This is a genomic window from Streptomyces sp. NPDC045955 (genome assembly GCF_056430805.1).
The window spans coordinates 1-55,946 of record NZ_JBWKKY010000021.1 but is presented as its reverse complement, the minus strand read 5'-3'; the positions used below and the strand labels follow the sequence as shown (position 1 = coordinate 55,946).

General features: G+C 72.2%; 51 protein-coding genes and 1 pseudogene (1 of these 52 running past the window's edge). 27 read left to right on the top strand and 25 right to left on the bottom strand.

Translation table 11 applies throughout. The features are described from left to right. The 3 genes from AC07F0_RS32465 to AC07F0_RS32455 form a co-directional block, all read right to left on the bottom strand. A protein-coding gene (locus AC07F0_RS32465) for a molybdopterin oxidoreductase family protein (RefSeq protein ID WP_478983555.1) crosses the window boundary here: on the bottom strand, nt 1-1,452 show its 5' portion. 816 nt of this gene lie to the left of the window's left edge; 1,452 of the gene's 2,268 nt are visible here — the first part of the coding sequence; it begins with the start codon at nt 1,450-1,452; its stop codon lies off the left edge, out of view. A 93-nt stretch (nt 1,453-1,545) separates the two neighbouring features. After that, on the bottom strand, nt 1,546-2,151 hold the full coding sequence (locus tag AC07F0_RS32460) for a TetR/AcrR family transcriptional regulator (RefSeq protein ID WP_478983554.1): 606 nt from the start codon (nt 2,149-2,151) through the stop codon (nt 1,546-1,548). Between the two features lie 4 nt (nt 2,152-2,155). Next, on the bottom strand, nt 2,156-2,764 hold the full coding sequence (locus AC07F0_RS32455; protein WP_478983553.1) for a hypothetical protein: 609 nt from the start codon (nt 2,762-2,764) through the stop codon (nt 2,156-2,158). Nucleotides 2,765-2,943: 179 nt separating this feature from the next. On the opposite strand from AC07F0_RS32455, the gene hmgA reads away from it, so the two are divergent. The 3 genes from hmgA to AC07F0_RS32440 are packed head-to-tail and all read left to right on the top strand — an operon-like array spanning nt 2,944 to nt 6,271. Further along, complete coding sequence (gene hmgA, locus AC07F0_RS32450; RefSeq protein WP_478983552.1) at nt 2,944-4,296, top strand: homogentisate 1,2-dioxygenase; 1,353 nt, start codon at nt 2,944-2,946, stop codon at nt 4,294-4,296. 26 nt (nt 4,297-4,322) lie between these two features. Further along, on the top strand, nt 4,323-5,072 hold the full coding sequence (locus tag AC07F0_RS32445; protein WP_478983551.1) for a GntR family transcriptional regulator: 750 nt from the start codon (nt 4,323-4,325) through the stop codon (nt 5,070-5,072). Nucleotides 5,073-5,098: 26 nt separating this feature from the next. Continuing rightward, nucleotides 5,099-6,271 (top strand): type ISP restriction/modification enzyme, encoded by a 1,173-nt coding sequence (locus tag AC07F0_RS32440; RefSeq protein WP_478983550.1) that lies wholly within the window; start codon nt 5,099-5,101, stop codon nt 6,269-6,271. 4 nt (nt 6,272-6,275) lie between these two features. Here AC07F0_RS32440 and AC07F0_RS32435 read toward each other — a convergent pair whose 3' ends face one another. The 4 genes from AC07F0_RS32435 to AC07F0_RS32420 all read right to left on the bottom strand — a co-directional run bounded on the left by AC07F0_RS32435 (nt 6,276) and on the right by AC07F0_RS32420 (nt 8,477). Then, nucleotides 6,276-6,539: a hypothetical protein gene (locus AC07F0_RS32435; protein WP_478983549.1), complete on the bottom strand. Its 264-nt coding sequence runs from the start codon at nt 6,537-6,539 to the stop codon at nt 6,276-6,278. A gap of 193 nt (nt 6,540-6,732) precedes the next feature. Further along, complete coding sequence (locus tag AC07F0_RS32430; protein ID WP_037671693.1) at nt 6,733-6,999, bottom strand: hypothetical protein; 267 nt, start codon at nt 6,997-6,999, stop codon at nt 6,733-6,735. A gap of 126 nt (nt 7,000-7,125) precedes the next feature. Further along, nucleotides 7,126-7,938, bottom strand: coding sequence for an anti-sigma factor (locus AC07F0_RS32425; RefSeq protein WP_478983548.1), 813 nt, complete (start codon nt 7,936-7,938; stop codon nt 7,126-7,128). Then, the gene (locus AC07F0_RS32420) at nt 7,935-8,477 is read right to left on the bottom strand and encodes a sigma-70 family RNA polymerase sigma factor (protein ID WP_436730519.1); all 543 of its coding nucleotides are present in this window, start codon (nt 8,475-8,477) and stop codon (nt 7,935-7,937) included. Before AC07F0_RS32420 ends, AC07F0_RS32425 begins: the two co-directional genes overlap by 4 nt. A gap of 227 nt (nt 8,478-8,704) precedes the next feature. On the opposite strand from AC07F0_RS32420, the gene AC07F0_RS32415 reads away from it, so the two are divergent. The 4 genes from AC07F0_RS32415 (at nt 8,705) to AC07F0_RS32400 (ending at nt 15,276) form a co-directional block, all read left to right on the top strand. Next, the gene (locus tag AC07F0_RS32415) at nt 8,705-10,255 is read left to right on the top strand and encodes a DUF4331 domain-containing protein (RefSeq protein ID WP_478983547.1); all 1,551 of its coding nucleotides are present in this window, start codon (nt 8,705-8,707) and stop codon (nt 10,253-10,255) included. 107 nt (nt 10,256-10,362) lie between these two features. Then, complete coding sequence (locus tag AC07F0_RS32410; protein ID WP_478983546.1) at nt 10,363-11,964, top strand: tetratricopeptide repeat protein; 1,602 nt, start codon at nt 10,363-10,365, stop codon at nt 11,962-11,964. Continuing rightward, entirely contained in the window at nt 11,961-13,565 is a 1,605-nt protein-coding gene (locus tag AC07F0_RS32405; RefSeq protein WP_478983545.1) for a nickel transporter, read from the top strand. Before AC07F0_RS32410 ends, AC07F0_RS32405 begins: the two co-directional genes overlap by 4 nt. 79 nt (nt 13,566-13,644) lie before the next feature. After that, nucleotides 13,645-15,276, top strand: coding sequence for a serine/threonine-protein kinase (locus tag AC07F0_RS32400; protein WP_478983544.1), 1,632 nt, complete (start codon nt 13,645-13,647; stop codon nt 15,274-15,276). Between the two features lie 4 nt (nt 15,277-15,280). On the opposite strand, the gene AC07F0_RS32395 is transcribed toward AC07F0_RS32400, so the two are convergent. Next, on the bottom strand, nt 15,281-16,087 hold the full coding sequence (locus AC07F0_RS32395) for an SGNH/GDSL hydrolase family protein (protein ID WP_478983543.1): 807 nt from the start codon (nt 16,085-16,087) through the stop codon (nt 15,281-15,283). A gap of 336 nt (nt 16,088-16,423) precedes the next feature. Here AC07F0_RS32395 and AC07F0_RS32390 point away from each other — a divergent pair, with 336 nt between their 5' ends. From AC07F0_RS32390 to AC07F0_RS32365, 6 genes are all read left to right on the top strand, one after another. Beyond that, complete coding sequence (locus AC07F0_RS32390; protein ID WP_478983542.1) at nt 16,424-17,635, top strand: S8 family peptidase; 1,212 nt, start codon at nt 16,424-16,426, stop codon at nt 17,633-17,635. Nucleotides 17,636-18,103: 468 nt separating this feature from the next. Beyond that, nucleotides 18,104-18,925, top strand: coding sequence for a glycosyltransferase family 2 protein (locus AC07F0_RS32385; RefSeq protein ID WP_478983541.1), 822 nt, complete (start codon nt 18,104-18,106; stop codon nt 18,923-18,925). Beyond that, nucleotides 18,922-19,911, top strand: a complete 990-nt coding sequence (locus AC07F0_RS32380; protein WP_478983540.1) for a glycosyltransferase family 2 protein — start codon at nt 18,922-18,924, stop codon at nt 19,909-19,911. The genes AC07F0_RS32385 and AC07F0_RS32380 overlap by 4 nt, the downstream gene beginning before the upstream one ends. Further along, nucleotides 19,904-20,704 carry a polysaccharide deacetylase family protein gene (locus AC07F0_RS32375; protein ID WP_478983539.1) on the top strand — a complete coding sequence of 267 codons (801 nt, stop codon included), beginning with the start codon at nt 19,904-19,906 and terminating at the stop codon, nt 20,702-20,704. The genes AC07F0_RS32380 and AC07F0_RS32375 overlap by 8 nt, the downstream gene beginning before the upstream one ends. A gap of 73 nt (nt 20,705-20,777) precedes the next feature. Then, a complete protein-coding gene (locus tag AC07F0_RS32370) occupies nt 20,778-21,872 on the top strand; it encodes a DUF5925 domain-containing protein (protein WP_436729287.1) in 1,095 nt (364 codons plus the stop codon). Nucleotides 21,873-21,927: 55 nt separating this feature from the next. Beyond that, complete coding sequence (locus AC07F0_RS32365) at nt 21,928-22,701, top strand: DUF72 domain-containing protein (protein ID WP_478983538.1); 774 nt, start codon at nt 21,928-21,930, stop codon at nt 22,699-22,701. Nucleotides 22,702-22,712: 11 nt separating this feature from the next. Here AC07F0_RS32365 and AC07F0_RS32360 read toward each other — a convergent pair whose 3' ends face one another. Next, entirely contained in the window at nt 22,713-23,081 is a 369-nt protein-coding gene (locus tag AC07F0_RS32360) for a GntR family transcriptional regulator (protein ID WP_478983537.1), read from the bottom strand. 71 nt (nt 23,082-23,152) lie between these two features. On the opposite strand from AC07F0_RS32360, the gene AC07F0_RS32355 reads away from it, so the two are divergent. Further along, complete coding sequence (locus AC07F0_RS32355) at nt 23,153-24,079, top strand: GNAT family N-acetyltransferase (RefSeq protein WP_478983536.1); 927 nt, start codon at nt 23,153-23,155, stop codon at nt 24,077-24,079. Further along, on the top strand, nt 24,060-24,560 hold the full coding sequence (locus AC07F0_RS32350; RefSeq protein WP_478983535.1) for a ribonuclease FAU-1 family protein: 501 nt from the start codon (nt 24,060-24,062) through the stop codon (nt 24,558-24,560). Before AC07F0_RS32355 ends, AC07F0_RS32350 begins: the two co-directional genes overlap by 20 nt. Here AC07F0_RS32350 and AC07F0_RS32345 read toward each other — a convergent pair. Then, nucleotides 24,519-25,190: a class I SAM-dependent methyltransferase gene (locus AC07F0_RS32345; RefSeq protein ID WP_478983534.1), complete on the bottom strand. Its 672-nt coding sequence runs from the start codon at nt 25,188-25,190 to the stop codon at nt 24,519-24,521. The two genes, AC07F0_RS32350 and AC07F0_RS32345, sit on opposite strands and share 42 nt — an antisense overlap. Before the next feature lie 139 nt (nt 25,191-25,329). Here AC07F0_RS32345 and AC07F0_RS32340 point away from each other — a divergent pair, with 139 nt between their 5' ends. Further along, nucleotides 25,330-25,464 (top strand): hypothetical protein, encoded by a 135-nt coding sequence (locus AC07F0_RS32340; protein ID WP_010046145.1) that lies wholly within the window; start codon nt 25,330-25,332, stop codon nt 25,462-25,464. Between the two features lie 27 nt (nt 25,465-25,491). On the opposite strand, the gene AC07F0_RS32335 is transcribed toward AC07F0_RS32340, so the two are convergent. After that, the gene (locus AC07F0_RS32335; protein ID WP_478983532.1) at nt 25,492-25,941 is read right to left on the bottom strand and encodes a GNAT family N-acetyltransferase; all 450 of its coding nucleotides are present in this window, start codon (nt 25,939-25,941) and stop codon (nt 25,492-25,494) included. Nucleotides 25,942-26,133: 192 nt separating this feature from the next. Between AC07F0_RS32335 and AC07F0_RS32330 the strand changes: the two genes are divergently transcribed. Then, on the top strand, nt 26,134-27,132 hold the full coding sequence (locus AC07F0_RS32330) for a lytic polysaccharide monooxygenase auxiliary activity family 9 protein (protein ID WP_478983531.1): 999 nt from the start codon (nt 26,134-26,136) through the stop codon (nt 27,130-27,132). Between the two features lie 74 nt (nt 27,133-27,206). Here AC07F0_RS32330 and AC07F0_RS32325 read toward each other — a convergent pair whose 3' ends face one another. Next, nucleotides 27,207-28,067 carry an esterase/lipase family protein gene (locus AC07F0_RS32325; protein ID WP_478983530.1) on the bottom strand — a complete coding sequence of 287 codons (861 nt, stop codon included), beginning with the start codon at nt 28,065-28,067 and terminating at the stop codon, nt 27,207-27,209. A 170-nt stretch (nt 28,068-28,237) separates the two neighbouring features. After that, entirely contained in the window at nt 28,238-28,684 is a 447-nt protein-coding gene (locus tag AC07F0_RS32320) for a MarR family winged helix-turn-helix transcriptional regulator (protein WP_478983529.1), read from the bottom strand. Between the two features lie 80 nt (nt 28,685-28,764). Here AC07F0_RS32320 and AC07F0_RS32315 point away from each other — a divergent pair, with 80 nt between their 5' ends. Further along, nucleotides 28,765-29,139 (top strand): cupin domain-containing protein, encoded by a 375-nt coding sequence (locus AC07F0_RS32315; protein WP_478983528.1) that lies wholly within the window; start codon nt 28,765-28,767, stop codon nt 29,137-29,139. A gap of 16 nt (nt 29,140-29,155) precedes the next feature. On the opposite strand, the gene AC07F0_RS32310 is transcribed toward AC07F0_RS32315, so the two are convergent. From AC07F0_RS32310 to AC07F0_RS32290, 5 genes are all read right to left on the bottom strand, one after another. Further along, nucleotides 29,156-30,226 (bottom strand): DNA polymerase Y family protein, encoded by a 1,071-nt coding sequence (locus tag AC07F0_RS32310; protein WP_478983527.1) that lies wholly within the window; start codon nt 30,224-30,226, stop codon nt 29,156-29,158. Then, complete coding sequence (locus tag AC07F0_RS32305; protein WP_478983526.1) at nt 30,223-33,687, bottom strand: DNA polymerase III subunit alpha; 3,465 nt, start codon at nt 33,685-33,687, stop codon at nt 30,223-30,225. The genes AC07F0_RS32310 and AC07F0_RS32305 overlap by 4 nt, the downstream gene beginning before the upstream one ends. Nucleotides 33,688-33,919: 232 nt before the next feature. Next, nucleotides 33,920-35,002, bottom strand: a complete 1,083-nt coding sequence (locus AC07F0_RS32300; RefSeq protein ID WP_478983525.1) for a S1 family peptidase — start codon at nt 35,000-35,002, stop codon at nt 33,920-33,922. Between the two features lie 399 nt (nt 35,003-35,401). Further along, complete coding sequence (locus tag AC07F0_RS32295; RefSeq protein WP_478983524.1) at nt 35,402-36,307, bottom strand: S1 family peptidase; 906 nt, start codon at nt 36,305-36,307, stop codon at nt 35,402-35,404. 197 nt (nt 36,308-36,504) lie between these two features. Further along, entirely contained in the window at nt 36,505-37,740 is a 1,236-nt protein-coding gene (locus AC07F0_RS32290) for a DUF5685 family protein (RefSeq protein ID WP_478983523.1), read from the bottom strand. 289 nt (nt 37,741-38,029) lie between these two features. On the opposite strand from AC07F0_RS32290, the gene AC07F0_RS32285 reads away from it, so the two are divergent. Further along, nucleotides 38,030-38,467 (top strand): cell division protein SepF, encoded by a 438-nt coding sequence (locus AC07F0_RS32285; protein ID WP_478983522.1) that lies wholly within the window; start codon nt 38,030-38,032, stop codon nt 38,465-38,467. Between the two features lie 37 nt (nt 38,468-38,504). Here the strand turns inward: AC07F0_RS32285 and AC07F0_RS32280 are convergent, their stop codons facing one another. Together AC07F0_RS32280 and AC07F0_RS32275 are read right to left on the bottom strand one after the other, a co-directional pair. Next, nucleotides 38,505-39,695 carry an acyl-CoA dehydrogenase family protein gene (locus AC07F0_RS32280; protein ID WP_478983521.1) on the bottom strand — a complete coding sequence of 397 codons (1,191 nt, stop codon included), beginning with the start codon at nt 39,693-39,695 and terminating at the stop codon, nt 38,505-38,507. Nucleotides 39,696-39,876: 181 nt separating this feature from the next. Next, nucleotides 39,877-41,472 carry an MFS transporter gene (locus tag AC07F0_RS32275; protein WP_478983520.1) on the bottom strand — a complete coding sequence of 532 codons (1,596 nt, stop codon included), beginning with the start codon at nt 41,470-41,472 and terminating at the stop codon, nt 39,877-39,879. Nucleotides 41,473-41,736: 264 nt separating this feature from the next. Between AC07F0_RS32275 and AC07F0_RS32270 the strand changes: the two genes are divergently transcribed. Then, nucleotides 41,737-42,906, top strand: coding sequence for a hypothetical protein (locus AC07F0_RS32270; protein ID WP_478983519.1), 1,170 nt, complete (start codon nt 41,737-41,739; stop codon nt 42,904-42,906). A gap of 227 nt (nt 42,907-43,133) precedes the next feature. Then, nucleotides 43,134-44,126: a phosphatase PAP2 family protein gene (locus AC07F0_RS32265; RefSeq protein ID WP_478983518.1), complete on the top strand. Its 993-nt coding sequence runs from the start codon at nt 43,134-43,136 to the stop codon at nt 44,124-44,126. 100 nt (nt 44,127-44,226) lie between these two features. Here the strand turns inward: AC07F0_RS32265 and AC07F0_RS32260 are convergent, their stop codons facing one another. Then, nucleotides 44,227-44,442 carry an I78 family peptidase inhibitor gene (locus tag AC07F0_RS32260; protein WP_356926717.1) on the bottom strand — a complete coding sequence of 72 codons (216 nt, stop codon included), beginning with the start codon at nt 44,440-44,442 and terminating at the stop codon, nt 44,227-44,229. Between the two features lie 430 nt (nt 44,443-44,872). Between AC07F0_RS32260 and ctaD the strand changes: the two are divergent. Then, a pseudogene (gene ctaD, locus AC07F0_RS32255) lies at nt 44,873-46,444 on the top strand (aa3-type cytochrome oxidase subunit I); the annotation flags it as partial. Here the strand turns inward: ctaD and AC07F0_RS32250 are convergent. Genes AC07F0_RS32250 through AC07F0_RS32240 form a run of 3 tightly spaced genes read right to left on the bottom strand, consistent with a single transcriptional unit; the run spans nt 46,443 to nt 49,383 of the window. Continuing rightward, nucleotides 46,443-47,519: a helix-turn-helix transcriptional regulator gene (locus tag AC07F0_RS32250; protein ID WP_478983517.1), complete on the bottom strand. Its 1,077-nt coding sequence runs from the start codon at nt 47,517-47,519 to the stop codon at nt 46,443-46,445. The pseudogene ctaD and the gene AC07F0_RS32250 sit on opposite strands and share 2 nt — an antisense overlap. Before the next feature lie 39 nt (nt 47,520-47,558). Next, a complete protein-coding gene (locus AC07F0_RS32245) occupies nt 47,559-48,845 on the bottom strand; it encodes an ABC transporter substrate-binding protein (protein WP_478983516.1) in 1,287 nt (428 codons plus the stop codon). Then, nucleotides 48,820-49,383 (bottom strand): MTB12 C-terminal domain-containing protein, encoded by a 564-nt coding sequence (locus AC07F0_RS32240; RefSeq protein WP_478983515.1) that lies wholly within the window; start codon nt 49,381-49,383, stop codon nt 48,820-48,822. Before AC07F0_RS32240 ends, AC07F0_RS32245 begins: the two co-directional genes overlap by 26 nt. A gap of 143 nt (nt 49,384-49,526) precedes the next feature. Between AC07F0_RS32240 and AC07F0_RS32235 the strand changes: the two genes are divergently transcribed. The 3 genes from AC07F0_RS32235 to AC07F0_RS32225 are packed head-to-tail and all read left to right on the top strand — an operon-like array spanning nt 49,527 to nt 53,323. Next, the gene (locus tag AC07F0_RS32235) at nt 49,527-49,994 is read left to right on the top strand and encodes a hypothetical protein (RefSeq protein WP_478983514.1); all 468 of its coding nucleotides are present in this window, start codon (nt 49,527-49,529) and stop codon (nt 49,992-49,994) included. Nucleotides 49,995-50,003: 9 nt separating this feature from the next. Next, complete coding sequence (locus tag AC07F0_RS32230) at nt 50,004-52,685, top strand: ABC transporter permease subunit (RefSeq protein WP_478983513.1); 2,682 nt, start codon at nt 50,004-50,006, stop codon at nt 52,683-52,685. After that, on the top strand, nt 52,682-53,323 hold the full coding sequence (locus AC07F0_RS32225; protein WP_478983512.1) for an ATP-binding cassette domain-containing protein: 642 nt from the start codon (nt 52,682-52,684) through the stop codon (nt 53,321-53,323). Before AC07F0_RS32230 ends, AC07F0_RS32225 begins: the two co-directional genes overlap by 4 nt. An 89-nt stretch (nt 53,324-53,412) precedes the next feature. Here the strand turns inward: AC07F0_RS32225 and AC07F0_RS32220 are convergent, their stop codons facing one another. Beyond that, on the bottom strand, nt 53,413-54,060 hold the full coding sequence (locus tag AC07F0_RS32220) for a LysM peptidoglycan-binding domain-containing protein (protein WP_478983511.1): 648 nt from the start codon (nt 54,058-54,060) through the stop codon (nt 53,413-53,415). Between the two features lie 545 nt (nt 54,061-54,605). On the opposite strand from AC07F0_RS32220, the gene AC07F0_RS32215 reads away from it, so the two are divergent. After that, the gene (locus AC07F0_RS32215; protein WP_478983510.1) at nt 54,606-55,388 is read left to right on the top strand and encodes a hypothetical protein; all 783 of its coding nucleotides are present in this window, start codon (nt 54,606-54,608) and stop codon (nt 55,386-55,388) included. An 85-nt stretch (nt 55,389-55,473) separates the two neighbouring features. Next, on the top strand, nt 55,474-55,863 hold the full coding sequence (locus AC07F0_RS32210) for a hypothetical protein (RefSeq protein WP_436731728.1): 390 nt from the start codon (nt 55,474-55,476) through the stop codon (nt 55,861-55,863). The last annotated feature ends 83 nt before the right edge of the window (nt 55,864-55,946 follow it).

Genomic DNA, 55,946 nt, shown 5'->3' with positions numbered 1-55,946 from the left:
CGTGACGGCCAGGATCAGCCGGGCCAGGATCTCCGTCTCCGCCATCCGGCCCGGCTCCAGCGGGATCGCGGGGCGGGTGTAGCGGACCTGGTTGCGGACGGCGAGGGTGTTGAAGGCGAAGTCGTGGTGCGGGCTCTGGGAGGGCGGGGGCGGGGGCAGGACGACGTCGGCGTGGCGCGAGGTCTCGTTGAGGTACGGGTCGACGCTGACCATGAAGTCGAGCGAGTCGAGCGCCCTGTCGAGCCGGTCGCCGTCGGGTGCGGAGAGCACGGGGTTGGCGGCGACGACGAGGAGCGCGCGCACCGGCTCGCCCTCCTCGGTGGCGGTGTCGATCTCCTCCGCGAGGGCGGAGAGGGGCAGCTCGCCCTTGGCTTCGGGGTGCCGGCTCACGCGGGAGTGCCAGCGCCCGAGGGCGAAGCCGCGGCCGGGCCCGGCGGGGCGCGGGGTCTTGTCGGTGGCGGCCTGCGGGAAGAGCGCCCCGCCGGGCCGGTCGAGGTTGCCGGTGAGGATGTTCAGGACGTCGACGAGCCAGCTGGCCAGAGTGCCGTGCGGGACGGTGCAGCTGCCGATGCGGCCGTAGACGGCGGCGGTGGGGGCGGCGGCGAGCTCTCGGGCCAGGGTGCGGATGACGCCGGCCTCGACGTCGCAGGCGGCGGCGACGGCTTCGGGGGTGAACTCCCGCAGGGCGTCGGCCACGTCCTCGACGCCCTGCACGTGCGGGATCGGTTCGGTGAGGCCCTCGTCGAAGAGCACCTGGGCCATCGCCGCCAGCAGCAGCGCGTCGGTGCCGGGCCGCACGGCGATGTGCCGGTCGGCGAGCTTGGCGGTGCGGGTGCGCCGCGGGTCGATCACGACGAGCGTGCCGCCCCGGGCCTTGAGCGCCTTGAGTTTGCCGGGGAAGTCGGGGGCCGTGCACAGACTGCCGTTGGACTCCAGCGGGTTGGCGCCGATCAGGAGCAGATGGTCGGTGTGGTCCAGGTCGGGCACGGGGATGGCGTTCGCGTCGCCGAAGAGCAGTCCGCTGGAGACGTGCTTGGGCATCTGGTCGACCGTGGAGGCGGTGAAGACGCTGCGGGTGCCGAGCCCGGCGAGCAGCACCGCCGGGTAGAGGGCGCCGGCCATGGTGTGCACGTTGGGGTTGCCGAGGACGACGCCGACGGAGTTCGGGCCGTACCGCTCGACGACTGGCCGGATGCCGGCGGCGACCGCGTCGAAGGCCTCCTCCCAGGTGGCCTCGCGCAGCTCGCCGTCCCTGCGCACGAGCGGGGCGCGCAGTCGGTCGGGGTCGGCGTCGACGGCACCGAAGGCGGCGCCCTTGGGGCAGATGAACCCCTTGCTGAAGACGTCGTCGCGGTCACCGCGGGCGTGGGTGACGCGTGTCCCCTCGATGGTGAGGGTCAGGCCGCAGGTGGCCTCGCACAGGGGACAGATACGCAGGGCGGTGCGGGACACGGGTCCTCCAGGGGCGGCGGCTACGGTGGCGCACGGACGCGCCCGAGCATACCGACCGGTATGCACGGAGGGGAGGCCCTGACCGGTGTCAGATCAGTCGAGCACCCGGGCCAGGTAGGCCCGCAGCATCTCCCGCATCTCCTGGATGATCTTCGGGTCCCCTTCCGGCGCGACCCGGAAGGCCAGGTGCACGAGGGTGTCGGCGGTCTCGACGGCGATGAGGAAGACCCGGCGCAGCTCCTCGTCGGGCTCGCGGCCGAGATAGCCGGAGAGGAGTTCGGTGAGGCGGTCGGCGACGCGGTGGTTGGGCTCGGTGCGGGCGCCGACCGGGATCTGGTTGCCGAAGTCGACGAGGGAGAAGCCGGGCGCGGTGCGCTTCATCTCCAGATACTCGTCGAGCACGGCGTCCATGGCCTCGCGCCAGCCGGCGTCGCCCGCCGTGCGCAGACGCTGGGTGACCCGCTCCGAGTAGCGTTCGAGGTTGCGCTGGGCCAGCGCGTCGACCATCTCGCGCTTGTTGCCGAAGAAGCGGTAGACCGAGCCGATGGGGACCGCGGCCCGCTGGGCGACGGCCCGGGTGCTCAGGTCGTCGTAGCCGACCTCGTCGAGGAGGTCGGCGCAGGCGTCGAGGATTCTGGCCAGGCGTTCGGCACTGCGCCGCTGGACGGGCGCACGACGGAGCGATGTCGCGTGGGGCACGGGCTCATGATGCCTTTCCGGCGCGCCCCGGTGAACCTCGCCCCCCGATCCGGGACCGGGCGTCCGACGCGTGCGTACGCGCCTGCCGCCGGTCGTCCGCACCCGGCGTGGCGCCGGGGCCGGGTGCCGACGCCGTGAGGTCGGCCGTGCTCTCCACGGGTATGCCGTCCACCGCCCACACCGTGCCGTCGTCGGCATGGAGTCGGGCCGTGACGCGGTGCGTACCCCGCGGCACGAGGCGCTCGGCGAGACGGTACTCGGGCGCCCGGAGCCGGGCGACCGGGCGGCCGTCCACGTAGAGCCGCGCGAGGCCGCGCCCGGCCACGGCCCGGGCTGCCGTACCGGCCGGGGAGAAGCGGAAGTTCCGCACGGTCAGACGGACGTCCCAGCCGCCGGCCGCTCCGGGCTGCACCTCGATGCCGACGTCGGGGGCGCCCCGCGGCGCCACCTCGCGGTAGGCACTCCCCTCCTGGTCCCGGTCCTCCAGAAGGCTGCCCACCGGTACGTGCCGCGCCCCGTCCTCCCGCGCCTCACCGGAGCCGCAGCCCGCGGATCCGGTCAGCAGGAGGACACAGACCGCGAGCACGGCGCCAGATCCCCGTGTCCACGACATGCCGGGGAGCGTAGAACAGGCGTCCGGTCCGGCGGATCGTCCTGGAGTCGGGTCCCTCTCCTCCGCAATGAGGAGTCCGGCACGGCCGCGCGTCCCTCTTGCGTCGGGGAAATCGCAATCCTACGGTGTTGCATAGGAATCGGGTGGCGCAGGAATCGGACCACAAGGGAGCAACGATCATGGGCGATGGGGGTACCTCCCGCGCGAGCGGGGTCGAGCGCGGGGAAGCGCGGAAGACCGCCGAAGGGCTGACCTACCTCTCCGGCTTCGGCAACGAGCACAGCTCCGAGGCCGTCCCGGGCGCACTGCCGGAGGGCCGCAACTCCCCCCAGCGGGCACCACTCGGGCTGTACGCGGAACAGCTGAGCGGTACGGCCTTCACCGAGCCCCGGGCCCACAACCGCCGCTCGTGGCTGTACCGGATCCGCCCGTCGGCCGCGCACCCGGCGTTCACCCGCACGCACAACGGCGCGATCCGCACCGCCCCCTTCACACAGACCGTGCCCGACCCCAACCGCCTGCGCTGGAACCCCCTGCCCGACCCGGCGCCGGAAACCGACTTCCTGGCCGGTCTGTGGACCCTGGGCGGCAACGGCGACGCCACCCAGCGCACCGGCATCGCCGTCCACCTCTACACCGCCAACGCCTCGATGGACCGGGTGTTCAGCGACGCCGACGGCGAGCTGCTGATCGTCCCGGAGCGCGGCGGGCTGCTGCTGCGCACGGAATTCGGTCTGCTCCATGTGGAGCCGGGCCATGTGGCGCTGATCCCGCGTGGGGTCCGCTTCCGTGTGGAGCTGCTCGACGAGTCCGCCCGCGGCTATGTGTGCGAGAACTACGGGGCGCCCTTCCGTCTCCCCGACCTGGGCCCGATCGGCGCGAACGGCCTCGCCAACCCCCGGGACTTCCGCGCCCCGGTCGCCGCGTGCGAGGACGTCGAGGGCCCGGTGGAGGTGGTGAACAAGTTCTGCGGCAACCTCTGGACGGCCACCTACGACCACTCCCCGCTCGATGTCGTCGCCTGGCACGGCAACCATGTGCCGTACGTCTACGACCTGCGCCGTTTCAATGTGCTCGGCACCATCACGTACGACCACCCCGACCCGTCGATCTTCACGGTGCTGACGTCCCCCTCGGACACGCCGGGCCTGGCGGGGGTCGACTTCGTGGTGTTCGCCCCGCGCTGGCTGGTGGGCGAGGACACGTTCCGGCCGCCGTACTTCCACCGGAACGTGATGACCGAGTACATGGGGCTGATCGAGGGCGCGTACGACGCGAAGGCGGAAGGCTTCGTGCCGGGCGGCGGCTCGCTGCACAACATGATGTCGGCGCACGGCCCGGACCGGGAGACCTTCGACCGGGCGAGCGCCGCCGAGCTGAGGCCGCAGAAGATCGACGACGGCCTGGCGTTCATGTTCGAGACGCGCTGGCCGATCACCCTGACCCCGCAGGCCGCCCGCGCCGAACACCTCCAGCAGCGCTACGACGACGTCTGGCAGGGCCTGGAGCGGCACTTCCGTCCCTTGCACTGAACATCCGAGACCGGTACGGATGGCCCGTGACCTCCTTCGCTCCGGACTCGATCGTCCTGAACCGCAAGCTGCCGCTCTGGTACCAGGTGTCGCAGTCGCTGCGCGCCTCGATCCTCGGCCGCTCGCCCCAGGACCCGCTGCGCCTGCCCACCGAGGAGCAGCTGGCCGGGCACTACGGCGTGAGCGTGCTGACCATGCGGCAGGCGCTGAAGGAACTGGAGGACGAGGGGCTCATCACGCGCCACCGCCGGCGCGGCACGTTCATCGAGCCGGACGTGCGCCGGGGCTCCCCGGTCCGGCTGCTGGGCTCGGTGGACGCGATCGTGGCCCAGCAGTCCGGCATGACGACCGAGCTGCTGGACCACGGCACCGCCCCGGTGCCCGCCGAACTCGCCGAGTTCTTCCCGGATCTGGCCGCGGTGGCGACGTACCACCGGCTGCGCAGCGACGAGAAGACCGGTGAGCCGACCAACCACGCCCGCAACTACGTGCGTCCCGAACTGGCCGCGCGCATCGACCTGGACGACCTGGTCCGGTGGCCCATGACCAAGGTGCTGCGGGATGTCGTCGGGGCGGACATCAGCCGCATCACGGACACGGTTCAGGCCCGGCTGGCCGACCCGGAGACGGCGAAACTGCTCCACGTCCCGCTGCTCAGCCCGATCCTGCACTACACGGGCATCACGTACGACGCCGACGGGCGGCCTCTGGACGTGGCCGTCATCCAGTACCGGGGGGACCGCTTCTCCTTCACGGTGACCCTGGAGGCGACCTGACCCGGGTGCCGGAGCCACACCGTACGATGCCCTGCGTGACGCACGACGACGCTCCGCTGCTGGCGGACCTCATGCCGTGGTCCGTCGCACCGCCGCGGCTCGGCCGGGGGTGGCCGGCGGGACCAGACGCGCCGTCCCTGAAGGCCCGCTGGGACGCCCTGCTGAAGGCCGAGGGACCCGACCGCGAGACCCTGTTCGAGCCGACCCGCTCACGCACGCCGCACACGGCGGTCGGCCAGTTGCCCGGCCAGGCCGGCAGCGGGACGGAGAAGCTGGCCCGCGCCTCGGGGCCGTGCCCGGAGCCGGTGCGCGTGCTGTACGCCCCCTTCGACGAGCAGTGGCTGATCCCCGACCAGCGGCTGATCGACGCGGCCCGCCCGGAGCTGTGGCGCGTGGCGGACGAACGTCAGGTCTTCGTACTGGAGGCACCCGAGGCCCCGGGCAGTGCCCGGCAAGTCCCACGCCTGCTCGTCACCTCACTGCTCCCGCTGCTGCGCCCGGGCCGGATCCGCCCGCTGTTCCGGCGGCCGGGCGGGCAGGAGCCCAACCTGGCGCCCGGCCTGCTGGAGCACCTGGGCACCCGTCTGGGCGGCGTCCCGACGCCTCTTGACGTGCTGGCATGGATCACGGCGACGGCACGCCCGGACCTCTCGGTCCCGCTCACCGGGGACGCCGACGCCTGGGCGCGAGGCCTGGAGCTGGGCCACCGGCTGCTGTGGCTGATGCGCCGCGACGGCCAACGCCCCAAGCTGCCCGGGGGCCGCCGCCCCTACGTCCGCGCCCCGCTGCCCTCCCGCCCCCTGGACCTGCGCTACGACCGGGACGAGGAGGCTCTGCTGCTGGACGAGGGCCGCGTCTCCCCGGTGCCGCCGGAGGCCTGGGACTTCGAGGTGGGCGGGGCGCGTGTCCTGGAGCAGTGGTTCGCGGCGCGCGTCGCCGAGGCCGAGCCGGGCACACTCGCCGCGATCCGCCCCGCGACCTGGCCCCAGGCCTGGACGTCGGAGCTGCTGGAACTGATCACGGTCCTGGCCCTGCTGGCCGAACTGCGCCCCCTGGAGGAGCCGGAGGTCCCCGACCCGGTCACGGCGACCGAGCTGCGCGAGGCCGGCGTCCTCCCGGTACCGGCCTCGGCCCGCCGCCCGGCCTCGGTACTGGACGGCCCCGAGGAGGGCCCGGAGGGGCAGCTCGCCCTGCTGTAGCGCGTCAGCGCAGGTCGGGGTCGTAGGCGTCCAGGACGTGTTCGAGGGCCCGCCTGAACACCGCCTCCAGGTCGGCCGGCCCGCTCCGCTCCATGAAGGCGGCGGCCAGTCGCGGACCTGGTGGCCACAGCCGCCGGGACGGTGCCGTTCCTGCTGCCGCCGCTGTCCAGCGCGTGCATCCCGACGAGCGGGCTGCCGGGGCTGGCTGCTGTGGTGCGCCGTGCTGCTCGGGGTGTTCGTGCCGTCGGCCGTGCGTCAGTACGCGCACGGAGAGCGGTGAAGGGGCGGCCGGAACACCGGATCCGGACGATGCCGCCGGTCATTGCCGGGCGGGGATGGGGCACCGTCTGGGGCGGGCCGCGCTCGGGTACGCACCTGGCGCCGCTGCGTGCCGTGGGGATGACGGACGACGAGTGCGCAGCGTGGCACCAGGGGCGGTGTGACCGCCCGAGCGCGGGCCCCTACTTGCCGCCGAACAGCGAGCGGCGCAGCCTGCGCAGCGGTGCGAAGAGCGAGACGCGACGCACGCGCGCTCCCCTGCCACTGCGGTCGTGCGGCTGACGCGCGGTCAGTTCACGCATCAGAGAGGTCGCCTCGACCGTCTCCCGCTGCGGGACGGCAGGGCCGCCCAGCACCGAGAGGTGGCGGTCGAGGCGCGAACTGGTCGCGCTGCTCCCGCAGGTGATCGCAGGGACCCTCGCCCTGCTGCGCACTGTTATCTGTTCCATGTCACTCCCCACCCGTACGAGTCCACCCGGCCCGGGCAGGTTAACCCTATCGCCCCGTCCGGGCACTCGTGTATCGCGGTCACAGGATTCACCTTCCCCATAAGGGGGTTGACGATGTATTCCCGATTACTTTCCGAATCCGACAGATTTCAGGGCGAGTTGGACGATCGGCTGGCTGGTGGGCTGCGGCGATCCGCCGTCGGGCTCGACGGTTACGGCCAGTGACGTGGCGGAGGCGCCGAGACCCGTGGCGACCAGGGGCGTGTCGCCCTCGAAGAGGCCCAGGGAGCGTGGTTGCGCGCCCGGGCGCATGAGCCACAACTGGTGCACTCGGCCGCCGGGCGGGGCACCGTATCCGCCGAGGGTGACCACCGCGCTCCCCTCCGAGGCGGAAGCGATCACTCCGATGGTTCGGCCCCGCCCGTCCCGGCCGCTGCTCGCGCGGGCGTCCGGAGCCGCGAGAACGTGGGCGATCTCACGTGAGCGGTCCCGCTCGGCGGTCAGCTGATCCTGGGTCCGGTCCGCCTGCACCGCGAACAGCGAGGCGACGACGAGGGCCGCGGCGGCGGTGGCCGTGGCGAAGGGCACGAACAGCGGGATCCGGCGACGCTGCCGCGGTGGCGGCTGGGTACCCCACACGTGCGGCGGCAGCTGCGGCGCACGCGCCCGTGCCGGCTCACGTGCCGCGTTCTGCGGCGCCGGATCCTGCGGAGTGGTCCGTACGGCGGCCATGACCCGGTCGCGCAGGGCGGCGGGGGGCGGGGCGGCGGCGGACCAGGCGAGCCGGACGGCGTCCTCGGACAGGGCGCGCACCTCGGCGGCGCAGCGGCCGCAGTCCCTCAGGTGCTTCTCGAAGCGGACCCGCTCCGGGGGTTCCAGGGCGTCGAGCGCGTAGGGCGCGGCGAGCGAGTGCGGGTCCTCGCGGCGGAAGAGACTCATGCCACGCCTCCCAGGCACTCGCGCATCCGGGTCAGCCCGTCGCGCATCCGCGTCTTGACGGTCCCCAGCGGCAGGGAGAGCCGCTCGGCCACCTCACGGTAGGTGTAGCCCTCGTAGTAGGCGAGGGTGACGGACTGGCGCTGGAGTTCGGTGAGACGGTCCAGGCAGACGCGTACCCACTCGCGTTCGAGTCCCGCCTCGACCTCCTCGGTGACCTGGTCGAAGGCCGGGTGGTGGGCGCGCCAGGCCTCCCGCTGCTCACGCTCGCCGGCGGCGCGGGCGCTGCGCACCCGGTCGACGGCACGGCGGTGGGCGAGGGTGAGGATCCACGACATCGCGCTGCCCCGCCCCGGGTCGAACTTCGCCGCCGAGCGCCACAGTTCGAGCAGCACCTCCTGAGCCACCTCCTCCGACTGGGCGAGGTCGCGCACCACGCGCCGTACGAGCCCGAATACCGGGCCGGACACCAGCCCGTACAAGTCCTCGAAGGCCTGCTGGTCGCCGCCCGCCACGCGCAGCAGCAGTTCGTCCGCCTCCACTCGGTCCCCCTCTCCCAGGCCGCACGGGGCCTGTCCCCTCATACGAGGCATTCGCAACGCACACACCTCCGGATGGGGTTACGGATGAGCACGCCGAAAACGCGGGTCGCCCGGCGATGAAACAACTTTGCCGACGCGCCGTAAGAACGTTTGAGATTCGACCAATCCGCTTCGCTGACCGCTCCGAATGGCGTGTGTCAGGCAAGTTGGCACTGAGGACGGACGGCATGACACCTTTCTCCAGGACCGGTGAGACCGGTGCGACCGGTGTGGGACGCAGGAGCATCGCGACCGCGATCTGTGGTGCGCTGGCCGCCGGCGGGCTCGCAGCCGCCGGTGTGACCGCGCTGGAACCCGAGGCGGCCTCCGCCTCCAGTCACCGCGAGGCCCCGCTGATCTCGGGGACCCCGCAGTACGACAACACCGACGTGTACGCGTTCGTCAGCCCGGACAAGCCGGACACGACGACCATCGTCGCGAACTGGATCCCGTTCGAGGAACCCGCCGGCGGGCCCAACTTCTTCACGTTCGCCGAGGACGCCCAGTACGACCTGCGCATCGACAGCGACGGTGACGCGCAGGAAGACCTGCTGTTCCGGTACACGTTCAAGACGCACACGAAGAACGACAAGACGTTCCTGTACAACACGGGCCCGGTCGAGAGCCTCGACGACCCCGACCTCAACATCACGCAGACGTACGACCTCGAGCTGATCAAGCTGAAGCACCTGAAGGCGGTGTCGAAGACCAAGGTCGCCGACGACGTGCCCGTGGCGCCGTCGAACGTCGGCAAGGCGTCGATGCCGGACTACAACACCCTGCGCAAGCAGGCGATTCACAAGCTCGCCGGGGGCGCCCAGACGTTCGCCGGGCAGGCCGACGACCCGTTCTTCCTGGACCTGCGCGTCTTCGACCTGCTGTACGGCGGGAACCTCTCCGAGGTCGGCAACGACACGCTCAAGGGCTACAACGTCAACACCATCGCCCTCCAGGTCCCCAACAGCTTCATCACCCAGTCGCACGACCAGCCGGTCGTCGGCATCTGGTCGACGACGCAGCGCAAGAACGCCCAGGGCTACTTCGCGCAGGTCTCCCGCCTCGGCAACCCGCTGGTGAACGAGGTCGTCAACCCGCTGAAGGACAAGGACACGTTCAACGCGTCCGCGCCCCGGGACGACGCCCAGTTCCTGAAGAACGTCACCAACCCGGAGCTGCCCAAGCTCATCGAGGGGATCTACGAGATCCCGGCGCCGGACGAGCCGCGCAACGACCTGGTCGACGTGTTCCTCAAGGGTGTCAAGGACCTCAACCAGCCGCCGCACGTGACGCCGTCGGAGCAGCTGCGCCTCAACACCTCGATCAAGCCGGCCGCCAAGCCCAAGCGGCTCGGTGTCCTCGACGGTGACAACGCCGGCTTCCCGAACGGCCGTCGCCTCACCGACGACGTGATCGACGCCTCGCTCCAGGTCGTCGAGGGTGAGCTGCTGGGTGCGAAGAACGACCTGGGTGACGCGGTCGACAAGAACGACAAGGACTTCGAGAAGGCCTTCCCGTACGTCGCCCTGCCGACGGAGGGGTCGCGCGGTCCGCTCGCCAAGGGCGTGGACGGCGGCAACGACGTCCGCAGCCAGCTCGGCGACGCGCTCCAGCCGGCCGAGGCGCAGAGCTCGGACGACATGCGCCTGATCGCCGCGTCCGCCGGGGCCGGCGCGGGCGGCATCGTCCTGATCGGCGCGGCCCTCATGTGGTGGCGCCGCATGCGGAACCGGGCGTACTGACCCGTTCCGCTCCCACCGACCGGCGCGGCCCGTCTCCCGTCCCCCACGGCACGGGCCGCGCCTCTGTCCCACCCCACCGCACCCGCACAGCCGACCGAGGAGAGGCCATGCCTCCGCGTACGACGGACAGCGCACCGGAGAGGCGCGACGACGACCACCCCCGCCCGGACCAGCAGACCGACGGACAGCGGCCGGTGGGGCGGGGCCCGCGGCGAGCCTCCGTGCCGGGAGAGGGCGCGGTGGCCGAAGCGGGCGACGCCGCCGAAGGCGAGCCTGACGGGCACGGCAGCCCTCCCGCCGGGAACGAGGGCGACGCCGGCGTCGAGCCGCGCGTGGCCGCGATACGGCGGGCCGCTGACGGGGGGCGGCGTTGGCGGGCCGTTCATCTGGCCGGATGTGCCGCGCTGTTGGCGGTCGCGCTGACCGGTGGAGCCATCGCCTTCGGGGGTACGGGGAACGGCCGGGCGGGGGCCGGTGCCGAGGCCGTGTCCGCGGCCGGGGCGCCGGCGGCCGGTGTGCTGGCCCGGGGGGATCTCGACGCGGGGATCAGGTCCCTGCAGAAGCATCTGCGCGCCCAGCCCAGGGACTTCGGCAGCTGGGCCACCCTCGGGACCGCCTACGTCGAGCAGGCCCGGACGAAAGGCGACCCCTCTCGCTACCCGCAGGCCGAGCGCGCGCTGAAGCGCTCCCTGGAGCTTGACCCCGGCAACGACCAGGCCCTCGCCGGCCGTGCCGCCCTCGCCGCCGCCCGGCACGACTTCACCGGCGCGCTGAAGGACGCCGACCGGGCCCTGAAGCAGAACCCCTACAACGAACGCGCCCTGTGCACGCGTATCGACGCCCTCGTCGAGCTCGGACGGTACGAGGACGCCGCCGAGGCCGCCCGCACCGCCGACGACAGGCGCCCCGGGGTGCCCGTCTTCACGCGGTACGCGTACGTCAACGAGCTGCGCGGTGACGTACGTACGGCGCGTGACGTCCTGGAGCGCGCCCTGGAGGCCGCCGGCTCCCCCGGCGACATCGCGTACGTCGCCACCGCCCTCGGGCAGCTCGCCTGGAACCAGGGCGAGTACAAGACGGCGCTCGGCCACTACGCCCGCGCCCTCGCCGCCGACGAGGACTACCTCCCCGCCCTGGAGGGCCGCGCACGCGCCCAGGCCGCGAACGGCGACCGGGCCGCCGCCGTCGAGGGACTGGAGCAGGTCGTCGCCCGCTTCCCGCTGCCCGGCCCGCTCGTCGCCCTCGGCGAGCTGTACGAGGACCGGGGCGCCGACGGGGACCGGGCGAAGGCGGGTGACCAGTACGCCCTCGTCGACGCCTGGACGTCCCTCGCCCGCGCGGGCGGTGTCAACGCCGACCTCGACTCGGCCATGGCCGCCGCCGACCACGGCGACAAGAAGGAGGCCCTGCGCGCCGCCCGCGCCGAGTGGAACCGCCGGCACAGCGTCCACACCGCCGACGCCCTCGCCTGGGCCCTGCACGTCAACGGCCGCGACGGGGAAGCCCTGCCGTACGCCCGGCGCGCCACCGGTACCGGCTACCGCAACGCCGGCTTCCTGTACCACCGGGGCGTCATCGAGCACGCCACCGGCAACGACCGCGAGGCCCGCGACCACCTGAAGGCCGCGCTCGACCTGAATCCCGGCTTCTCCCCGCTCGGCGCCCGCGAGGCCCGTACCGCGCTCAAGGATCTGGAGGGGACCAGGTGACCCTGCGCCGCCTGTTCGCGTCCGGTGCCGCCGTCCTCACGGCCGCCTGCGCGCTCACCCTGCTGCCCGCCGGCGCGGCGAGCGCCCACCCGCTGGGCAACTTCACCGTCAACCGCTACGACGGCCTGGTCGCCGCCCCCGGTGAACTCCGCGTCCACCACGTCGAGGACCTCGCCGAGATCCCGGCCACCCAGGCGGGACCGGACATCGAGCGACTGGGCATGACCCTGTGGGCCCGCGAGCGGTGCGCCGCGGCCGCCGCGGACAGCAGGGTCACCGTCGACGGCCGCGGCACCCCGCTCACCGCCGAGCGCAGCCACGCGCGCGTGCGGCCCGGGCAGGCGGGGCTGGACACCCTCCGCGTGGAATGCGAGCTGACCGCGCCCCTCCCGTCCGGCGAGTCGGACAGGACCGTGTCGCTCGGCTTCCGTGGCGCGGGCGACTCCTCCGGCCCGGGCTGGCGGGAGATCACGGCGCGGGGCGACCGTATGACGCTCACCGAGTCGGACGTCCCGGAGAAGTCGATCTCGGCCGAACTGACCCGCTATCCGGCGGAGTTGCTCTCCTCCCCGGCCGACACCGCGGCCGCCGCCCTGCGCGTGCGCCCCGGCGGTGCGGCCCTGGCCGAGGAGGAGCCGGAGGCCCCCGCCGCCTCCGTACTGCCGCGCGGCGCCGACCGCTGGACGCGGGCCCTGGACGACCTGGTCGCCCGGCACGACCTCACCCTGGGCTTCGCCGCGCTGGCCCTGCTCATCGCCGTCGTCCTCGGCGCGATGCACGCGCTCGCCCCGGGCCACGGCAAGACCATCATGGCCGCGACGGCGGCGGCCCGGGGCGGCCGGGCCAGGATGAAGGACGTCCTGCCGATGGCCGCCTCGGTGACGGTCACCCACACTCTGGGCGTGGTCGCCCTGGGCCTGCTGGTCACGGCCGGTTCGGCGGCGGCCCCCTCGGTGATCGCCTGGCTGGGCGTCGCCAGCGGCCTCCTGGTGACCCTGGCGGGCGCGAGCCTGCTCCGCCGCGCCCTGCGCAACCGCGCGCACACCCACCCCCACGGCCCGGGCGGCCACACCCACACACACGACGACGAGAACCACAGCCACAGCCACGCGCACGACCACGACCACGACCACCACGGTCACGATCACGACCACCCGCACGACCACAACCGCCCCCACTCCCACCCCCACACGGTCGAGCACCCCCACACGGTCGAGCACACCCACGGCGGGTTCACCCACTCCCACCCCGTCGCCCCCACCCTGCGCGGCACGATCCTCATGGGCTTCGCGGGCGGGCTCGTGCCCAGCCCGTCCGCCGTGGTGGTGCTCGTCGGTGCCGCGGCCCTCGGGCAGGCCTGGTTCGGTCTGCTGCTGGTCGTCGCCTACGGCGTCGGGCTCGCGCTCACCCTGACGGCCGCCGGGTACGCCGTCGTCAAGGCGGGCAGCGGGATGACCCGGCTCCTGGACCGGCGCCCCCGCTGGACGGGGGGCCCGATGGCGGCCCTGGTGCGCCGGACCGCGCCCCTCGGCTCGGCCTTCGCCGTCGTGATCCTCGGGGCCGGACTGGTGTTCAAGGGGGCGGCATCCGCACTGGGCTGAGTTACGTTCGTGAGGAAATCCGACGTCATGGGGAAAACAGACCTCATGGAGATTTCGCCCGGCTGCGAATGGGGGCGCCGTGTCCGAAGAACCGGGCCATGAGCGTGTGATCGCGGGCCGCTACCGGCTCCTGGCACCGCTCGGCGAGGGCGGTATGGGGACGGTGTGGCGCGCCCGCGACGAGGTGCTGCACCGCGAGGTCGCCGTCAAGGAGGTGCGCGCCCCGGCGGGGCTCGCGGGCGACGACGTGCGGCGGATGTACGCCCGGCTGGAGCGGGAGGCGTGGGCGGCGGCCAGGGTCGCCAACCGGAACGTGGTCACGGTGTACGACGTGGCGACGGACGAGGGCCGGCCGTGGATCGTCATGGAGCTGGTCCGCGGGCTCTCCCTGGCCGAGGTCCTGGAGGCCGAGGGCCCCATGCCGCCGCAGCGTGCCGCGCACATCGGCGCCGAGGTGCTGGCCGCGCTGCGGGCCGCGCACGAGGCCGGGGTGCTGCACCGGGATGTGAAACCGGCCAACGTGCTGATCGCGAACGACGGCCGGATCGTGCTCACCGACTTCGGGATCGCCATGGTCGAGGGCAGCTCCGCGCTGACCATGACCGGGGAGGTCATCGGCTCGCCCGAGTTCCTCGCCCCGGAGCGGGCGCTCGGCCGTACGCCGGGCCCGGAGTCCGACCTGTGGTCGCTCGGCGTGCTGCTGTACGCGGCGGTCGAGGGCCACTCCCCGTTCCGTCACGACACCCCGCTGAGCACGCTGCGCGCGATCGTCGACGAGGAGCTGCCGCCGCCGTACCGGGCCGGTCCGCTCGCCCCGGTCATCGAGGGGCTGCTGCGCAAGGATCCCGCGCAGCGGCTGCCGGCCGAGCAGGCCGAGCGGGACCTGCGGGCCATCGGCGCGGGCGGCTCGCCGAGCGGGCAGACCGTGCGGGCCGTCCCGCCGACGCTCGCGGGCCGTCCCGAGCCCTCGCCCACGCCCCCGATGCCCTTCCCGGGGCAGCCGGTGCCGTCCGGCTCGGGCGGGACGACGACGGCCACCGGCCGGGACCGCGACCGCCGGGCGGGCCGGGTGCTGGTCGCGGGCGTGGTCGCGCTGGCGCTCGCGGTGGGCGGACTGACGTACGCGCTGCTGAACCGCGGGGACGGCCCCGGGAACAACGACAGGGGTGCCGGGGCGAGTACGCCCGCCGAGACCAAACCGCAGAACACCGCGAGCGAGAAGTCCAGTCCTTCTCCGACACCGAGCGAGAGCGAGAGCGAGCGGAGCAGTCCGCCGCCGCAGTCGGTGCGGGTCGGCCTGGACGGCACGCGCACGGACTACTCGGGCCCGTGTCCGCCGCCGGGTGCCCGGGCGCCGAGGTTCACGGCGACGTTCACGGTGGGGCGGCTGCCGGCCGAGGTGCGCTACCGCTGGGTGACGCGGGACGGCTCGGAGCTCGACGGTGGCTGGAAGACGCTGTCGTTCCGGGAGGGCGACGGCCGTACGCGGCAGGACGCGGTGACCGTGACGACCGAGGCGGAGAGCGGGACGTTCGAGAACGAGATCAGTGTCGAGGTGCGGGAGCCGGTGCGCACGACGTCCGAGTCGGTGCCGTTCTCGATCACGTGCGAGACGGAGACCCCGACGGGCGGGGCCTCCCCTTCTCCTTCGGACTCGGACACGGATTCCGGCACGGGTTCGGACACGGAGTCGGACACCGACTCCGGCTGAGCGGTCAGTCGTTGGCGTTGAGCACGGGCAGATAGCCGCCCGACTGGCCGGGTGCCTTCGGGTGGTACGACTCGCCGATGTTGAGCCAGTTGACGCTGTGCAGCCAGGAGTCGCCGGAGCAGATCTCGTGGCCGGTGAAGGTGCCGCGCACGTCGCCGAAGGTGAAGCCGTGGTTCGCGGCGCGCTTGGCGATGGCCGTGTTGAGGTGGTCGGAGGCGTCGTTGATGGCCTTGCGCTTGGTCTCGGAGAGGCCGAGGCAGGTGGTGCCGAGCTTGTAGAAGCGGGGGTAGCCGAGCACGACGACGTGGGCGTTGGGGGCCTTGGAGCGGATCGCCGAGTACACGCTGTCGAGCTTGCCGGGCAGCGTGGAGTCGACGTACGCGCGTGCGGTGTTGATGCGGGAGACGCAGGCGCTGTCGGACTGGGTCACACAGGTCGTCATGACGTCGGCGAATCCGGCGTCGTTGCCGCCGACGCTGAGGGAGACGAGGGCGGTGGCGCTGCTCAGCGGGCCGAGCTGTCCGGACAGAACATCACCCGTTCGGGCGCCGGAGCAGGCCGTGAAGTCGAACGTCGAGGGTGAATGGGCGGTGGCCCAGAGGTAGGGGTAGGCCTTCGTGCTGCGCTTGCAGTCGCCGCTGGAGCTGATGTAGCTGCCGGCGCCCACTCCGGAGGAGTAGGAGTCACCGAGCGCTGCATATCCGCCAGTTGCGGCGAGTGCGGACGCCTGCGCCGTGGCTGCCCCGGTGAGGGCGGTGCCGGCGGCGAGGAGGAGCGAGCTCACGAAGACGACAAGTCGGGAACGTCTCATGGAACCTCCCTTAGCAGGATCTCTGCCACAACCGTCGTAGCAGCTACGCGTGTTGACAGGAAGTGTCCATGCCAAGTCTTTTCGGCCCTTTCCGGGACGCTCGCGGCGCGTTCACCTCACGGCTTGTTACGCCCTGGGCACCTCTTGTTACGCGCTCATGACAGATTTGTTGACTAGTGCTCAACTCTCTTGTTCTACGCCGGTAGTTGGTCGACGCTTTACTCCGTCCGAGAGCGGAACGCGACGCTCCCGGCCGTGTGCGCGAGCACGCGCACAACCCCCACATGACGCGCGCCCCACCCAGGCGCGCGCCGCCTAGAGGAGGAATCCCTCGTAATGGCACAACTGCGCAGCAAGAGACTCGGGCTCGCCGCGATCACCCTGTCGGCGACCGCCGCCCTCGTGGGCGGGCTCACCGCCCTCCCCGCCCAGGCCGCCGCTCCCGCCGAGGGCCGGGTGCTCGCCGCGGACTCCCCGGACGCGATCAAGGACAGCTACATCGTCACGCTCAAGAAGAGCGCGGGCCTGAAGGCGTCCTCTGCCGCGGGCAAGGACCTCGTCGAGGAGTACGGCGGGTCCGTGCGCAAGACGTTCGGCAAGGCGCTGAACGGCTACTCCGCCACCCTGTCCGCCACCGAGGCGAGGCGCCTCGCCGCCGACCCCGCGGTGGCCTCCGTCGAGCAGAACCAGCGCGTCCAGCTCGCCGACACCACCCAGTCCAACGCCCCCTGGGGCCTGGACCGGATCGACCAGACCTCCCTCCCGCTCTCCGGCACCTACACCTACCCGGACAGCGCGGGCAGCGGCGTGACGGCCTACGTCATCGACACCGGCGTGCGCATCACCCATCAGCAGATCAGCGGGCGGGCCTCCTACGGCTACGACGCCGTCGACGGCGACACCACCGCCTCCGACGGCAACGGCCACGGCACCCACGTGGCCACCACGATCGCGGGCTCGACGTACGGCGTTGCCAAGAAGGCGAAGGTCGTGGCCGTGCGCGTGCTGAACAACAGCGGCTCCGGCACCACGGCCGGTGTGATCGCGGGCATCGACTGGGTGACGAAGAACCACTCCGGCCCCTCGGTCGCCAACATGTCGCTCGGCGGCGGCGTCTCCACCGCGCTGGACACGGCGGTCCGCAACTCCATAGCCAGCGGCGTCACGTACGCCGTCGCCGCGGGCAACAGCAGCACCACCGCCTCCTCGTCCTCCCCGGCCCGGGTCGCCGAGGCGATCACCGTCGGCGCCACCACCAGCACCGACGCCAAGGCGAGCTACTCCAACTACGGCTCGGCCCTGGACATCTTCGCGCCCGGCTCCTCCATCACGGCCGGCTGGCACACCAGCGACACCGCGACCAACACCATCTCCGGCACCTCGATGGCCACCCCGCACGTCGCGGGCGCGGCGGCGGTCTACCTGGCGGGCCACACCTCCTCCACCCCGGCCCAGGTCGCCTCCGCCCTGGTCGGCGGCGCCACCACCGGCAAGGTCACCAGCGCGGGTTCGGGCTCGCCGAACCGGCTGCTGAAGCTCGTACCGTAACCGGAACCTGAACAGCCGTTCCCCGGAGGCGGGTTGAGCCTCCGGGGAACGGCTGTTTCCGTCACCGGAACCTTTCAACTCGCGCCCCACGAAACGCATCCCGCAACGACAAACCCAGCAAAAACGTGAGAGGCCGTTCCAGGTCTTGCCATACGGGTTCAATCGTCAATACCGTCATACATCTCACCCGCATCGGTCCGTCAGCACGCGGCTCTAGGGGAGGGCTCAAGGACCGCGACGAACCGGCGCGGGGCGCGGTAGGGGGGTGCCGTGCTCGGTGACCGCAACTGTCTCCGGGCCGTGCCGCGCGGTCGGCTGCCGTTTTCCGCTGCCGGCCAGCTTTGCCAGCTCACCCGGCGTGCCCGAAGCTCCATCTCGGCGTGCCACGGGTGAGAACCCCCCTTTCGAACCGGATTGGATCCGGACTGCCCTGGGGGGGCGGTCCACCGGACGAGAGGGACCAGACTCATGAGCTCAGTTCTGCAGCCGGCCGCGGCGGAGCAGCATCCGCCGACCGCCGGGAAGTACCGGCCCGTCTCCTCTCACCTGGCCATAGCGCCGCCGGTGAGCGTGGTCATCCCGGCCATGAACGAGGCGGAGAACCTTCCGTACGTCTTCAAGACCCTGCCCGACTGGATCCACGAAGTGGTCCTGGTCGACGGCAACTCCACCGACGACACCGTCCAGGTGGCCCGCGAGCTGTGGCCCGAGGTCAAGGTCGTCGAACAGCGCGGCAAGGGCAAGGGCGACGCCCTGATCAGCGGGTTCCAGGCGTGCACCGGCGACATCATCGTGATGGTCGACGCGGACGGCTCGGCGGACGGCAACGAGATCGTGTCGTACGTCTCCGCCCTGGTCTCCGGCGCGGACTTCGCCAAGGGCTCCCGCTTCGCCAACGGCGGCGGCACGGACGACATGACCTTCATCCGCAAACTCGGCAACTGGGCACTGTGCACGGTCGTCAACCGCAAGTTCGGCGCCCGCTACACCGACCTGTGCTACGGCTACAACGCGTTCTGGCGGCACTGCCTCGACAAGATCGACCTCGACTGCACCGGTTTCGAGGTCGAGACCCTGATGAACATCCGGGTCGTCAAGGCCGGGCTCAAGGTGCAGGAGATCCCGAGCCACGAGTACCTGCGCATCCACGGCACCAGCAATCTGCGGGCCGTGCGCGACGGGCTGCGCGTGCTCAGGGTGATCCTGCAGGAGCGCTCCAACCGCCGGGCACTGCGCCGCCGTTCGCCCCAGTCGCCGCTGGTCGACCCGGTCCGGGGAGAGGTGTCTTGAGCGGTCCCGGCATCTCCGTCGTGATCTGCGCGTACACCGAGGACCGCTGGGAGGACATCCTCGCGGCGGTCTCCTCGGTACGGGCGCAGTCACGGCCGGCCCTGGAGACGCTGCTGGTCGTCGACCACAACCAGGCCCTTCTGGACCGTCTCGGCAAGGAGTACAAGGAAGTCGGGGACGTGCGGGTGCTCGCCAACGCGGGCCCCCGCGGCCTGTCCGCCGGCCGCAACACCGGGATCGCCGCCGCGCGCGGCGAGGTCGTCGCCTTCCTCGACGACGACGCCGTGGCCGAGCACGACTGGCTGCTGCGCTTCGCCGAGGCGTACACCGACCCGCGCGTGCTGGCGGTCGGCGGGCGCACGGAGCCGGTCTGGGCGTCGGGGCGGCGGCCCGCCTGGTTCCCCGAGGAATTCGACTGGGTGGTGGGCTGCACCTACCGGGGCCTGCCGCGCGGCCGGGTCCGGGTGCGCAACGTGCTCGGCGGCAACGCCTCGTTCCGCCGCAGCGCCTTCGACGCGGCGGGCGGCTTCGCCACCGGCATCGGCCGGGACGGCGACAGACGCCCGCTGGGCTGCGAGGAGACGGAACTGTGCATCCGCCTCAGCCGGGCCCGGCCCGACGCGGTCCTGCTGATCGACGACCGGGCGGTGATTCACCACCGGGTGCCCGAAACCCGTGAGCACTTTGGCTACTTCCGGACGCGCACGTACGCCGAGGGCCTGTCCAAGGCGCTGGTGGCCCGGAGCGTCGGCGCCGACAAGGGACTGGAGTCCGAACGCCGGTACGCCACCCGGGTTCTGCCGGCCGGGGTGGCCCGGGGGCTGCGGGACGCCCTGCTGGCCCGGCCGGGTGGTGCCGGGCGGGCGGGGGCGATCGTCGCGGGGGTGCTGACGGCGGCGGCCGGGTACGTGGTGGGCTGCGTGCGGGCCCGCCGGGGCGGGACCACGTTCTCGGTGCCCGAAGTGGAGGTGGCGGTCCGTGAGTGACGTCCGCGTACCGATCCTCATGTACCACGCGGTCGCGACCGACCCGAACGACGCGACCCGCGCCCTGTCCGTGACCCCCGAGGCGTTCGCCGAGCAGATGGCGGTGCTCGCGGACCGGGGTCTCACCCCCGTCACCACCGCCGGGCTGGCGGCGTGCTGGCGCTCGGGCCGCGCGCTGCCCGAGCGACCGGTCCTCATCACCTTCGACGACGGCTACGAGGGAGTGCACCGGCACGCCCTGCCCGTGCTGGCCAAGCACGGCTTCCCGGCCACCCTGTTCGTCTCGACGGGGTGGATCCGGGGACCGTACGACACCGGCGGCGGCCTGGACACCATGCTGGACTGGGACCAGGTGCGCGAGCTCGCGTCGGCGGGCGTCGAGATCGGCGGGCACAGCCACAGCCATCCGCAGCTCGACCAGGTCTCCGACGCCACGCTGAGGTTCGAGCTGATCCACTGCAAGGAGATCGTCGCCGACCAACTGGGCGCCGTACCGGCCTCGTTCGCCTATCCCTACGGCTACTCCAGCCGCCGGGTCCGGCAGGCGGTGCGCGAGACGGGGTACGCCCAGGCCCTCGCCGTCGGCAACGGACTCGCGCGCCGCGCGCAGGGACCGTACGCCCTGCGGCGCGTGACGGTACGCCGCAGCACGGGCACCGAGGAGTTCGAGCGGCTGGCCGAAGGCCACGCGATCGCCCGTACGTTCGCCAGGGACCGGGCCCTGACCAAGGGGTACGCCGTGGTCCGCAGGACCCGCCAGGCACGCCGGCTCGTCTCCCGCACCGGGGCCTGACCCGCACCTGGAACACGCCGCGTGCACCGGGAAACCGGGTGCACGCGGCGCCCTCGTGCCGGATCATGGCGGCATGTCTGGAAACCCGCACGAGGCGCTGCCGATCCGGCTCAACGTCGACGACTCCGACTCCCCGTCCGATGTCGTCGACGCGCTGTTCCTCGGCCGCTTCGCGACGGGCGAGCAGCCGTACTCCCACGCGGTGAACATCGACCGCGTTCGGTCCGGGGCGACGCTGATGCCGCCCGGCGCCCGTGTGCTGCGCGCCGCCCGGGACGACGACCGCAGCGCGACCCTCGCCGAGGGCGACGGCTGGACGCTGCTGATCTCCCGCTGGAACCGGGGCGCCGACGTCACGGTGACCGCGACCAGCGCCGAGCTGGCGAAGAAGATCCTCGACCAGGCCACGGACGGCGCGGCGGACGAACCCGAACCGCAGCCGGAGAACGTCACGATGGGCTTCTGGTACGTCTCCCCGCGTCGCGGCCCACACCGCACCACACGCCAGATCGCGGCGGGCACCTGGGACGAGGTCCGGCCCAACTACACGGCGCCGGTGGCGGACGCCATGGACCGCCTGATGAAGACGACCCCCGAGGACATCTCGGGCCGCCTTCTCCTCCTGCACGGCCCGCCGGGCACCGGCAAGACCTCCGCGCTGCGTACGCTCGCGCGTTCCTGGCGGGACTGGTGCCAGGTGGACTGCGTCCTGGACCCCGAGCGGCTGTTCAGTGACGTCGGCTATCTGATGGACATCGCGATCGGCGAGGAGGACGCGGCGGGCAAGGGCCGCTGGCGGCTGCTGCTTCTGGAGGACTGCGACGAGCTGATCCGCGGCGAGGCCAAGCACACGGCGGGCCAGGCGCTGTCGCGGCTGCTGAACCTGACGGACGGACTGCTCGGCCAGGGCCGCAACGTCCTGGTCGGGGTCACGACCAACGAGGACCTGGAGCGCCTGCACCCCGCCGTCGTCCGGCCCGGCCGCTGCCTGGCCCGGATCGAGGTGGGCCCGCTGACCCGCGCGGAGGCGGTGAGCTGGCTGGGCCGCGAGGAGGGCATCGGCCGCGAGGGCGCCACGCTGGCCGAGCTGTACGCGCTGCGCCGGGGCACGTCCCCGACGGCCCTGCCGGAGCCGCGCGGGGACGCCGACGCCGGGCTGTATCTGTAGGAGGTCCGCGCGCGATCGGTAGGAGGTCCCCGCGCGCCGGTGTTTTGATGGGTCTATGACCCTGTTCGTCGGCACGTCCGGGTGGCAGTACAAGGACTGGCGGGACGTCCTGTACCCGTCCGGGCTGCCGATGCGGCTCTGGCTGGAGGAGTACGCGGGGCACTTCGCCACCGTCGAGATCAACAACGCCTTCTACCGGCTGCCGGCCCGCGAGACTTTCGAGGACTGGCGGGGCCGGGTGCCCGCGGACTTCGTGGTCGCGGTGAAGGCGAGCCGCTATCTGACCCACATCAAACGGCTCAAGGACCCCGAGGAGCCGGTCGGCCGCCTGATGAGCCATGCGGCGGGCCTCGGCGACCGGCTCGGCCCGGTGCTGCTCCAGCTCCCGCCCAACCTGCGCGCCGACCCGGGCCTGCTGGACGCCTGCCTGTCCTGCTTCCCCGCCTCGACCCGGGTCGCGGTCGAGCCCCGGCACGACTCGTGGTGGACGCCTCAGGTCCGCAGGGTCCTGGAGTCCCGGCGCGCGGCCCTGTGCTGGGCCGACGTCCTGGCCCGCCCCGCGACCCCGCTGTGGCGCACCACCGACTGGGGCTACGTCCGCTTCCACCAGGGCCGCGCCCGGCCCTGGCCCCACTACGGCCGCCGCTCGCTGGCCACCTGGCTCGACCGCATCGCCACGACCTGGCCCGGCGGCGAGGACGTCTACGCGTACTTCAACAACGACCCGGGAGGCGCGGCGGTGGAGGACGCCATGACGTTCGCGCGGCTGGGGCGGTCGGCGGGCCTGGAGCTCACCCGGACACCCGACCGGCCGGCGCGGACCGGCTGAACCATGCCGCCCTACTCCCCCTGAGCCGCCCGCAGGGCATCCCGTACCGCGCTGAGCGCCGCGTCCTCCCCCTGCCCGAGCCTTCGGGCCCGCTCCGCATAGGCCTGGGCGGCGACCGCCAGCTCCCGCTCCGCCGCCGAGCCGGCGGCGGCCACGAACGTGCCGTGGCGGCCCCGCGTCTCGATCACGCCGTCCGCCTCCAGCGCGCGGTACGCCTTGGCGACCGTGTTCGCGGCGAGCCCCAGCGACTCGGCCAGCCCCCGCACGGTCGGCAGCCGGTATCCCACCGGCAGCTCACCGGACCGCGCCTGCTCGGAGATCCGCGCCCGCACCTGCTCGTACGGCGGAGCGCTGTCGTCGATGTCGATCTTCAAGGTCACAGGCCGATTGTCCCGTACCCGACGGAAAATGGGAGGCACCCCGGGCGCGCTCCCGCGTAGCGTGCGCCTCCATGACCGTGATCGTGCGCGACCTGCGACCCGATGTCCGAGCCGACGCCGAGGGGTTCTCCCACACGCGCCGCCTCGCCCTGCCGTACATGCTGTCCACGCCCGAGTCCGTGGTGCACACCCTGACCCATGCCCACCCGGACGCCCACTTCGGGCAGCTCGTCGCCGAGGAGGACGGCGAGATCATCGGCACGGCCCAGGTCAGCGTCGCCCACGAGAGCCCGGAACCCGGCCAGGGCTCCGCCAACATCTACGTGCGCCCCGACCGCAGGCAGCGCGGCGCCGGTTCGCTGCTGCTGCGCACGGCCGAGGAGCGGCTGGCCTCGCTGGGCGTCCGGAAGCTGTTCACCTGGGTGCTGGACGAGCCGGACAACGTGGCCTTCGCCGAACGGCACGGCTTCCGGGCCAGCCGTTCCGCCTACTTCATGCGCCTGGACCTGACGGCCGGCACGCTGCCGCCCCGCCAGGACCCGCCGGCGGGCGTCGAGCTGCGCACGGCCGCCGACTTCGCGGACGACCCGCGCCCGATGTTCGTACTGGACGCGGAGACGGCGGCGGACGAACCGAGCGACATCGAGGCCGAGTTCACGGACTACGAGGCGTGGCTCGAGGAGAACTGGAAGCACCCTCTCCTCAGCCGCGAGCTGACCACGGTCGCGGTCGTCGACGGCCGCCCGGCCGCCTTCAGCGTGGCTCACACGGACGGCAGCCGCTACGGGACCGCCATGACCGGCACCGCCCGGGCCTTCCGCGGCCGGGGCCTGGCGAAGCTCGCCAAGAACGACTCCCTGCACCGGGCCCTGGCGGCGGGGTATACGGAGGCGTTCACCGGAAACGACACCGGCAACGAACCGATGATCGCCATCAACAAGTGGTTCGATTACGAGATCTGTGCGAAGGAAGTGCGCTATGTCCGTGAACTCGGCTGACTGCTCCGGCCGGATCGACGTCGTGCTCGTCAAGGCGGGCCGTACGAAGATCCGCTACACCGGCGAGCTCCTGACGGACGACGGCACCCGCGTCGCGGTCCGCGCCCCCTGGGCGGGCAGTGGCGTCCGCGACTTCGGCTTCGTCCGCTTCGAGCCCGGGGACGTCTTCACGGAGTACTACTGGCGTGACCGCTGGTACGCGGTGAAGGAGGTCCGCTCCGCCTCGGGCGCGCTGAAGGGCTGGTACTGCGACATCACCCGCCCCTCCGTACGCTCCGGTCCGGAGCTGGTCGTGGAGGACCTCGACCTGGACCTGTGGGTCTCCGCGGACGGCACGGACGTACGACGCCTGGACGAGGACGAGTTCGCCGCCAGCGGCCTCGCCGAGTCGGACCCCGGCGCCGCACAAGCCGCCCTGGCCGCCCTCGACGAACTGGAGTCACTCTCCCGCGGCGACGGCATCACCGCGCTCCTGGCCTGAGCCGCCGCTCACGGCCACCACCGCATACCGCTCGTCGGTCACCACCCCGCCCCACAGCAGGGAATCGCCGGACAGCTGCTCCACGCTCACCTGCCCGGCGATCGGCGCGAGCAGACCGGCGAGCCGCTGCGCCGGCATCCCGACCGGCGCGGTCGTCCCCCACACGCCCTCGACCAGCACGAGCCGCCCGCCCGGCCGCAGCAGCCCGGCCCAGTGCCGCAGGGCGCGGCCGGGCTCGGGCAGGGCCCACAGGACGTGCCGGACGAGCACGGCGTCGAAGCGCTGCTCCCCGACCGGCGGCGCCGCCGCGTCACCGACGAGGAACACCGCGTCCCGCCCGGCCAGCTTCCGCCGGGCGAGCGCCACCATCGCCGGGGAGAGATCCACGCCCGTCACCCGGTGTCCCTGCTCGGACGCGAGGAGCGACAGACTGCCGGTGCCGCAGCCGAGATCGAGGAGGTCGCCGGCGCGCCCGGGCAGCCAGGAGCGCAGCCGCGCGGCCCAGGCCCGGCGCACCTCCGAATCGCGCAGCCCGTGGTCCGGCTCCTCGTCGAAGGAGGCCGCTCGCGCGTCCCAGTCCACGTCTGCGCCGGTGTTGGCCGAGGTCATGCCGTCACTGTCGTTCGCCATGGGCCCAAGAGTGACACCCGCCACTGACACTCGAATCGTGACAGCCGCCACTGACAGACCAGGAGCGATGAGGAACTCTCCCCCGAAAGGTCTACCTCCGTGAGAACGCGGAACCCGGTAGACCCTTAAGGAGGCAGCCATGCGCCGTGTGACCGTGCAGAAGCCCCTGAAGAAGACGGACGTCCGCCGGGCCCGCGAGGAGGCCGACGAGCGCCCCGCGGGACGCCCGGAAGTCCGCAAGGACATCGCACGCACGTGGTGGCCGGACGCCTGAGCGGCCGGTACCGATCATGAGACCCGTTCAGAACAGCCGCTTGCGGTAGTGGACGCGGTCATAGGGCCCGTCCAGTCGTCGCTCCACCAGCTCATAGCCGTACTTCGGATAGATCTGCTGGTTCTCCCACATCAGCGCGTTCGTGTAGAGCCTGACCTCGGGCAGTCCCAGCGCACGCGCGTGTGCGTCCACGAACCGCAGCAGCCGTCGCCCCACTCCCCCGCCGTGCGCGGTGGGGTGGACGGCGATGGTGTCGAGGAAGAGATGGTCCTCGAACACCTCGACCACGACGAGGCCGGTCACGGGCTCGCCCGTCACGAACACCTTGCCCGCGGCCACGTTCGCCGCGTGGTCCTCCTCCATGGGCTGCGGCACCCGTCCGATGCGCTCGATGTAGGGGCGGAAGGCCGCGTCGATCACGCCCTCGACGACCGGTACGTCGGCGGCTCCGGCCGGCCGGATCTCCTCGACTGCCATGCCGCGACGGTACCTACCTGATGCCAGTCTGAGCACTTCCTTAAGCGGGCCATAAGGATCTCCCCCTCGCGCCCTCAGCAGGCGATTCCACGGTTCTCAGGGGCTAGCTTCGGATCGCCCCCACGGGATCCGGGCCCACTCGGGCCCGGCCCTGTTCCCCTGTTCCCCTGTACCGTCTCGAGGAGTTCCCGCATGCCCGCACGCCGCACGGCAGTCACCGTCGCCGCCCTCGGCGCCCTCCCGCTCGCCCTGACCGGGCTGACCGCCACGCCGGCCGCCGCGCACGGTTCGATGGGGGACCCGGTCAGCCGGGTCTCGCAGTGCTACGCCGAGGGCCCGGAGAGTCCCAGGTCTGCCGCGTGCAAGGCGGCGGTCGCGGCGGGCGGCACGCAGGCCCTCTACGACTGGAACGGCATCCGCATCGGGGACGCCGGCGGGCGGCACCAGCAGCTCATCCCGGACGGCAAGCTGTGCAGCGCGAACGACGAGCAGTTCAAGGGACTCGACCTGGCCCGCGCCGACTGGCCGGCGACCGGGGTGCGCAGCGGCTCGCACACCTTCAAGTACCGCGTGACGGCCCCTCACAAGGGCACGTTCAAGGTGTACCTCACCAAGCCCGGCTACGACCCGGCCGAGCCGCTCGCCTGGAACGACCTGGATCTGGAGCACCCGGTCGCGACGGCCACCGACCCGGCGGCCACGGGCGGGTTCTACACCTTCTCCGGCAGCCTGCCCGAGCGCTCCGGCCGGCATCTGCTGTATGCCGTGTGGCAGCGGTCGGACAGCCCGGAGGCGTTCTACTCCTGCTCGGACGTCAGCTTCGGCGGCGGCGACAGCGCGGGCGGCACCGCTCCGGCCCCGACGGCCTCCGCTCCCACCGAGGAGCAGATCGAGGCGGGCAACGACAAGTCGACCATCGAGCACCGCGGCCACGGCGACAACGACCCCAGCACCTCGGCCGAGCCGGCCGCGCCCCCGGAGAGCCCCGCCCCGAACCGGCCTACGCGGGCCGACGCCGCTCCCAACCGGCCGAAGGCGGCCGGCGCCACGGAGAAACTCGCCGAGACCGGAGGCGACAGCAGCACCCCGTACCTCGCGATCGGTGGCGCGGCCGCGCTGGCGCTCGGCTCCTCGGCCCTGTTCCTGTCGGCCCGGCGCCGCGCGGTGAGCGGCAGTCGCCACGGCCGCTGACCCAGGACTCGGGGCCTGTCCGGCGGCTCAGGCCGGACAGGCCCCGAAACGTTTCCCCTGCACGTGTACACGTGTCAGTCGAACGCCGACGCACAGGTGGTGGGTCTGGCCCGCGCCGGGTCGAGCGCGTTGGCCACCTCGTGGAAGGCGACCCTGTCCAGCAGCCCGATGGCCACGTGCTCGGACAGGTCTACCGGGCACAGGTCCTGAAGCAGGACGTTGCGCACGTCCGGCCCGCTCAGGTACTGGCTGCGCCACGGCGTGACCACCTCGTCGTATCGGGTGGCGATGACGGTGTAGCGCACGCCGGGCACGGTGTCGCCGCCCGCGTTGAGCCGCTTGAGGAAGTCGGAGCCGGTGGCCTGGTCGGCGAGTGCGGGCGTGGTCTTCGCCAACAGGTCTCCGGCGCCCGGGAAGTACGGCAGCAGACGGGTGAAGCCGTTCAGGTCGGTGCCGTGGTTGCTGGGCGCGATGCCGACCAGGGCGTTCACCTTGGCGGCACCACCGAGGAACCGCAGGTACCAGCGGGGCATCATGCCGCCCTGCGAGTGTCCGACGATGTCGGTCTCGGCGGCGCCGGTGGCGGCGAGCACCCGGTCGACGAAGTCCTTCAACTGGGCGGCGGACTTCTCGACGGGGCCGAGTCCGTGGAAGAAGGGGACACCCTGGAGCTGTCCGTAGTCGAGGGAGAAGACGCAGTAGCCCCGGACCTTCAGATAGGGGGCGAGCCCCAGCCAGTTGTCGACGGAGTTCCCGAGGGTGCCGTGGACGAGGACGACGGGGCGGGGATGGACGGCGGACGGCTTGCAGGAGTAGTCGTTCCAGCCGGAGCCCGGGGCGCCGGCGGCCTGGGCGGAGGTGGCGGGGACGGTGACGGCCGCGGCGGTCAGCAGCAGCGCGGCCAGGGGTCTGAGCACTCGTTTCCAGGGCAGCATCGGGTGATCTCCTTGCGGCTCAAGGGAGGTGCGACGGCACGACGCCCTGTGATCCGGATCACGGGATGCTGTTCACTCGTCAAGTTACGAGCGAGTAGTCAAACTGGGAAGTTACGCGTCAGTAAAAACTGCCGGCGATAACCAGCACGGCGGACTCGCCTGACACCGCCTCACCAGGCAGGCCGGATGGGCCCCTGGGGCGCGATCCGCAGCAACTGCTCCCGCAGCACCCGTACGTGCCCCTCCCCCAGCACGTCCCCCCACTGCCGCACCACCTCCGCAGCCGCCTCCTCCGCAGCCCGCGTGCACTCCCATCCCCGCTCGGTCAGCACGACCAGCCGAGCCCGCCCATCCTCCGGGTGCGGCCGCCGCTCGGCGTACCCCTTGCGCACCATTTCGTCCACGAGCTGACTGGCGGCCTGCTTGGTCACCCCGAGGTGGACGGCCAGCTCGGTGACCGTCGCGCCGTCCGGGGCGAGCCGGGCGAAGGCGAAGCCGTGCGCGGGCCGCACCCCCTCGAAACCGCGCGCGACGACACCCTCGTGGATACGCTGCGTGAGCCCACCGGCGGCGGCGAGCAGGGCGGCGGACAGGGCCATGGCCTCGGAGTTCTGCACGCATGCATTGAAACACCCTTGACGTGACGGTCAAGCAGCCTGACCATATAGTCAAGCTGCTTGACCAATTGGAGGCCCGCATGCCCGTCATCCACTCGTCCGAAGCCGTCACCCACGAGATCCACGGCGCCCGCTTCGTCTCGTACGCCACCCCGCGCAGCGGGAGCAAGGAGCTATGCGCCTGGCGCGGCGAGATCCCCGCCGGTCTCAAGGCGCCGGCCCACACCGTCAACCGGGAGGAGATCTTCCATCTGCTCGACGGCGAACTGCTGATCACCCTCGACGGCCGCACCGAGCGGATCGCCGCGGGCGACACGGTGATCATCAACCCCGGCGCCACCCTGACCGTCGAGAACCCCACCGACCGGACCGCGTACTCCTGGGTGACCACCTCGATCGGCCTGGAGGCACGGCTCGCCGACGGCACGCGCGTCGTGCCGCCGTGGGCCAACTGACGTCACGCAGAAGGATCTACGCCGCCAGCCCTCCTAAGGGGTGTGGTGGAAGTCCAGTGCGGTGCGGCGAGGGTGCGTGCCGGGCGCCGTGGGTGCTGTGCGGGACTTCCACCACACCCCCTAGTCCCCCGGGCATCACCGCCCGCGGCCCGAACTTCGCCCGGGCTCGGTCCGCGACCTCCTCGATACGGCGGACCTTCTCGTCCACCGGGTCGAAGGTCAGCTGGTGGGAGGCCTGGTCGGCGCGGTCGAGCCCCTCGGCGCGCAGGGTGATCGCACGGACCCGGGCCCGTTGCAGCCCGAGCGCCTCGTACATGCCGTACGCGGCCCTGGTCAGGTCCGGCGAGTGCGCGGTCGGTTCGACCAGCTTGCGGCTGCGGGTGGTGGCGGAGCGGTCGGCGTAGCGCACGGTGAGGGTCAGCGTGCGGCAGACCTTCTCCAGGGCACGCAGCCGGGCGCCGATCTCCTCGGCGGCCGACAGCAGGGCACGGCGGTGGCGGTCCGGGTCCAGTTCGTCGCGGTCGAAGGGGCGTTCCGTGGCGAGGGAGCGGGAGACGGCGTTCGGTACGACCCGGCCGCGGTCGACGCCGTTCGCCTTCTCGTGCAGCTCGCGGCCGGCCTTCGCGCCGATCAGCCGCTGGAGCGTGGACAGCGGCGCGGCGGCGACCCGGCCGAGGGTGTCGAGGCCGTAGTCGTCCAGCGTACGGGCGGTCGCGGCGCCCACGCCGGGCAGCGCGGCGACGGGTTTGTCCGCGAGGAACTCCGCGATGGCCTCCCGCTCCTCGGGCACCGCGCACGTCACCCCGGGCTCGGCGTCGCGCAGCGCCACGCGGGCCAGCGTCGGCCCGGGCCCGGCTCCGATCACGCAGTCGACGCCGTACAGCGCGAGCGAGCGCACCCGGATCACCGAGGCCAGTTCGACGGCGTTCCGCCCGAAGTACCGCTCGGCGCCCCGCAGATCGGCCAGCGCCCCGTCCGGTGGCAGGGCCTGGACGACAGGGGTGAACTCCTCGAGCATCCCGAGCAGTCGGGGCAGGTCGGCCTCGCGCGTCGGAGGCAGCTGGAAACGTACGCAGAGGATGGTCATCCCGCACTCCCCGGACTCTGGTGCCACAACTTTCTTCCCACCGCGGGCCCTTCGCCCGCGGGACGCAGATCGGCCCAGGGGTGCATCTCGTACCCCGTGGGCATACGGATCTTGCGCTGCTCCGCCGGATCCTGGTCCGCGGAGCCCGCCGGCTCCTCGCCTTCACCACCGGAATCACCGGAACCGGAATCGGCACCCGCACCGGCACCGGCCAACCGGGCCGCGACCCCTTCCAGCCCTTCCTCCCGGCGCACCTCCAGCAGCTCCGCGAGGTTCCAGGCGGCGGCGCCCACCACGCTGAGGCTGCGCGGGCCGCGCCGCTGCACCACCCCGCGCACCAGCAGCAGCCAGGAGTGGAAGACGGTGTGGGCGCAGGCGTCGTGGGAGTCGTCGAAGAAGGCGAGGTCGACCAGGCCCGTGCCGTCGTCCAGGGTGGAGAAGATGACCCGCTTGCCGGACCGGATCGGCGGCGTCTGGGTGGCCGCCTTGGCGCCCGCGACCAGCACCGTCTCCCCGTGCCGGGCCTCGCGCAGCCGACGCGCGGACACCACGCCCAGCTCGTCGAGGAAGGCCCGGTGATCGTCCATCAGGTTGCGGGAGGCGTCCATGGACAGCACGCCCAGCTCGGCGCTGAGCCGCTCCGAGGAGGTGAGGTCGGGCAGCCCGGCCGGTGCGGTCTTCCGTCCGCCGGCCAAGGGGAGCTGGCCACCGCCCGCGCCCCGCGCGCCCCGGTGCAGCTCGGTCAGATGCAGTTGCAGATCGCGGCGGTTGGCGCCGAACGCGTCCAGCGCTCCCACCTGCGCGAGCCGCTGGGCCAGCGGACGGCTGGGCCGGCCCCGCTCCCAGAAGTCGACCAGCGAGGCGTACGGCTGCCCCTCGGCGATCCGCGCCGCCTCGGCCTCACTGATGCCGTGCACATCGGAGAGCGCCAGCCGCAGCCCCCACTTACCGGACACCAGTTCGATACGGTGTGCGACGCCCGACTTGTTCACGTCCAGCGGCAGCACGGGCACCCCGCGCCGTCGCGCGTCCGCCAGCAGCAGCCGCTTCGGGTACATCCCGGGGTCGTGCGTCAGCAACCCCGCGTAGAAGGCGGCCGGATGATGCGCTTTCAGCCACGCCGACTGGTACGTCGGCACGGCGAAGGCGACGGCGTGGGCCTTGCAGAAGCCGTACGACCCGAAGGCCTCGATGATCTCCCAGGTCCGCTGAATCGTTTCCGCGTCATACCCGTTCGCCGCCGCGTGCTGTGCGAACCACACCTTGATCCGCCCCTGCGACTCCGGATCGGACAGCCCGCGCCGCACCCGGTCCGCCTCACCGCGCCCGCAGCCGGTCATGATGTCGACGATGTCGATGATCTGCTCATGGAAGACGACGACCCCGTACGTCTCCTTCAGCGGCTCCTCCAGGTCCGGGTGCGGAAAGCGGATCGGCGCCCGCCCGTGGCGCGCCTCGATGAACGGCCGCACCATGTCGGCGGCGACCGGCCCGGGCCGGAACAGCGAGATGTCGACGACGAGATCGTGGAAGGTGGCCGGCTGGAGCCGCCCCACCAGGTCCCGCTGTCCCGGCGACTCGATCTGGAAACAGCCGAGGGTCTCGGTGGACCGGATCAACCGGTACGTCTCCGGATCCCCCGGCGACAGCCCGTCCAGATCGATCCTGACCCCCGACACCCGCTCCACTTCCGCCACCGCGTGCGCCATCGCGGACTGCATCCGCACCCCCAGCACGTCCAGCTTGAGCAGCCCGAGGTCCTCCACGTCGTCCTTGTCGAACTGCGACATCGGAAAGCCCTCGCCGCTGGTCGGCATGACCGGCGTACGCGCCAGCAGGGAGGCGTCGGACAGCAGCACCCCGCACGGATGCATGGCCACCCCGCGCGGCAGCGCGTCCAGCGCCTCGACCAGCTCCCACAGCCTCCCGTACTTCTCCTTCTCGCCCGCCAGCGCACGCAGCTCGGGCAGCTCCTCCAGTGCGGCACGGGCGTCCCGTGCCCGGATATGGGGAAAGGACTTGGCCACCCGGTCGATCTCGGCCGGATCCATGGACAGGGCGGCCCCCACGTCACGGATCGCATGCCGCACGCGATACGTCTCCGGCATCGCGACCGTCGCGACCCGCTCGGTGCCGAACCGGTCGATGATCGCGCGGTAGACCTCCAGCCGGCGCGCGGACTCCACGTCGATGTCGATGTCGGGCAGCACGACCCGCTCCTTCGACAGGAACCGCTCCATCAGCAGCCGGTGCTCGATCGGATCGGCGTGCGCGATCCCGAGCAGATGGTTGACGAGCGACCCCGCCCCGGACCCCCGGGCGGCGACCCGGATCCCCATCTCCCGCACGTCGTCGACCACTTGGGCCACGGTCAAGAAATAGGAAGCGAAACCATGATGGGCGATGATGTCCAGCTCGTGGTGCATCCGCTCCCAGTACTCCCGCCGCCGGTCGTACCCGCGCATCACCATCCCCGCCGCCGCTCGCGAGGCCAGCGTCCGCTGGGCGGTACGGCGGTCTGCCCCGACCAGATGCGGCTCGGGGAAGTGGACGCTACCCATCCCGAGATCGTCCTCGGGGTCGACCAGGCACTCGGCGGCGGTGGCCTCGGTCTGCTCCACCAGCCGATGAGCGGTGTCGCGCCGGAACCCCGCGGCCTCCACGACCCGCTCCGCCACCCCGGCCATCGCCCCAGTCCCCTTGAGCCAGGCCTCACCGGAGTCCAGCTCCTTGGCCGGGTCGACGGGCACCAGGCGCCGGGCGGCGTCCAGCACGTCGGCGACCGGTCCCAGCCCCGGGTCGGCGTACCGTACGGCGTTGCTGAGCACGGGCCGGATCCGCTGCTCGGCGGCGAACCCGACGGTCCGGGCGGCCAGCCGCAGGGAGCCGGGCCCCGTACCTTTCCGTCCGTGCCAGACGGCCTCCAGCCGCAGGGCGTCGCCGTAGGCCTCCCGCCAGGGCACGAGCAGCCGCGCCGCACGGTCAGGACGCCCGGCGGCCAGGGCACGCCCCACTTCCGAATCAGGCCCGAGCAGCACGGTCACGCCCTCGGCGTGATGGCGCTCCCAGGGCAGCAGCGGCGTCCCCTCCCCCTCGTGCGCCGCCGAGACGAGCCGGCACAGCCCGGCCCACCCACGGGCACCGTCCCGGGCGAGAAAGGTCACCCGGGGGGCGGACTCGTCGACGAAGGCGCCGCCGCGCACAGGAGTCCGGCGCCGCCCCCGCCCGGGCTCGGGCGGCTCCCCTCCCGCCACCGCCAGATCCGCCCCGAAGACCGGGCGGACGCCCGTCTTCCCACAGGCCTTGGCGAATCGGACGGCCCCGGCGAGCGTGTCGCGATCAGTGAGGGCCAGGGCGTCCATGCCCCGCTCGGAGGCACGCTCGGCCAGCCGCTCCGGATGCGAGGCTCCATACCGCAACGAGAATCCGGAGGCGGTGTGCAGATGCGTGAACCCCGGCACACGCACCTCCCGCACTCGTGAACCACACCGGTTCGAACATCTGTTCCCAGCTACCTCACCCCCACCATAGACCAATTCTCGAATACATGTGCGACATCCGCCCGGCCCCGCCCCACCTGCGGAAACACCAAAAAGCCGACCTGGCGCAAGCCTCGGTACGCATGGGCAGCGGCACACGGAAAAGCCCCGCCCCTCACACAAGGGGCGGGACTTCACACACCTGAACCGGAACTCAGCCGATCTCGGTCCCGGTCGCCGACAGCGCCTCCGTCACCGGCTGGAAGAAGGTCTCCCCACCGGAGGTGCAGTCACCACTGCCACCGGACGTCAGCCCGATCGCGTTGCCGCCCGAGAAGAGCGAGCCACCACTGTCACCGGGCTCCGCGCACACGTCGGTCTGGATCAGACCGTTCACGATGTCGCCGTTGCCGTAGTTCACGGTGGCGTCCAGCCCCGTGACCTTCCCGTCGTGCACCTGGGTCGTCGAACCGCTCCGCGTGACCTCCATGCCGACCGTCGCCTCGGCGGCACCCGTGATCTTCTGCGTCGAGCCGTTGTAGAGGTTCACCTCACTGGGGTGAGCCACCTCCGCGGTGTACTTGACCAGCCCGTAGTCGTTGCCCGGGAAGCTGGAGTCCGCGTTGGTGCCGATCTCCTTGCCGCTGGAGTCCGACCACGTCGAGATGCCCTCGGTGCAGTGCCCGGCGGTCAGGAAGAACGGCTCGCCGCCCTTGACGACGTTGAAGCCGAGCGAGCAGCGGCCACTGCCGCCGGTGATCGCGTCGCCACCGGCGATGAAGGGCTTGTACTCGCCCTTCGTCCGCTTGAGTTCGGCCTTCGCGCCGAGCCCGTCGACGACCTTCGTCAGCTTCGTCCACTCGGCCTTGGACACCGTACGGTCGGCGGTGACGACGATCTTGTTGCTGGTCGGGTCGGTCACCCAGGAAGTGCCCGGAATCGTCGCGTCCTGCTTCAGCGTGCCGCGGGCGCTCTTCAGTTCGGCGAGAGAGTTCGCCACGACTCTCGCCTTGGCTCCCGCCTTCTCGACGGCCTTGGCCGCGGCCTCGTCGAGCACGTTCACCACGAGCTTCTTGCTCTTCGTGTCGTAGTACGTACCCGCCGCGTCGGCGCCGAGGTCCTCGGCCAGCGTCGAGGCGAGCTTTCCGGCCGCCGTGACCGACAGGGTCCGGGGCGCGGAGGCCTCCGGGGTCTCGCTCGCGTTCGCAGTCTGGAAGGTGACTCCCGCGGCGACCAGTGCGGCGATGCCCGCACCTGCCACGGCTGCACGCCGCTTGGGTATGCGTCGGTGCTTCAACTCACGTCCTCCTGTGGGGGGTCGGCCCGAGAGGTTGTGGGGACCTCGCGAACCGGAAGGCTTTGTTGACGGGCGCCCACTATTCCGAGGACAACGGGGAGCACACAAGGGTGAGTTCGAGACGCGCGTAGACAGCGCTTCGCACGCCCCTCATTTTGACCGTCCACGATCAAATCGGACCCAACTCCCCTGTGTTCACTGTGCAAACATTACGCGGGAGTAATGTGCGGGCACTCTGCGGGGTTCACGCGTGGCTGAAATTCGCCCCTACGCCGGCCGGTTCGGAGAAGCGTCCGCGCACCACACGAAAGCCCCCGCACGCGATGCGTGCGGGGGCTACGAAGGGCCGCGAACTGCCGCCGGGGACCTGCCGGGACCTGCCCGGGGCATGGCGGGGGCCTAGTACACGCTGACCCCGTAGGCGCTCAGGGCCTCCGTGACGGGCTGGAAGAACGTCGTACCACCGGAGGAGCAGTTGCCGCTGCCGCCGGAGGTCAGACCGTACGCGACGCCGTTGCTGCCGTAGAGCGAACCGCCGGAGTCACCGGGCTCGGCGCAGACGGTGGTCTGGATCAGGCCGGAGACGATGTCCCCGCCCCCGTAGTTCACGGTGGCGTTGAGGGCGGTGACACGGCCGCTGTGCGTACCGGTCGTGGAGCCGTCGCGGATGACGGTGGTGCCCACACTCGGAGTGGCCGCGCGGGTGATGTCCACGCCGTTCGCGGTGCCGGGACGGCTGACGGAGCCGCTGTAGCGGACGAGGCCGTAGTCGTTGCCCGGGAAGCTGGAGCCGGCGGTCGAGCCGATGACCGTGGTGCGGGCGGAGTTGGAGTACCAGGTGCCCGCGCCGTCGGTGCAGTGACCGGCGGTCAGGAAGTATTCGGTGCCGTTGCTGGCACGGACGTTGAAGCCGAGGGAGCAGCGCCAGCTACTCGCATAGATGGCGTCGCCGCCCTGGATCAGCTTGTTGAACTTGCCGGGGGTGCGCTTGATCGTGAGCGCGTCGGCGTTGGCACCGGCCTGCTGCTTGATCTTCGCTATCTCGGCCTGGCTGACCGTGCTGTCGACGGTCAGGAGCACGCGGTTGGTCTTGCTGTCGACGGCCCAGGCGGTGCCCGGGATGTCGGCCTTCAGGATCGAGCCGCTGGCGCTCTTGAGCTCGGTGGCGCTGAAGGTGGCGGGGGTGTCGGACGCGTTCGCGCTGGGGATCGCGATCGCTGCGGCGGCGACGAGGCCGGTGGAAACGGCGATCAGCCGGGTCCGTCTCGAAATGCCGCTGCGGGGGGTGGTGCGCTTGATCCTCACTTTTCGTTCCTCCACAAAGGAAGTCGGGGGCCCTCGTGGGGTTTCGGGCCCGTGAGGCGCAGTCCGGGGCGAGGCAGGCCGGATTCCAAATCCGCCGTGCCCCTGACAAGCGCTGTGGGGGAGTATTCGGCCGAACGGCCGGTAGGCGCAAGAGGGCCTTTCAGCCGTGGCCTTCTGCACCTCCGGTCACGGCGGGGTCAGCCGTCGCAGGGGCAGCAGCAGTCGCATCCGTCGCAGTCGCAATCACGGCAGCAGCCCTCGCGCTTCTTGCGGGACCACGGCCCCTCGTACTCCTTGGCGCAGCACAGCTTGCAGGTGCAGCACAGCAGCCAGAACATCCCGCAGCCGGCCCAGAACCCGCGTCGGCCCTGGGGCGGCTGGGGCACCGGCGCACCACCGCCGAGCCCACCGCCGCCGTGCCCTCCCCCACCTGCGAACGGGTTTCCGCCACCGCCCGCGTACGGGTTCTGCGCAGAGCCGTGCGGCCCGTGCGCCCCCTGGCCGTACGGCCCCTGAGGCGGCTGCTGCCCGTACGGCCCGCCCTGGTGTGACGCGCACACCGGCACCGTGCCGAACGCCCGGTCCACCGAGCGCCGCAGTTCGTGCACGAACAGCAGATGCACGAGCTTCGCGTCGGCGAACTCGGCGTCGCGCAGCGCGAGCCGCACCCCGTGCGCCGCGTCGTCGGCGAGCCGCCGGGCCTCCGCGAGGGAGGTGCCGGTCGCGGCGATCGGGTTCCAGGCACCTGACGCGGCGTCAGCGTGCAGGTCCTCCACGGCGTCCAGGAGGTGGGCCAGCCGCCCGAAGAGCCGCCCGGCCTCGGCGAGCGGCCCGGCGTTGTGCGGCCGGCCGGCGAGGACGGCCGTGTGCGCGAAGGCGGCGGCGGTCGCGGTCTCGGTCGGTTCGGTGACCGCCAGGATCGGCGTACCTGGCCCGGCGAGCGTCTCGATGCCGCTCTGCCGGTCCACCGCGTCGACCAGGACGGCCGTGTCGAATCCGACGGCGGAGCCGGTGCGCGCCCCGGCGCGGTCCCAGCCCGCGGCGATCCGGCGCGCTGCCCGCGCGACCGGCGCGCGGGCCAGCAGCCCGTCGCCGTCGGCGACGTGGTCGCGCACCTTGGCGGAGGCGAGCACCAGCGACACGGCCGCCGCGAGCCGTGCCCCCTCACCGTGCGCGACGGACGCGGTACGCATCCCGCGCAGCGGACACGGCCCCGCCGTACGCCGGCCCACGCCGCTCGACGGGCCGCTCGCCGGGCCCGCCTGAGCCTCCGTCAACACGGAGACGAGAAGCCCGTCATAGTTCGTCACGATGCGCGCGAGCTGCCCGTGGTCCCGGCGCAGCGCGAGACACAGCCCGCACAAATGCGCCATCCACTGGGCCGTGAGGCTCTCCCCGAGCCGGTGCCGACAGGGCCTGACCATTCCGAACATCGATGTTCCCCCGTGCTCCGTACGACGTTTGGCGCCGCATGGTATCGGCCATCGTGTTCACCCGTACGCACCACTCATCACCCGTACGCCGCGAAGAATCATATTTCACTCACAGTCAGCAGTCGTTTACGACAAGGCCCTTGGGAAACACGGACTCTCGACGGATTCGCTGTGCACCAGTACCGTCACAAACCCCCCGTGCGGCGTCTATCCACTTGGCGCGCCATCCGCATCATGGACGACCATAGGGATGCGGAAAGCAGAAAGACCGCTGTGAGAGGAGGCGTCCATGGGATCGGTACGCAAGGCAAGTGCCTGGCTTGGCCTCGTCGACGACAACGAAGACGAGCGTTACTACGACGACGACTACTCCGACGGGACCGAGCCCGGGGAGGCCTGGGTCACCGATCCGCGCGTCAAGGTGGCCTCGGACGTCGCCGAGGAGAAGGGGCGCCGCATCGGCACCGTGACCCCGGACAGCTTCCGGGACGCGCGCGCCATCGGCGAGCTGTTCCGCGAGGGCGTGCCGGTCATCATGAACCTCACGGCCATGGACGCCGGCGACGCCAAGCGCGTGGTCGACTTCGCGGCCGGGCTGATCTTCGGCCTGCGCGGATCGATCGAGCGGGTGTCGACCCGCGTGTTCCTGCTGACCCCCTCCAACACGGAGATCGTGAACGGCGACCCGGCCGCGCACCGCGCGGACGGCTTCTTCAACCAGAGCTGAGGCAGGGCCGTTCACCGGCCCTGCCCCCGCGCGGGGTTCACCGGAAGGCGTCGAGTCCGGTGAGCGCCTTGCCCAGCACGAGCTGGTGCATCTCGACGGTGCCCTCGTAGGTGAGCACCGACTCGAGGTTGGTCGCGTGCCGCATCACGGGGTATTCGAGCGAGATCCCGTTGGCGCCGAGAACGGTGCGGGCCGTGCGGCAGATCTCGATCGCCTCTCGTACGTTGTTGAGCTTGCCGAAGCTGACCTGCTCGGGCCGCAGGCGGCCGGCGTCCATACGCCGTCCCAGGTGATGGGCGAGCAGAATTCCCTTGTGCAGTTCGACCGCCATGTCGGCGAGTTTGGCCTGGGTGAGCTGGAAGCCGCCGATGGGGCGTCCGAACTGCTCCCGCGACTTCGCGTAGTCGACCGCGGCCTCGAAGCAACTGCGGGCCGCGCCCATGGCGCCCCAGACGATCCCGTACCGCGCGTGCGACAGACAACTGAGCGGTCCGCGCAGGCCGGTGCCCTCCGGCAGTACGGCGTCGGCGGGCAGCCGTACGTCGTCGAGGACGAGTTCGCTGGTGACGGAGGCCCTGAGGGACCACTTGTGCTTGATCTCGGGGGCGGAGAACCCGGCACTGTCCGTCGGCACGACGAACCCGCGGATCCCGTCGTCGGTCCGTGCCCACACGACGGCGACCCCGGCGACCGAACCGTTGGTGATCCACATCTTGCGGCCGTTGAGGATCCAGTCGGTGCCCTCGCGCTTGGCGTACGTCCGCATGGAGGCCGGGTCGGATCCGTGGTCGGGCTCGGTCAGTCCGAAGCACCCGATGACCTCGCCGGAGGCCATGCGGGGCAGCCACTGCTGTTTCTGCGCTTCGCTGCCGAAGCGGTGGACGGCGTACATGGCGAGGGAGCCCTGCACGGAGACGAGGGACCGGATCCCGGAGTCGGCGGCCTCCAGCTCCAGGCACGCCAGTCCGTACTGCACGGCGGACGCCCCGGCGCACCCGTAGCCGTCCAGGGACATCCCCAGGGCACCGAGCTCTCCCAGCTCCCGGGCGAGCTCCCGGATCCCCGGCAGTTCCCCCTTCTCGTACCACTCGGCGACATACGGCAGCACCCGGTCCGCGGCCCAGGCCCGCACGGTGTCCCTGATCCCGAGATCCTCCGGCGCCAGGAGTTCGTCCAGCCCGAGGGGGTCGGCGGGGTCGAAGGGAGGAAGCTTGGACGACTCGGACATGCGAACACCCTCCGAAACTCTTTAACTAGCACTGCTAGCCAAGACGCTACGGCCTCCACCCACCCACGCACCACCCGTAGCCGCCGACTGCGGGGCTGAAGTCGCCAGTGGGGACACAGCACGATCAGCCAGCAGATACAGGTGGCGCGTGGGTGGGCGAAAACGGGTGGGCGAAGAGACGTCACACCGAGACGCGTGACTCCGCCGCGTCCCTCGGGGCAGGTACCTGAACCGCACCCTCGCACTGCATGACCCGCGGCAACCGCAACGCCATCGCCGCCCCGAGCAGCAGCAACCCCGCACTCACCAGCAACGTCACATGCAGCCCGTGCACGAACGCGTCCCGGGCGGCATGGCGCAGGGCAACCCCGGCAACCCCGCCCAGCTGCGCGGCAACCTCGTACGCCTCCCCCAGCGAATGCCCGGCCGAGGAGGACGCCGACTCCGGCACTCCCGGCACACCCGACAACCCGGGCGCGTACGCCGCGTTCATCACCGTGCCGAGCAGGGCGATCCCGATCCCCGCCCCCAGCTGGTACGACGTCTCCCCGATCGCCGCCGCCCCACCGGCCTGGTCCTGCGGTGCCTCGCTCAACATCGACTCGTACGCCCCGAACAGCGTCGTCTCCAGCCCGAAGCCGAGCAGCACGAAACCGGTCAGCATCAGCGCGCAGTCGTCCGTCCGGCCCAGCGCCGTCAGCAGCACCACCGCGAACGCCGTCAGACAGAACCCGGAGCACACCATCCGCCGCGGCCCGAACCGCCGCAGCATCCGCGCCCCGGCCAGCCCGGCCGCCATCGCGGCGAACGTCAGCGGCAGCAGCCGCAGGCCCGTCTCCAGCGGCGACAGCCCGAGCACCAGCTGCAGGTACTGCGCCGCGATCAGTTCGAGTCCGACCAGCGCGAGCATCGCCAGCACGATGCACCCGACGGCCGTGCTGAACGCCGGCCGCGCGAACATCCCGAGGTCGACCAGCGGATGCGCCCGCCGCCGTTGCCGCCGCACGAACGCGACCAGCAGCGCCGCACCCACCACCAGCGGCAGCACGGTGAGCAGGCTCCCCACCGACTCCCCGCCGCCGAGCCGCTTGACGCCCAGCACCACCCCGAACAGCCCGATCGCCGCCATCAGCGCGCCGACCACGTCCCAGGGCCCTTCGCCGTCGCCCTTGGACTCGGGCAGCAACAGTCGCCCCACCGGGAGGCTGACCAGCATCAACGGAATGTTGACGAGGAACACCGAGCCCCACCAGAAGTGCTCCAGCAGGAAGCCGCCGAGCAGCGGCCCGACCGCCGCGCCCACCGCGGCCACGGCGCTCCAGATTCCGATCGCGAGCGCCCGCTCGCGCCGATCCGGGAAGACCTGCCGAAGGATCGACAGGGTCGCGGGCATGATCATCGCGCCGCCCACGCCGAGCAGCGCCCGCGCCACGATCAGCACCTGGGCGTTGTCCGCCAGGGCCGCCAGGCCCGAGGCGACGCCGAACAGCGCGTACCCGAGGAGCAGGACCCTTCGGCGGCCGACGCGGTCGCCCAGCGTGCCGAAGAGGATCAGCAGCGAGGCGCAGACGAGCGGATAGACGTCGACGATCCAGAGCAGCTCGATCCCGCCGGGCTTCAGGTCCTCGGTGACGGCGGGGACCGCCACGTGCAGCACGGTGGCGTCGACGGCGACCAGCAGCAGGCTGACGCAGAGGACGACGAGAACCACCCAGCGGTTGGCACCGGCCCCGGCCGCCCGACGGCGCAGGGCAGCGGCCGTGGTCGTCCCGGACATGTACGTACCTCCCAGATGTTCCCTCGCGATCGGCGGGCTCACGGGGTGGGGGACGTCCCCCGCGACTCGGCCGGAGAGGAGCGGTGGTCTCCGGCCCGCGCAAACGAAAAGCGAGTGACACGTCAGAGTACGCGAGTCCGCGCCGGAGCCGAGTGGCGGACCTCTCACACGTCCGGCGGAAAGATGTGGCGTACGCCACTCCCCTCTGCGTCGACCACGCCCCGGGCGGCCGGCCGGTTCCGGCGCGGGTCGATAATCGGGCCCGTGACCGATCTTGAGACGCGCGCGGCCCCGTCCCGCGCCGGGGCGCTGCGCCGTGCGGCCCCGGCGCTCCTCGGGTACGCGGCCGTCCGTGCCCTGGGCCTCGTCGCCCTGGCCCTGTGGAGCGCGGCGCGCGACAAGAGCGCCTACACGCTGCTGACCGCTCGCTGGGACGCGCTCTGGTACACCAGGGTCGCCGAACTGGGCTACGGCTACGAGGTGCGTCTGGCGAACGGGGACGTGCACTCGAACCTCGCGTTCTTCCCGCTGCTGCCCTGGCTGGAGCGGCTGGTGGCGGCGGTGTCCCCGCTGTCGTACGCGGACGGTGGTTTTCTGGTCAGCCTGTTCGCGTCGGTCGCCGCGGCCTGGGGGATCTTCGCGGTCGCGGACCATGTGTACGGCCGCCGGGCCGGAGTGTGCGCGGTGCTGCTGTGGGCCGTGCTCCCGGTCGGGATCGTGCAGTCGATGGCGTACAGCGAGTCGCTGTTCACGGCGCTCGCCGCGTGGTCGCTGTACGCGGCTTTGACGGGCCGCTGGGTGACCGCGGGCACGCTGGCCCTGCTGGCGGGGCTGACCCGCCCGGTCGGGATGGCCGTGGTGGCCGTGGTGTGGGCGGCGGGCCTCGCCTGCTTCGCCCGGGAGCGGCGGTCCGGCGGCGCCCCCGAACCCGGCCCTCGTGCCCGCCGCGTCCTCGGCATGCTGCTCGCCCCCCTCGGCACCGCCGGATACGTGCTGTGGGTCGGCCACCGCAGCGGCAAGGGTCCGCTCGGCTATCTCGACGTACAGGCGGGATGGCGCAACGGCTTCGACGGGGGTTACGCCTTCGGCCGGTTCGTCGCCGAAAAGTTCACGTCGTTTCCCTCGGCCCTGGCCGGTGCCGGGCTGATCGCCGGGGTCGTGTCAGTCGTCTGGCTGTATGGGGCCGGAGTACGTGGGCGCCAGCCGCTTCCGCTGCTGGTCTACACCGGAGTGGTCACCGCGCTGGCCCTGTGCGCGTCGAGCTACTTCGGCTCGAAACCGCGCCTGCTGATGCCCGCCTTCCCGCTGCTGCTGCCCCTCGCGCTCGCCCTGGCCCGGCTGCGTATCCGCAGGTCAGCTCTGGTGCTCGGGTCGGTGGCGGTCGCCTCGGCGGTGTACGGGGCGTTCTGGCTGAACGGCTCCGGTCCCCCCTGACCCGCTGTGAGCGCCCGGAGAATTGCACGCCATGCCCCGGTGAACGAATTCAGAAGCTCGATAAAACCCGCTTCCGGAATGATCAAAGGAATTGAAGGCCGCAGGGCCCGGCGATTAGGGATTCGCTGGAAATAAACCTCCTCCTGAGAGGAATCCCACATCACATCGTCATCACAAAGCCGTTGATTCGACAGGGATCCGAGCTCACTCGCTGTAACGTCGATTGGGTGCGTACCGAACCGAAGCTCACCCGTCTGGACCGGGTGTTCGCCCGGCTGGACCGTGAGCCGGAACGACCGGCCCACATCGATGTGCCGAAGATGAGCAGGCACCGCATCGTGCTCTTTGCGGCGACCCTGGCCTTCTACGGCGCGATCGTGTGGGCCGTGATCATCACGTCCTGGCTGGTGCGGCTCGACTGGCAGGTCATGTTCTTCCGGCCGTACCAGCAGTGGTCGGAGATCCACTGGTTCGTCGACTACTACGTGGTGCTCGGCCAGCGCGGCCCGACCGCCGTGATGGTCGCGGCCTGGCTGGGCTGGCGCTCCTGGCGGCAGCACACCCTGCGCCCGCTCCTCGCCCTCGGCGTCTCGTTGCTCCTGCTGAACATCACGGTCGGCGCCGCCAAGTACGGCATGGGCCGCCTGGGACCGCACTACGCGACCGTGATCGGCTCGAACGAGATGTGGCGCGGCGGCGATATATTTCCGAGCGGTCACACCGCCAACGCCGTGGTGACCTGGGGAATCCTGGCCTACCTGGCCTCCACCGCGAGAGCGCAGCGCTGGCTGTCCGCCGTGTCCGCGGTGACCTCGCTCGGCGTCGGGATGGCCACCGTCTACCTCGGTACGCACTGGCTGAGCGATGTGCTGCTGGGCTGGGTCGCGGGCCTGCTGATCCTGCTCGGCCTGCCGTGGTTCGAGCCGCTGATCGCCCGTTCCGAGGACCGGATCTTCGACCTGCGCGACCGCTGGCGGGCCCGCCGGAGCCGTGCGGCGACGGCCGCCGCCCCGGTCAGCGCGCCGCCCGTGGTGGTCACGCCGCTGCCCGCCGACCGGGACGACGTCGCGGCCCGCTCGGCCCGGGCCCCGGTCTATCTGGCGCCGGGCCCGCACACGACCCGCTCGGAGCGCACCCCGACCACCCCCGCGGGCAGCCGCCGCCCGCCGCACACGGAGCGGCACCCACGCGGCTCGGCCTCCTCCTCGGCCCGCCCCTGAGAGTCGGGCGGCCACAGCGGACGGCGGGCCGGTGCGCACACCCCGTCCGGGCACGGCGAAGGCCCCGGTTCCGCTCCGGAACCGGGGCCTTCGCGGTGTCTCAGCCCTTCCAGGCCCGCGCCACCCGGCCGCCCCTCACCTCGAAGTTCAGCCGGCCCACGCGGTACTCCATCGTGATGATCGCCCCCGGCGGCAGCGTGCGCACCGTCGGCCAGCCGCGCTCACGCGCGAGGTGCTCGGCCCGGTCGGCGTCCAGGCCGACATAGGTGTCCGGGCTGTCGTCGGGTTCCGCGGAAGGTGTCGGAATCGGTGCCATGCCGCCACGCTATGCCGTGCCCGGCGACCGCGGAAGTCCGGGCCGGTGACCCCGGCCCCCGTGCCTCCCCTGTCACACTTCTGTCACAAGATCACGACAGCTGTTTCGGGAGCTGTCCGTCACACGGACGAGCGGTTTCCTAGGCCTTCCGCAGGTATTCGATCGCAATTTCCGCGTGTCCCATGAGCCCATGGAAAAGCCCGGCGGAAAGTTCCGGGAGAAGTGACCTCGGGGCCCCATTCCATTCCGGCGCCGCACCCGGCCGGCTCAGCCGCCGCCGCACAGGAAATGCATGGCTTCGGCACGCAAAGGCCGGTACGCCCCCTGTCGGAGCGCTCGGTGACGCGAGCATCATGGCGTGAGCTCGCGGGTACGTGTGGCGCGGGCTTCGGCGGGCCCGGCACGCGATGAGCGAAGGGGCGAGCGAGCGATGGGGACGCAGACCGTACAGGCGACGGTTCGGCCCGTGCCGAGGAGGAAGCACGGGCGGGTGGTGGTGGACTGGCTGACCACGACGGACCACAAGAAGATCGGTCACCTCTACCTGATCACGTCGTTCGTGTTCTTCCTGATCGCCGGAGTGATGGCGCTGCTGATGCGCGCCGAGCTGGCCCGCCCCGGCCTCCAGATCATCAACAACGAGCAGTTCAACCAGGCCTTCACGCTGCACGGCACGATCATGCTGCTGCTGTTCGCGACGCCCACCTTCGCCGGCTTCGCGAACGAGCTGATGCCGTTGCAGATCGGCGCGCCCGACGTGGCCTTCCCGCGGCTGAACATGTTCTCGTACTGGCTGTTCCTGTTCGGCGGCCTGATCGTGCTGGGCTCGCTGCTGGTGCCCTCAGGACCGGCCGACTTCGGCTGGTTCGCCTACGCCCCGCTCAACAGCGCCGAGCGCACGCCCGGCATCGGGGCCGACCTGTGGATCATGGGGCTGGCGCTGTCCGGCTTCGGCACCATCCTCGGCGCGGTCAACTTCATCACCACCATCATCGGGATGCGCGCGCCCGGCATGACGATGTTCCGGATGCCGATCTTCGTCTGGAACACGCTGTTCACGTCGATCCTGATCCTGATGGCGTTCCCGGTGCTCGCGGCGGCGCTGCTGGTGCTGGAGGCGGACCGGCGGTTCGGCTCGCAGGTCTTCGACGCGACCAACGGCGGGGCCATCCTGTGGCAGCACCTGTTCTGGTTCTTCGGCCATCCCGAGGTGTACATCATCGCGCTGCCGTTCTTCGGCATCATCACGGAGATCATCCCGGTCTTCAGCCGCAAGCCGATGTTCGGCTATCTGACGCTGGTCGGCGCGACGATGGCGATCACCGGCCTGTCGGTGGTGGTCTGGGCGCACCACATGTTCGCGACGGGCGCGGTACTGCTGCCGTTCTTCTCCTTCATGAGCTTCCTGATCGCCGTGCCGACGGGCGTGAAGTTCTTCAACTGGACCGGCACGATGATCAAGGGCTCGCTGTCCTTCGAGACGCCGATGCTGTGGGCGACGGGCTTCCTGGTGACATTCCTGTTCGGCGGGCTGACCGGGGTGATCCTGGCGTCGCCGCCGCTGGACTTCCATGTGACGGACACGTACTTCGTGGTGGCGCACTTCCACTACGTCGTCTTCGGCACGGTCGTCTTCGCGATCTTCGCCGGCTTCTACTTCTGGTGGCCGAAGTTCACCGGCAAGATGCTCGACGAGCGGCTCGGCAAGATCCAGTTCTGGACGCTCTTCACCGGCTTCCACACCACGTTCCTGGTGCAGCACTGGCTGGGCGCCGAGGGCATGCCCCGCCGGTACGCCGACTACCTCGCCGCGGACGGGTTCACGGCGCTCAACACCGTGTCGACGATCGGCGCGTTCCTGCTCGGCATGTCGACGCTGCCGTTCCTCTACAACGTGTGGAAGACCGCCAAGTACGGCGAGAAGGTCGAGGTCGACGACCCCTGGGGCTACGGCCGTTCCCTGGAGTGGGCGACCTCCTGCCCGCCGCCCCGGCACAACTTCACGGTGCTGCCCCGGATCCGGTCGGAGTCGCCGGCGTTCGACCTGCACCATCCGCGGTACGCGGCGGTGACTGCGCAGCCCGAGCCAGAGCGCCATCAAGCCGGTCGCGACCCCTCCTGATCGCCTCGATCAGCCCGTCGGGTTCGAGCACCTCGAACTCGAAGCCCAGCATCATCACGTGGATCACCATCACGTCGAGGCTCCCGGCGCCGCAGCGCAGCAGGCAGCTGTCCGGGCCCTCCGCCTCCAGCACCCCGGCGCTGGGCGAGATGTGCGCGGCGGCCTTCTCCAGGGGCGCCAGGAGCCGCACCACGGCGTGAGTGGCGTACACGTCCGTGGAGACGCCCTGGGAGACGTAGGCGGCGAGGTCCTCGGCGGGCGCCTCGCGCGGCTCGAAGCGCGGACCGTGCGGCGGCCTGGGCGTGATGCGGTCGACGCGGAACGTGCGCCAGTCCTCCCGGTCGAGGTCCCAGGCGACGAGGTACCAGCGGCGCTCGCTGCACACCAGGCGGTGCGGTTCGACACTGCGGCGGCTGGTGGTGCCGATGGGGGTCCCCCCGCTCGAGGCTGTTCGAGAGTGGGGGAGGCCGCGGTACTCGAAGCGCAGGCGCTCGGCATCCCGGCACAGGTGGGCGAGCTCGGTCAGTACGGCCGGGTCGACGGCGTCGGGCAGGGGGCCGCGCAGCATCGGCACGGTGAAGGCGTTGAGGGCGCCCACGCGGCGGCGCAGCCGGTTCGGCAGCACCTGTTCGAGTTTGGCGAGGGCCCGTACGGAGGTCTCGCCGATGCCCTCGATGCCCTGCCCGGCCGCCGTGCGCAGCCCGATCGCCACGGCGACGGCCTCGTCGTCGTCCAGCAGCAGCGGCGGCAGTTCGGCGCCCGCGCCCAGTTGGTAACCGCCGCCCGTGCCGGGGCTGGCGTTGACCGGGTAGCCGAGTTCGCGCAGCCGGTCCACGTCCCGGCGCAGGGTGCGGGCGCTGACGCCGAGCCGCTCGGCCAGGTCGGGGCCGGACCACTCGCGGTGGGCCTGGAGCAGGGACAGCAGACGCAGCAGGCGTGCCGAAGTCTCCAACATGGGGGCGAGTCTGCCAGCCCTTGCGGACAGCCGCTGTCCTCAAGGCTTGTACGCCAGTTGGGGGACGTCGAAGCAGGTGCGGTTCATGTCCCCCTGGGAGACCCAGCCCTCGCCGTCCTGCCAGCGGGCCACCGACAGGCAGGTCCGGCTGGTCCTGGGCGGCTCGGGGCGCCGCTCGAACCGGACGGGCAGGAGCAGTCCGCCCGCGGTGTACCCCTGGCTGCGGTTCATGGAGGCGTCGACGCACGCGCGCGTGATGCCCGTCCTCGCGCAGGACCGCGCGGCGTCGGTGAACCAGCGTGCGGCGGCCCAGCCCTCCAGCTGCCACTGCGAGTGCGTCTTCAGGTCCTTCGTCGCCGCGCGGAACTCCCGTACGGCCGGGTGGCCGGTGTCGTCGAAGTTGCGGCTGGAGCCGGTCGCCCAGAGGGCGTTGCGGCAGCGCGGTGCGTCCTTGTAGGCCTCGGCGACGGTGGACGTCCAGTTCTGAACGTTGGTCACCTTGGCGGTGACGCGGGCGCCGACCTCGTCCATGGCCTGGCACAGCCGGGCGTTGCCGTGGCTGTCGATGGCGTCGAAGACGAGGTCGGCGCCCTGTTCCTTCAGGTCGGCCGCGACAGCACGGAAGTTGGGCAGGGCGAAGTCGACCTGCTCGGTGACGACCTTGTAACCCTCGGCGCGCAGGCCCCGTTCGACGAGCCGGGCGTAGGCGGCGGACGCGGACTGGTTGTAGGAGACGACGGCGGCGGTCCGGGCGCCGTGTTCGCGCTTGAAGTAGCGGTAGACCTCGGTGCCGCCGTACAGCTCGCCGTCCCAGCCGGTGGTGCCGTCGCGCGGCGCGAGGCTGCCGTAGATGCCGTAGAGGTGCGGGTAGGTGTCGTAGGCGCTGCCGAGGGGCTGGCCGCCGATGTCGGGCACGCGCGCACGGGAGACGCGGGAGGCGCCCGCGTAGTCCAGGGCGGTGGTGGCGACCAGGGCGACGACCTCGTCCTCCTCGACCAGCCGGTGCACGCACTCGTTGTTGCCGACGCCGCTGCCGCCGTCGTCGCACAGGCGTACCTCCACGCGGCGGCCGTCGATGCCCCCGCGCGCGTTGAGCCGGTCGAACCAGGCCTTGGCCCCGTCGCGCGGGCCGGTGAAGGCGGCGCCGCCGACGGGGCTGGTGGCGCTGGCGATGATGCCGACCCGCAGGGGCGCGGCGTCGCGGGGTGCCGGGGTGCGGTCGTCGTGTTCGAAGTCGCTCTCGGGGAGCCGGCTGCCGCAGGCCGCGCTCAGGGCGAGCAGCAGCGCGGCGGCGAGGGCCTCAGCAGCCCGGGACCGGCGACGCATTGCCGCTCAGTTGCACCAGTGCGCACAGCGTCTTGGCGGACAGCTTCCAGGTGCCGTTCTGCTCGACGGCCGTCCCGGAGGCGTCCGGCAGGGCGGTGGCGCCCTTCAGGGTGAGTGTGTACGTCACGTCCGCCTCGGTCGCCGAGGTGAACTCGATCTTGGTGACCTTCGCCTGGACCTGTCCGCCGCGCTCGTCACCGCTGAAGGCCTTGAGGACGGGGCCCAGCCGGTCGCCGTTCTCCAAGAGGGCCTGCTTGTCCTCGGTCGAGGTCTTCGGGTCGAAGAACTTCTGCCAGTTCTGCCTGATCTCCGCCTCGGCCGCGGCCCGGTCCGCCGGCGCGCTGGCCGGAGCGCTCGTGGTCCGCTCCGCGGTCGGTGTGGGCGGCGTGTTCCCGCTGCCGCCGCCGTTGTCGTCGCTGCATGCCGCGAGGGCCGGGGCGAGGGCCAGGATCAGGGCGGCCGTGATCGCCGTACCCCGTCCCGCGGCCCGTGGGCCCCGTGTCGGGTTCCCCCGCCTGAGGTCGCTGCCGAGAACCATCTGGCTCACCACCGGGTGTCGGTCCGGGCCATGTGCGCCCGGTGCTTTCAGGGTCAGCTTCCAAGGGGCATAGTGCAAGCGAGCGGCGGACTTGAGCAGGCAGCCAGGCGCGTGCCCGGACGACCGACGTGTGGGAGCCAGCGATGCGGACAAGCCGACTGCGAACCGTGCATCCCGTCCTCTGGGCCGGCTGGGCGGCGCTGGCCGCCGGGGCGGTGCTGTGCGTCGTCGGCTGGTACGGCGTCTCCGGGGAGCGCTTCGCCGAACGGCAGCTGCCCTACCTCGCCTCCTGCACGGTCCCCGGCGCGGCGCTGATCGTCTCCGGGGCGGTGCTGCTGGCCCACGGCCGGGGCTCGATCGCCGCCGCGCGCGTGGAGGAGCTGTACGGCCTGCTGGTGGCGGCCGAGCCGGCGGATGCGGACGAGACCGGGCAGGCCGCGCTCGCGGTCAGCGGCGAGCTGCTGATGGTGCCGGGCGGCACGCTGTGGCACCGCGCGGACTGCCCGCTGGTGGCGGGGAAGGCGGAGGCGGTTCCGGTGGACTCCAAGCTGGTGGCGAGCGGCGAGCTGGGCCCGTGCCCGATCTGCGAGCCCGCCGAAGAGACGGACTGAGACCGGGCGATGTCCTCGCTGACGTACGACCTCACCCTGGCCGGCCTGGCGGTGGGCAGCGCGGCGGCGCTGACCGGGATCGGCCTGATCGTGACGTACCGCGCGACCGGGGTGCTGAACTTCGCGCACGGCGCGATCGCGATGGTGTGCGCCTACGTGCTGCGGCAGTGCGTGGTCGAGTGGGGCTGGCCGCTGTGGCTCGCGGCCGCGGTGACACTGCTGGTGCTGGCGCCGGGGGTGGGGGTCGTACTGGAACGGTTCGTCTTCCGGCCCCTGGCGCTTCTCGGCGGTGACCCGGCGCAGACGCTGGTGGCGTCCATCGGGGTGTTCGTGCTGTTGGTGGGCGGGGCGGCGCTGCTGTGGGGGCAGGGGGCGCGGGACGACGCGCCGGAGCTGGTGCCGGACGAGCCGTGGGGGCAGCTGGCGGTGGTGCTGGTGCTGGCCGCCGGGGTGGCGGCGATCGTCCGGTGGACGCGGTTCGGGCGGGAGCTGCGGGCCGTGGTCGACGACCGGCGGCTCGCCGTGCTGGGCGGCATCGACGCGGACCGGGTCGCGGCGGCGGGCTGGGCGTTCGGCTCCTTCACGGCGGGCCTGACCGGCGTCCTGCTGGCGCCGTACGTGCGGCTCGACCCGTACGGGCTGTCGCTGCTCGTGATGGAGGTCGTGGCGGTCGCGGTCGCCGCGCGGATGCGGAGCCTGCCGGTCGCGGTGGTGGTGGCGCTGGGCGTCGGGGTGGCGCAGAGCCAGCTCACGCGGTTGCACCCGTCCGGGTGGGGAGCGCCGCTGCTGCAGACGGCCGGCACGAACCTGTTCGTCGTCGCCCTGCTGGTCGCGGCCCTGGTCCTGCCGGGCGTGGGCACGCGTGACGCGCTGCCGCGCACGGCCACCGCCCGGGTTCCGACACCGCCCGGCGCGTGGATCGTGGCGGCCGTGCTGTTCCTGCTGCCGCTGGGCCTGGCCGGCCGGGATCTGCACACGTCGATCCAGGTGCCGGCACTGGCCGTCGTCCTGCTGTCCCTGGTGGTGGTCACCGGCCGCAGCGGCCAGATCTCCCTGGGGCAGGCGGCGTACGCGGGTCTGGGCGCCCTGTTCACCGCGCTGCTGGCGGCGGGCCGCTTCCCGGGCCTGCCGGCCGTGCCGGAGCTGGCGGCCCTCGCGGTGGCGGTCGTCCTGGTGGCACCGCTCGGCCTGCTCACGGGCTGGCCGGCGATCGGCCGCCGGGGCCTGGCGCTGGCGCTGGCGACGTTCGCCGTCGGCGTGGGCGTGAGCCGCTTCGTCTTCGACCAGCCGTACGCCACGGCGGGCCTGTCGCTGGGCCGCCCGGCGGGTTTCGAGGGGGACCGTGCGTACTACCTCCTGGAGCTGCTCCTGCTGGCGCTCGCGCTGCTGGTGGCGCACGCGCTGCGCCGGGGGCGGACGGGCCGGGCCCTCGCGGCCATGCGGGACCACGAGGCCGGGGCGCAGGCGGCGGGCGTGCGGGTGCCGTCCCTCAAGCTGCTCGCCTTCGTCGCGGGCGCCGCGCTCGCCGCGCTGGGCGGCGGCATGCTCGGCATGGGCCTGCGCGCCTTCGACCCCGCCGCCTACGACCCCGTGCGCGGTCTGCTGTGGTTCGCGGCGGTCGTGGTGCTGGGCGCCGACAGCACCCTTGGTGCCCTCGGCGCCGCGGCCCTCCTGGTCGGCCTGGACGCGGGCACGCGCGGCGGCGTGGCGGCGGCCCTGATCGGCGTCCTGGCGGTCCTCGTGGGCCGCTTCCCCGGTGGCCCGTACGAGGCCCTGCGCACAGCGGCGGAACGCCTGCGCCCGCACCGCGCAGCGGCCCTCACACCGGCGGGGGCCCGGGCCCGCGGGCGGCTGCGCCCGGTGGAGCGGCGGGCGGCCCGGACGGCGCCGGTGCCGGCCGGCGCGACAGCGACAGGGGCGGCAGCACGTGCGGCACAGCACCGGAGCAGCCGGCCACCGGCCTCCCGGGCCACCTCGGCACCGTCGGCTCCCGCCTCCCCCCTCCTCACGGCCCGCCGCCTACACGCCCACTACGGCGGCTTCACCGCGCTCGACGGGGTCGACCTGGACGTCTTCCCCGGGCGGATCACCGCGGTCGTGGGCCCCAACGGGGCCGGAAAGAGCACCCTGTTCCACTGTCTGGCCGGGACGCTGCGGCCCGCGCGTGGTGAGGTACGGCTGGGCGGGCGGGACATCACCGCCCTGCCCTCACACGCCCGCACCCGGCTCGGTGTCGCGCGGACCTTCCAGCAGCTGGCCGTCTTCCCCTCGCTGACCGTGGCCGAGAACGTCCGGGTGGGCGGAGAGCAGGGCCGGGTGACCGACCCGGGCGCCGTGGAGCGGACGCTGAGGCTGCTCGGTCTCGACGGGCCGGTGCGGGCGCTGCCCGCCGCCGGGCTGCCCACGGGGACGTTGCGCCGCGTCGAACTGGCCCGGGCCCTCGCGGGCGCCCCACGCGTCCTGCTGCTCGACGAGCCCGCCGCCGGCCTCGACACCACGGAAGTGGCCGCCCTCGCCCGGGTCCTGAAGGCCCTGGCCGCCGACGGCACGGCCCTGCTCGTCGTCGAGCACGACCTGGACCTGGTCGCCGGCCTCGCCGACGTCGTGCACGTGATGACGGCGGGCCGGATCGTCGCCTCCGGGCCGCCCGGGCAGGTCCTGAACGCCTTGGGAACGGCGGCCGGGCGATGACCACCGTCTCCCTGCGCCGCGCGCGCGTGCGTTACGGCCCGCTGGAGGCCCTGCACGGCGTCACCCTCGCCGCCCCCGGCCCGGGCCTGACCGTGCTGCTGGGCCGCAACGGCTCCGGCCGCAGCACCGCCCTGCGCGCCCTGGCCGGAGCGGTGCCTCTGTCGGGCGGCGCCGTGGTGTGGGACGGCGCCGACGTGACCCGCGTACCCGCGTATGAGAGGGCCCGGCGCGGGCTGTGCCTGGTCCCGGAGCGGCAGGCCGTGTTCGGCTCGCTCACCGTGCGCGAGAACCTCGAACTCGCCGCCCCGGACCACGGCCCGGCCCTCGAGGCCTACCCGCAGCTGCGGTTCCTGCTGGAGCGGCGGGCCGGCACCCTCTCCGGCGGGGAGCAGCGCATGCTCGCCCTGTCCCGGGCGCTGCTGGCACGCGCGCGCGTGCTCCTCGTCGACGAGCCCGCCCAGGGCATGTCTCCCCCGGTCGCGGCCCGTACCTACGAGCTGCTGGGCGCGCTCGACGCGTGTGTGGTGGTCGCCGAGCAGCGCCTGCCGCCCGCCCTGCGGAAGCGGCCCGCGATCGTCTACGAACTGCGGCGCGGGACGGTCGTGTTCGCCGGCGAGGCGGGCGAGCTCCCCCACTGACCCGCGAGCTCCCCCACCGACCCGGCGCGCGAAGGCCCCGTCCGGTCGGCCGACCGGACGGGGCCCGTGTCCCGGCGGGGGGGAGCGGCTCAGAGTTCGAGGCGCAGGCCGGGCACGATGATGTCGGGATCACCGCCGATGGCGGCCTTGTTGGCGGCGTAGAGGTGCTGCCAGGTGGTCCCGTGCCGGGCGGCGACGCCGCTCAGGGTGTCGCCCGCGCGGACGGTGTAGTCGCCGCGGGAGGAGCCGCGGTCCGGGTGTGCGGCCGTGGAGCGCGCCGGCGTCTTCGAGGGCTTCGCCGGAGCGGGCTTGACGGAGGTGACCGGGTCGGCCGCAGCGGAAGCCGCGGGTGCGCTGCCGCTCGCCCCGGCGCGTGCCGAGCAGGTCGGCCAGGCGCCCCATCCCTGGGCGCGCTGGACCTTGGTGGCGACGGCGATCTGCTGGGACTTGCTCGCCCGGTCGGCGGTGGACGCGTAGGCCGTGCCGCCGTAGGCGCGCCAGGTGGAGGGGGCGAACTGGAGTCCGCCGTAGTAGCCGTTGCCGGTGTTGATGTGCCAGTTGCCGCCGCTCTCGCACTGGGCGATGCGGTCCCACACTCCGCTGTCAGCCGCCGCGGCGTTTCCGGTCGCGGCGAGCAGTCCGAGGGGCGCGAGCAGTGCCGCGCCGGCGAGGACCGCCGTCGTACGAACCTGGTTCTTCCGAGCGTTGTCGCGCGTGGTATCGGCACATTCGGACATGTAGTTCCCTCTCGAAACACCCGGGGTCCCCCAAGGCGGAACGCCACTCCCCGCACCATGGGGCGCGTGGGTCGCGCTCGCCCCGTCCGTCGGTGTGGTGCTGCGCGTGGTTCCGGAGAATCACGCGGCCGGCGGACGTACCCGAGCGGTGCTCGCTGCACACGGCCGAGGAATCTAAGGAGTTGACGGGCCGTCATCAACCGGTTGCCCGTCATGCCAGGCCAGTTCCCCGATACCTCGGGTAACGGCTATTTCCGGACACCCACTTCATTCCCGGATTTCCTGATATGTCGACCCACGCACCCGGCGGCCTGTGACCCACTTCACGACCTCAACCTCCTTTGCAAACCGGCGAGTTGACGGTGAGTGCGCAATTCCGCGCCGAGCGTGACCCTGCGCGCTGGTTGGTTCGATTCCGTTCGCTCTGGGGCGTGACTCCCGCCACAGATCGCCCGTTGTCATCTTCATGAGCCGGGACCCACCCGGACCACGGGCCGGGAGCCACCCGGTCCCGCCAACGCACCGCATCCCCGAGGGAGCCACCCGTGCCGCGCATGCTCGACGTCAGCGACGAGGTACGCGCCGAGATCGGCGATGAAGAGGCCGACCGCCTGCTCGCCGGAGAAACCGCCCCGGGCAGTTACGACTGCACGTCCTGCCGCACTCCGGGCGACTCGGAGCAGGAGCGCACCAGCACCGTCCTGTTCATCGGGGACGAGACGGCCGTCCTCGCCTTCGCCCACGCCGGCTGCCTGCCCTCGCAGGTCGTGCAGGTCACCGAGGAACAGCTCCGGGGCGCCGTGAAGTCCATCACCGACGACACCGTCGACCTGGAGCCCGACAAGGTGGTTCCCGAGCAGGCGGTGCTCGGCGTGACCAGCGGACTCGTGCTGATCGCCGGGGAGTTGCACCCGGCCCTGGTGGTGGAGCCGACCGCGCCCATCGCCCGGCCGGGCATCACGGGCTCCGGCGACGACTTCCTGCCGCTGCTCATCGAGCAGGGCTTCATGCCCCTGACCGAACTGTCCGCCGTACCGCCCGTGCTGCACGGCTGGTCGGTGCTGCTCGCCATGGGTCAGCTGCACGCGGTGCTCCAGCCCGGCAGCAACGGCGGCCGGCCGGTGGCCTGGTGGCAGGCGCACCAGCCGCTCCAGGTCACCGAGGGCTGGCGCGCGGCCGCCAACAAGCACCAGCAGGTGCTGATGTTCGCCGCGTCGGTCGGCTCGATCGGTCGGCAGCCGCGCGAGGACCTGCTGCGGGACGCGCTGGACAAGGCGGCGGCGACCGGAAAGCTCGTCGCCGCCGCGCTGCCGCTGGCCGGCACCTGAGCGGCGCGTCACCCGGACGGAACGCACCCCCGCGAAAGCCGTGCCGGGGCCGCATCCCCTGACCCGCGGGGTCGTTTGGACATACGTGCACGCATATGACGTTCCCCGCCGCCAGTCCTACTCGTCGATCCCCTCCGCACGGTCGGCTCAGGACTCCCAGGGCGGCCCATCGGCCACGCCGATCTACGACGCGCTCTACGCCGAGTACGTCAAGTCCTTCCGCGCACTTCCCGGCGACCGCAGCGGCGAGGAGAAATTCGGCTTCACCGCCTTCGGGAACCTCCCGCACAGCACAGGCTCGTACGGCAGTTCGCACAGCAACTCGTACAGCGCCTACAGCGCGGGGGCCCAGAGCGCCCGCCATGCCGCCGGACAGCAGCCGCAGTGGCAGCGCGTCGGGACCGTCGACTCGCACGGCACCGGAATGCACCACGTGCCGGCCGCACTGCCGCCGGGCCGGCGCGGCGGCGTGTGAAGCGAGCGCGGGGGAGGGGGGGGGGGGGGGGGGGGGGGGAAAGGAACCCCCTCTCCCGCGTGTCCCGCCCGCTCTCCTTTCCC

Excerpts from the sequence above, each read along its gene's own strand:
- AC07F0_RS32455 (WP_478983553.1), bottom strand. The coding sequence starts at position 2,764 with ATGTCGTGGACACGGGGATCTGGCGCCGTGCTCGCGGTCTGTGTCCTC.
- hmgA (WP_478983552.1), top strand. The coding sequence starts at position 2,944 with ATGGGCGATGGGGGTACCTCCCGCGCGAGCGGGGTCGAGCGCGGGGAA.
- AC07F0_RS32440 (WP_478983550.1), top strand. The coding sequence starts at position 5,099 with ATGCCCTGCGTGACGCACGACGACGCTCCGCTGCTGGCGGACCTCATG.
- AC07F0_RS32430 (WP_037671693.1), bottom strand. The coding sequence starts at position 6,999 with ATGGAACAGATAACAGTGCGCAGCAGGGCGAGGGTCCCTGCGATCACC.
- AC07F0_RS32425 (WP_478983548.1), bottom strand. The coding sequence starts at position 7,938 with ATGAGTCTCTTCCGCCGCGAGGACCCGCACTCGCTCGCCGCGCCCTAC.
- AC07F0_RS32415 (WP_478983547.1), top strand. The coding sequence starts at position 8,705 with ATGACACCTTTCTCCAGGACCGGTGAGACCGGTGCGACCGGTGTGGGA.
- AC07F0_RS32410 (WP_478983546.1), top strand. The coding sequence starts at position 10,363 with ATGCCTCCGCGTACGACGGACAGCGCACCGGAGAGGCGCGACGACGAC.
- AC07F0_RS32395 (WP_478983543.1), bottom strand. The coding sequence starts at position 16,087 with ATGAGACGTTCCCGACTTGTCGTCTTCGTGAGCTCGCTCCTCCTCGCC.
- AC07F0_RS32390 (WP_478983542.1), top strand. The coding sequence starts at position 16,424 with ATGGCACAACTGCGCAGCAAGAGACTCGGGCTCGCCGCGATCACCCTG.
- AC07F0_RS32385 (WP_478983541.1), top strand. The coding sequence starts at position 18,104 with ATGAGCTCAGTTCTGCAGCCGGCCGCGGCGGAGCAGCATCCGCCGACC.
- AC07F0_RS32370 (WP_436729287.1), top strand. The coding sequence starts at position 20,778 with ATGTCTGGAAACCCGCACGAGGCGCTGCCGATCCGGCTCAACGTCGAC.
- AC07F0_RS32365 (WP_478983538.1), top strand. The coding sequence starts at position 21,928 with ATGACCCTGTTCGTCGGCACGTCCGGGTGGCAGTACAAGGACTGGCGG.
- AC07F0_RS32355 (WP_478983536.1), top strand. The coding sequence starts at position 23,153 with ATGACCGTGATCGTGCGCGACCTGCGACCCGATGTCCGAGCCGACGCC.
- AC07F0_RS32350 (WP_478983535.1), top strand. The coding sequence starts at position 24,060 with ATGTCCGTGAACTCGGCTGACTGCTCCGGCCGGATCGACGTCGTGCTC.
- AC07F0_RS32345 (WP_478983534.1), bottom strand. The coding sequence starts at position 25,190 with ATGGCGAACGACAGTGACGGCATGACCTCGGCCAACACCGGCGCAGAC.
- AC07F0_RS32340 (WP_010046145.1), top strand. The coding sequence starts at position 25,330 with ATGCGCCGTGTGACCGTGCAGAAGCCCCTGAAGAAGACGGACGTCCGC.
- AC07F0_RS32335 (WP_478983532.1), bottom strand. The coding sequence starts at position 25,941 with ATGGCAGTCGAGGAGATCCGGCCGGCCGGAGCCGCCGACGTACCGGTC.
- AC07F0_RS32330 (WP_478983531.1), top strand. The coding sequence starts at position 26,134 with ATGCCCGCACGCCGCACGGCAGTCACCGTCGCCGCCCTCGGCGCCCTC.
- AC07F0_RS32325 (WP_478983530.1), bottom strand. The coding sequence starts at position 28,067 with ATGCTGCCCTGGAAACGAGTGCTCAGACCCCTGGCCGCGCTGCTGCTG.
- AC07F0_RS32315 (WP_478983528.1), top strand. The coding sequence starts at position 28,765 with ATGCCCGTCATCCACTCGTCCGAAGCCGTCACCCACGAGATCCACGGC.
- AC07F0_RS32310 (WP_478983527.1), bottom strand. The coding sequence starts at position 30,226 with ATGACCATCCTCTGCGTACGTTTCCAGCTGCCTCCGACGCGCGAGGCC.
- AC07F0_RS32290 (WP_478983523.1), bottom strand. The coding sequence starts at position 37,740 with ATGTTCGGAATGGTCAGGCCCTGTCGGCACCGGCTCGGGGAGAGCCTC.
- AC07F0_RS32285 (WP_478983522.1), top strand. The coding sequence starts at position 38,030 with ATGGGATCGGTACGCAAGGCAAGTGCCTGGCTTGGCCTCGTCGACGAC.
- AC07F0_RS32280 (WP_478983521.1), bottom strand. The coding sequence starts at position 39,695 with ATGTCCGAGTCGTCCAAGCTTCCTCCCTTCGACCCCGCCGACCCCCTC.
- AC07F0_RS32275 (WP_478983520.1), bottom strand. The coding sequence starts at position 41,472 with ATGTCCGGGACGACCACGGCCGCTGCCCTGCGCCGTCGGGCGGCCGGG.
- AC07F0_RS32260 (WP_356926717.1), bottom strand. The coding sequence starts at position 44,442 with ATGGCACCGATTCCGACACCTTCCGCGGAACCCGACGACAGCCCGGAC.
- AC07F0_RS32250 (WP_478983517.1), bottom strand. The coding sequence starts at position 47,519 with ATGTTGGAGACTTCGGCACGCCTGCTGCGTCTGCTGTCCCTGCTCCAG.
- AC07F0_RS32245 (WP_478983516.1), bottom strand. The coding sequence starts at position 48,845 with ATGCGTCGCCGGTCCCGGGCTGCTGAGGCCCTCGCCGCCGCGCTGCTG.
- AC07F0_RS32240 (WP_478983515.1), bottom strand. The coding sequence starts at position 49,383 with ATGGTTCTCGGCAGCGACCTCAGGCGGGGGAACCCGACACGGGGCCCA.
- AC07F0_RS32235 (WP_478983514.1), top strand. The coding sequence starts at position 49,527 with ATGCGGACAAGCCGACTGCGAACCGTGCATCCCGTCCTCTGGGCCGGC.
- AC07F0_RS32230 (WP_478983513.1), top strand. The coding sequence starts at position 50,004 with ATGTCCTCGCTGACGTACGACCTCACCCTGGCCGGCCTGGCGGTGGGC.
- AC07F0_RS32225 (WP_478983512.1), top strand. The coding sequence starts at position 52,682 with ATGACCACCGTCTCCCTGCGCCGCGCGCGCGTGCGTTACGGCCCGCTG.
- AC07F0_RS32220 (WP_478983511.1), bottom strand. The coding sequence starts at position 54,060 with ATGTCCGAATGTGCCGATACCACGCGCGACAACGCTCGGAAGAACCAG.